This window comes from Gordonia jacobaea, assembly GCF_965344965.1.
Taxonomy (GTDB): Bacteria; Actinomycetota; Actinomycetes; order Mycobacteriales; family Mycobacteriaceae; genus Gordonia; species Gordonia jacobaea.
This window is the reverse complement of the sequence record NZ_CBDRLS010000003.1, coordinates 1-56,675: the sequence shown is the minus strand read 5'-3', so window position 1 is coordinate 56,675 and position 56,675 is coordinate 1. Positions and strand designations below refer to the sequence as shown.

Below are 56,675 nucleotides of genomic sequence, written 5' to 3'. Positions count from 1 at the left end.
TACCGCGCAGGCGTGGCGCTCACCGGAGCCGCGACAGCGTGCCTACCGCTCATGAGCGCGTGCTTCTGGCGGGTCGGAGCATCGAGACGTGCGGAATGCCGTCCTCGAGGTACTCCTCGCTGTCGACGACGAAACCGAACTTCGCGTACATGTCGATGAGATAGCTCTGCGCCTCGATGCGGCACGGATGCTCGCCGACCTCGGCGAGCGCTGTCTCGATGAGACGCGCGGTCATTCCCTCGCCTCTGCGGGACCGGTCGGTGCACACTCGCCCGATCCGATACATCTCGCCGTCACCAGGTGCCCCGGAATCCTCGAGGAGCCGCAACGTCGCGACCACACGGCCCTCGTCGTCGGACACCCAGAGCTGGCGGGTAGCCGGCTCGAGATCCCGACCGTCGAGTTCCGGGTACGGGCAGGACTGCTCGACGACGAACACATCCACCCGCAATCGCAGGATGTTGTACAGCGTCTCGACGTCGAGGTCGGCTGTGAAGCTGCGATGAAGCTGCCCAGAGGTCATGGTGTCGTGACTATCACACCGACAGCACGCACGTCACAACTCAGCCTGCCGGCGCGGGCTCGACGTCGGCGTCGGCTGGAGCGTCGACGGTGTTGCGACGCAGTTCGAGACTGTTGCTGGTCCAATCCCAGACCTGGTGGAACAGGTCGGCGTTGTCGGAGAGCTTCTTACCGAACGACGGAATCATCTCGGTCAGCTTCGGCGTCCAGCGCTCGAAGTCGGCCGGGAAGCACTGTTCGAGAACCGAGAGCATCGCCGGAACCGCCGTCGACGCACCGGGCGACGCTCCGAGGAGGCCTGCGAGTGTGCCGTCTCCGGCGGCGACGACCGCCGTGCCGAACTCGAGCTTTCCGCCGACACCGTCCTTGTTCTTACGGATGACCTGCACGCGCTGACCCGCGGTGATCAGCTCCCAGTCCTCGCCCAAGGCGCGGGGAACGAACTCACGCAGGGTGTCGACGCGGTCGGCGGGACTCGCGGCGAGTTCGCCGATGAGGTACTTGAGCAGACCGAACTCCTGCGGTGCGATGGAGAGCATGGGCAGCACGTTTCCGGGCTTGACCGTGCTCAGCAGGTCCGTCATCTTGCCGCTCTTGAGGAACTTCGGCGACCATCCGGCGTACGGACCGAACAGCAGGCCCTGGCGATGATTGATCACACGGGTGTCGAGGTGGGGCACCGACATCGGCGGCGCGCCGACGGCCGCTTGGCCGTACACCTTGGCGTGGTGCTCCTCGATGAGCTCGGGGTTGTTGCAGCGGAAGAACTCGCCCGAGACCGGGAATCCGCCGAAGCCCTTGGCTTCCTTGATGCCGGACTTCTGCAGCAGGTGCAGCGCACCGCCGCCCGCGCCGACGAACACGAACTTGGCGTGGACGGTCCACTTCTCGCCGGTACGGACGTTGCGCACCTTGACGATCCAGCTTCCGTCGGACTGCTTGTCCAGGTTGGTCACGGAGTGACCGAAGTAGATGTCGCCACCCTTGCCCACGAAATTGAGGAGCTTCTGGGTGAGCGAACCGAAGTCGACGTCGGTGCCCTCGGTGAACCAGTTCAACGCGACCGGGTCGGAGAAGTCACGTCCCTGCGACATCAGCGGGAGACGCGCACTGAATTCGCTCGGATCGGTGATGTACTCCATGCCCTCGAAGAGAACTTCTTTCGAGAGCGCGTCGTAGCGCTTGCGGAGGTAGTCGACGCCCGCGTCACCGTGGGTGAAGCTGACGTGCGGAATCGGATTGATGAACTCCGAGGGGCGGGAGATGATGTCGTTGTCGACCGCGTAGGCCCAGAACTGTCGAGAGACCTGGAACTGCTCATTGATGGCGATCGCCTTGGTGGTGTCGACGCCACCATCCGCGGTCTTCGGTGTGTAGTTGAGCTCGCACAACGCCGAATGGCCGGTGCCCGCGTTGTTCCACGGGTCACTGCTCTCCGCGGCCGCGGCATCGAGCCGTTCGAAGAGGCTGATGGTCCAATCAGGCTGCACCTGCCGCAGTAGCGCACCGAGGGTGGCACTCATGATGCCTGCACCCACAAGCGCAACGTCCGTCTTGATCACCGATTCAGACAACTCGGACCCCACTTCAGACTCCACTCGACAACACTGTCTTGTGTTGCGGAGGACGAATCTTCGTCCACGTCGACCATTGTTCCCCATGAGTGTGTAGCCGCCCGAATCGCCTCCGAGAAGTGTGGGCCGGATGACACTTGCGTGCCTACCTCGGATGCGCCTTTACAGTGGAAATCGTGACTGTGTCCCCAGAGTCGACTAGTCAGCAGTCGACCTCCTCGGTGCAAGATGATCCCACTGACCGCGATTCCGGTTGGCAACCCGACGGCTTCCTCGACCACTACGAGGTGCGGACCTTCGACCTCGGCCCCGACCCGGACGGCGAGGACCCGATCACCGCAACCCTGGTTCGCAAACCCACCGCACCGGCGGCCGCAACCAATGGCGCGGTGCTCTACGTCCACGGATTCACCGACTACTTCTTTCACGAGCCCCTCGCCGATCACTTCCACGACCGCGGGTACGCGTTCTACGCGCTGGATCTACGCAAATGTGGACGTTCGCTGCTCGACGGGCAGACGCCCCACTTCGTCCGCGACCTCGCTGCCTACGATCTCGAGCTCGGGCTCGCACTCGATGCCATCGCCGACGACTTCACCGCCGACACACCGGTACTGATCGCCGCCCACTCGACGGGTGGATTGATCACCCCGCTGTGGCTCGACCGTCTACGCACCGCATCGCCGGAGCGCCACGCGCGCGTGTCGGGGCTGCTGCTCAACAGCCCGTGGCTCGACCTGCAGGGCAAGCCCGTGCTGCGCTCGTATCCGGTGACGATGGTCGTCAAAGGCCTTGCGGCCGTGCGCCCCTTCGAGACGCTCACCCGCGAACTCTCCGCGGCCTACGGCGAGAGCCTGCACGTCGAGTCCCACGGAGAGTGGGCTTACGACCTCACGAAGAAGCCACTCGGCGGTTTTCCGGTCACGTTCGGATTCCTCAACGCGGTCCGCTCGGGCCAGCGCCACCTCCATCACGGCATCGATGTGGGCGTACCGACACTCGTGTTGCGCTCGGACGCAACGAAGTTCGCCAAGAGTTACTCGCCTGCGGTCGACGCAGCCGATGTCGTACTCGACGTCACGCAGATCGCGCGGTGGAGCGGCAGTCTTGGCGGTCACGTCACGATCGCGCCCATCGCCGGTGCACGCCACGACGTATTCCTGTCCGTCGAGTCGGCGCGTACACAGGCATACTCCGAGGTCGATCGGTGGCTCGACACCGTCGTCGACCCGTCGCCAGCAAGGAGCGCATCATGACCGCAACTTCCGACACTCGATCCGCTACGCAGACAGTCGATCTCGCGATCATCGGAAGCGGCAGCGGCAACTCGATTCCCGACGACCGCTTCGCCGACAAGCAGATCGCCATCTTCGAAGAGGGCATCTACGGCGGGACCTGCCTGAATGTCGGCTGCATCCCGACGAAGATGTTCGTCTATCCGGCCGAGGTCGCCGACATCGCCTCCGACGGTGACCGTTTCGGCGTTCATTCCCGGGTCGACGGCGTCGACTGGCCCGCGATTCGCGACAGGGTGTTCGGCCGGATCGATCCCATCTCGACCGGCGGCCTGCAGTACCGCGAACTCGAATGCGACAACATCACCGTCTACGCCTCCCACGTCGAATTCGACGGACGCGACGACGACGGGCTCTACCGGCTCGTCACCGCCGACGCTCTGGTGCTCGCCCGCGAGGTGGTGATCGCAGCGGGTTCGCGCCCGGTGATACCGGCAGGCATCACCGAATCGGGCGTGACCTATCACACCAACAACGACGTGATGCGACTCCCCGACCTTCCGCGCCGCATGATCATCCTCGGAAGTGGTTACATCGCAGCCGAATTCGCACACGTCTTCGGCTCGCTCGGCACACAGGTCACGATTCTGGCGCGCGGCCCGCGGCTGCTCCGCAAGCTCGACACCGAATTGTCCACGCGGTTCACCGACATCGCGAGCGGCAAGTGGGACGTGCGGCTCGAGCGCGACCTGGTCTCCGCCGAGAATCTTGCAGACGGCGGGATCCGACTCACCCTCGGCGACGACGAGATCGTCGAAGCCGACGTCCTTCTCGTGGCGACCGGGCGCGTATCCAACGGAGACCGCCTCGGCATCGACACGATCGGCCTCGACCTGACCGACGACGGCCGCGTCGAGGTGGATTCCCACGGCCGCACCGGTGCGCGTGGAGTGTGGGCACTCGGCGACGTGAGTTCGCCGTTCCAGCTCAAGCACGTAGCCAATCACGAGGAGCGCGTGGTGGCCGCCAATCTGCTCAAGGGTTGGGACGCACCAGATCTCGACACCTTCCAGCACGACGTCGTGCCCGCTGCGGTGTTCACCCACCCGCAGGTCGCTGCGGTGGGCTTGACCGAGTTCGAGGCGCGCGACGGCGGCCACAACATCGCGGTCAAGGTGCAGGAGTTCGGCGACGTCGCTTACGGCTGGGCGATGGAGGACACGACCGGCGCATGCAAGGTCATCGCCGACCGGGAGACCCACCGACTACTCGGGGTCCACATCATCGGCCCGCAGGCACCGACGCTGATTCAGCCTGCAATCCAGGCGATGAGCTTCGGCCTCGGCGTCGAAGAGATGGCGCGCGGGCAGTACTGGATTCACCCGGCCATGCCGGAGGTTTTGGAGAACGCTCTGCTCGGGTTGGAATTCTGACGCGAGAAGTCCCGCTCAGAACACCACCGAGCGCAGCGAGGTTTGTCAGAACACCGCCGAGCGCAGCGAGATCTCGCTGGCCAACTCCTTCGCTGCCTTCTGCGGAATCCAGTGGTCGATGCCGGACAGTTCACAGAACCGGTAGTCGCCGTAGACGTAGCGGCCACTCCCCTCGGCCTGCGCCCGGCCGAGCGCGGTGTCGCCGTCGCTCCACACCAGGGTGGTGGGGATTTCGATCGGTGGGCAGGAGAGGGTCGCGGCGACGTCGCCGGTGAAGTTGGCGCGGTACCAGTTGAGTCCTGCCGTCAGCGCCCCCGGTTCGCGCAGCGGAGCCAATTCCTCGGCCGTCACACCTGCGCGACGCAGCAGCACCCCGTCGCGCGCCAGGAGCATCTCCTCGGCACCCTCGGCGATGAAATCCTTGATGTACGCCGACTTCTCGCGCTGATCGTCGACGGCGTCCGGATCTTTGATCGCATCACGCATCGCCGAAGGATGGCCCGTGCTCGCGACGACCAGGCCGGTGAACCGGTCGGGGTGCTTACCTGCGAGGTGCCAGGCGACGATTCCGCCCCAGTCGTGACCGACGAGAATCGCGTACGGAACGTCGAGCGCATCGAGTACGCCGAGTGCGTCGTCGACGAGTGCCTCGAGCCGGTAGGCCTCGACCCCCTCGGGACGCGCCCCCGGGCTGTAGCCGCGCTGGTCGACCTGGATGGTGCGCAGACCGGACTCGTGCAGGCGGTCGGCGACGTCGTCGTAGCAGGAGCTGTTCACCGGGAACCCGTGCAACAGCAGCACCCAGGGGCCGCGGTCAGGACCGCCGACGCGAACGTCGAAGGTCAGGTCGCCGACTGTGATCTCGCGCCGCTCAGTTTCCACTCCACCAACCCTAGCGGCGGGATCGCCGCTGAATCAGCGGGTTGAGCCGGGTCACAGGTTGCAAATCTCACTACTCACCGATGCGTCGGCAACCACTTACCGGTTCTCGCCCAGGTAGTGGGCTATTGTCGGCGCCCGTCGCGGTGCGCCGCTGCCGATGATGTCGCAGATCGCGGCCATGTCGAGCTGTGCTGTCACCAGGTCTGCCATCAGATCGAGTTGCCTGCCCCGGATCGCGGCGACGTCGGTGTCACCTGCCGGTTCAAAGTGTTTACCCGCGACGGCAGCGACCTCACGCAGGTAGTGGCGCCTGAACTCGTTCGACGCCAGCAGCCCGTGCCAGTGCGTGCCCCATATCGCGTCCCGGCGGGCACCCTCCGGACCCTGCTCGTCGTCATCGATCCACGACGCTTCCGACGAGTCGACGACCCTGCCGTGGTGGATCTCGTACCCGGTGACCTCGACGCCGTCGACGACGCCGGTCGACGTGCGCAGCACCTTCTCCGGCTCGAATCGCACGTCGACGTCGAGCAGACCGAGACCGTCGACAACGGCCCCACCCGAGGATTCGACCGAGTCGACGATCCGTCTGCCCAACATCTGGAAGCCACCGCAGATACCGAGGATCGCGCCGTGCCGCGCCGCGCGTTCGGTCAACGCGACGTCGAGGCCGCGTTCACGAAGCCACGCGAGATCGGCCACGGTTGCACGCGTTCCCGGCACGACGACCAGGTCTGCGGTGCGTACCGACGTCGGATCGACGACCCAGGTGACATCGACACCCGGCTCGCACGCGAGTGCCTCGACGTCGGTCGAGTTCGAGATACGTGGCAACCGGATGGCTGCCACCGACAGCCGCTCGGACGCGCCCGGCCCTGTTCTGAACGCACCGGCGGCTTCCGGCGGGCCGACCCTGCGCCCCACCGGCGCGGCCAACGAGTCCTCGGCGTCGATCCACAGGTCGGCGACAAACGGGAGCACGCCGAGGGTCGGGCGACCGGTCAGCGCGCCGAGGGTGTGCAGGCCGGGGTCGAGGATCGTCTGGTCGCCACGGAACTTGTTGATGACGTACCCGGCGACCAACGCCTGGTCGGCAGGTTCGAGGATCGCGGTGGTGCCAAACAGGTGCGCGAGCGATCCGCCGCGGTCGATATCGGAGACGAGAATCACCGGAAGGCCTGCCGATCGCGCGAGGCCCATGTTGGCGATGTCGGAGGCGCGGAGGTTGATCTCGGCGACCGATCCTGCGCCTTCGCAGATGACGACGTCGAATTCTGCACGCAGAGAGGCGAGTTCGTCGGCGACCACCTCGCGCAGCTCCGCCCGTCTCGTGAGGTAGTCCCGCGCACCCACATCGCCTGCAGGTCGGCCGCGGACCACGACGTGCGAACGTCGGTCGCTGCCGGGCTTCAGCAGCACCGGGTTGAATCGTGTCGACGGTGCGAGTCCGCATGCTGTGGCCTGTAACGCCTGCGCACGACCGATCTCACCGCCATCGAGCGTGACGACCGAATTGTTGGACATGTTCTGCGCCTTGAACGGCGCGACCCGCACACCCTCGCGCACGAGCGCCCGACACAATCCGGCGACGACGAGGCTCTTACCCGCGTCAGAACTCGTACCCCCGACGAGGAGCGCTCCGCGTAACTCCGTCACCGGCTCACCCTATCGGGGTGCTCCGTCGGCCCGTGTCGGAGTGAGATCACCGTCGTCGAAGCGTCGATGCGCGTCCTCGACGTCGGGTACGTGATCCTCCGCCCACGCCCGCACCGCGGCCAGCGGCACCAACAATGACCGACCGAGATCGGTGAGTTGGTACTCCACGTGTGGCGGCTGGCCACCGAGGTCGAGGCGGTCGACGAGTCCGTCGTAGTGCAGGGCCCGCAGCGTCTCCGTCAACACCTTCGGGGTGATGCCCTCGATATGCGCCTTGAGCGCACTGAAGCGCATCGGGCCATCGGAGAGCGCGGTGATGACGAACACCGTCCACCGCGCCCCGATCCGGTGCAGCACAACCCGACTCGGACACGTCGCCGCCATCACGTCGTACGCCTTGGCCATCTCTTTCCCCTTCCCGCAGTTGTATCTCCGCGCAGTCATCTCTTCCGGCACCGCTAGACGCCTCGATCTGCGCTGGTCGTCGACGATTTCGTTGAAGATACCGGTATCAAATCCATACCGTGGTCGGTGTTCAGCTTACCGATCTGAAGGGACCACGCCATGAGCGCACACCTGTCCGGAACCACCGTCCTCGTCGTCGGCGGTGCCAAGAATCTCGGACTGGCGATCGCACGCCGAGCCGACGCCGCCGGAGCGTCGGTGATCATCGGCGCGCGCGACATCGATTCCGCGGAGAAGGCGGCCGCCGAACTCCGTGACGGGCGCGGGATCGCGATAGACGTCACCAACGAGCAGTCGATCGCCGCGGCCGCCGCCGAACTCGGGGCCGTCGACCACATCGTGAGTACCGCTGCGGCACATCACAATGTGCCCGTGGCCGAACTCGACCACGATGCGACAGTCAAGGCATTCGACGCCAAAGTGATCGGGCCGATGCTGCTGGCCAAGCACTTCGCACCGAAGCTGCCACCGAGCGGATCGATCACCCTGTTTTCGGGCGTCGCCGCATGGAAGCCGGCGCCGGGCTACTCGGTCATGGGCATCACGAACGGGGCGGTCTCGTTCGCGGTCAGCCATCTGGCCAACGAACTGAAACCCATTCGCGTGAACGCGATCTCGCCCGGAATCATCGACTCCGGAACCTGGGACGCCATGCCCGAGGCCGACCGAAGCGCGTTCTTCGACGGTGTCGCCGGCGGCAACCTCGCCGGGCGTGTCGGCGCCGTCGACGACATCGTCGACGCTGCCGAATGGCTGCTCACCGCGGGATTCGTGTCCGGGGAGACCATCCACGTCGAAGGCGGGGCACGCAGCGCGTGATCGCTACGCGTCGGGGATCGTCAGAACCTCGGCGCCGTCGTCGGTGACGACGAGTGTGTGCTCGAACTGCGCGGTCCACTTCTTGTCTGCGGTGACAACGGTCCAGCCGTCGTCCCACATCTCCCAGGGCAGCCCGCCGAGGTTGATCATCGGTTCGATCGTGAACACCATGCCGGGTTCGATCACGGTCTCGACGTTGGGTTGGTCGTAGTGCAGCACGACGAGCCCGTTGTGGAAGGTCTCGCCGATCCCATGCCCGGTGAAATCGCGAACGACGGTGTAGCCGAACCTGTTCGCGTACGCCTCGATCACCCGTCCGATGACGTTGAGCTCGCGACCTGGCTTGACCGCCTTGATCGCTCTTTCGGTGGCGATTCTGGTGCGCTCCACCAGATCCCGCACCTCCTGCGAGACATCGCCCGCCAGGAACGTCGCATTGGTGTCGCCGTGCGCGCCGTCGATGTATGCGGTCACGTCGATGTTCACGATGTCGCCGTCTTCGACGACCGTCGAATCGGGGATTCCGTGACAGATGACCTCGTTGAGCGACGTGCAGCATGACTTGGGAAAGTCTTTGTAGCCCAACGTCGATGGGTATGCACCGTGGTCGATCATGTACTCGTGTGCAATACGGTCGAGCTCGTCGGTGGTCACACCGGGAGCCACGGCCTTACCGGCCTCGGCGAGCGCGTTGGCGGCGATCTTCGACGCCACGCGCACCTTCTCGATGACCTCGGGGCTCTGCACCCACGGCTCGTGGCCCTCGTTGACGGTCGGCTTCCACACATATTCGGGGCGCTCGATGGAGTCGGGCACCTGACGGATGGGTGTCGGCTTTCCTGGTCGAAGAGCAGTGCGCACGGTCATACCTCCAGACTAGGCTCCGTGATCTCGATCAGTTCGTGGGGCGCCCACGACGGCCACTGCGCCGTGCCCGCGTGGTCGCCGTCGACAAAGCGTGCGACGATCCGCGTGACGTCGGGAGCCGAGTTGTCGTACACGGTCGCGTGATCGACCATGCCGATCGCGGCGGACACCAGAGCCCACAGACGCGCATACCTGCCGCGGATCTTGTCCTCCGGCACGAAATGCCCGCCTTCGACGACCCGTTCGGCGACACGCGCCACCGAGAGTTCGACTGGTACGAGCACGACGTGGAGGACCACGACGTAGCCCGATCGTCGCGCGCGGGTGATCAGGTGCAGCTTCGACGGGTGGGAGAACACGGTCTCGGCGACGAAGGACTCGCCCTGCTCGATCAGCGTCTCGCGGATCGTCGAGGCGATGCGGGCTGCCTCGTAGGAGTGCGCCTCGGGAGCCTCGGGCCAGCGATCGCGGGCGATCACGTCGGCGTTGACGAACACGCTGCCGGGCAGCAGCGGCGCGAGGCGCTGCTCGACGAACGTCGTCTTACCAGAACCGTTGGGCCCGACGACGAGGTCGAGCCGCCTCACAGAACGATCTGCGTACCGTCAGGCAGATGCTTCACGACGCGTCCCTGGTCGTCTAGCGCGACCGTCGCGAGACCACGAGCCGCACGATCGGCGACGTGATTGCCGGTGGCGAGCGACTCTTCGAGGGATGCGGCGATCTCTGCGTTGAACACCGCCCCTTCCTCGATCGACAGCTCACCGAGCGGGAGCCGTCCGGCGAGCGCGGCTTCGACACGACGTCGGGCGACCTGCCGCTGGTCGGACACCTCACGACCGACCCGCACCCAGTGCTCGAGTTGCTGTCGCGCAGAGCGCTGTTCTCGTCGGCCCTCCGACGCCGCGGCGTCGACAAGCTCCGACGAGAAACGAGTTACCTTGTCGGCAACGTTCGTCATGACTCCTCCTGACCACGAACCTCAACCCAGTGTAGCAATCTGCTACGGCCAGAGCCGGACGAGAGCCAGATCCCTCGGACGTCGCAGCCGATGCGGCGACTAAGGTGAGACTAAGCCGACGCATTGCCCCAGGTGGCACAGATGGCATGTCGGGGAAAGCGGGAGGTCGCGGGCGATTGAGGTCTTCACGGGTGCTCGCGGTGTTACTGGGAGCGCTGGTCGCGCTCGTCGCGGGCTGTAGCACCGCACCCATCCAACAGTCGACGAGCAGTTCGGTTGCCGCGACCGCACACCTGCGCAACGGACCGTCGACGGCGACACTCCCCGACTCCGACGTCGTGCCGGTCACCGCGACACCGACCATCACATTGCCCGCGACGGTCGACTCCGTCGGACACGGCAAGGTGACGGTCACCGATACCAGTCGCGTCATCGCGATCGATCGCAACGGAACGCTGTCCAACACCGTGTTCTCACTTGGTCTGGGTTCTCGGGTGGTCGGCCGCGATAGGTCGACGACCTTCCCGTCAGCGTCGAAGCTCCCCCTCGTCACGACCAACGGACACACGCTCAGCGCCGAGGCGGTGCTCGCGCTGAACCCCACGGTGGTGCTCGTCGACGAGGACACGACGCCGCCCGGCGCCGTCGATCAGATTCGAAACTCCGGTATCCCGGTGGTGGCGTTCACCTCCACTCGAACGATTGCCACCACTCCGGCCCTCATCCGCGACGTTGCCGCAGCCCTCGGTGTTCGGCAGGCCGGCGAGCAACTCGTGACACGGACCGAGAAGGAGATCGCCGACGCCCGAGCAGCGGTGCCCAATCCGTCGGGCAATCCGCGCATGGCGTTTCTCTACATCCGCGGCCCACGACTGGTGCTCATGTCCGGACCGCAATCGGGGGCCGATGATCTGATCGCAGCACTCGGCGGCACCGACGCCGGAACCGCGTCGGGACTCAAACCCGGGTTCACTCAGGTCACCACCGAAGCACTGCTCAGCGCGAACCCGGATGTGATCCTCGTGATGACCCAGGGCGCCGACTCGGTCGGCGGGCTCGACGGCGTCCTCGCGCTCCCCGGTGTCTCGCAGACCAGTGCGGGCAAAGCGCGTCGTGTGGTCCAGATGGACGAAACCGAGATGCTCTCGTTCGGACCCGACACCGGGAAGGTGCTCGGCGCACTCGCCCGGGCCATCTACGTATGACCCTGCAGACCTCACCGTCGCGATCGCGACACCTCACCACCCACGGCGGCCGCGTATCCGGCGTCGTCGTGATCGTGGCACTCCTGGTGTTGACCGTTCTGGTGGTGATCACCTCGGCGGCCGTCGGGCAGGTCAGCGTGTCACCCGTCGAAGTCCTCGGCAGCCTCGCACACCACCTCCACCTGTCGATCGGACCGCTTCCGGCCGACATCGGCGAGTACACACTGTGGAACGTTCGCTTCCCCCGAATTGTCATGGGCCTCATCGTCGGCGCCGCGCTCGGTGCCGGCGGGTGCCTCATGCAGGGTGTCCTGGCCAATCCCCTCGCCGAACCCGGCGTCGTCGGAGTGTCGTCAGGTGCCGCCGTCGGCGCGGCTCTGATGATCGTCGTCGGCGGCGTCGGAGTGAACGGGTGGGCACTGGCTGCTGTCGCGTTCGTCTTCGCGCTCGCCACCTCCGCAGCGGTGTACGTGCTCTCGCTGCGCGACGGCTCGTCGTCGCCGATCATGTTGGTGCTCACCGGGATCGCCGTCAACGCCTTCGCTCTCGGCATCATCGCCTACCTCACGTTCATCGCGTCGACGACGGCCCGCGAGCAGATCGTGTTCTGGCAACTCGGTTCACTCGAAGGCATCGGCTGGGGACCGGTGTGGGTGGCGCTGCCGCTCGTCGTGGCGGCCGTCGCGGCGTCGTTTCTGTTGGTGCACAAGCTCGATCTGCTCGCTCTCGGCGAGGTGCAGGCTGCGTCGCTGGGCGTGAACGTCGAGGTGGTGCGTCGGCAGGTCATCGTCCTGGTGGCCATCCTCACCGCGGCAGCCGTCGCGTTCACGGGCATCGTGATGTTCGTCGGACTGATCGTGCCGCACCTCATGCGGCTCATCGTCGGACCCCGACATTCGATCCTGTTGCCGACCAGCGTCATCGGCGGCGCACTGGTGCTCGCCGCCGCCGATCTCGCAGCGCGGACCGTCATGCCTCCCGCGAGCCTGCCGCTCGGCCTGTTCACCTCGATCGTCGGCGGACCGGTCTTCTTCCTGCTCCTACGCCGGAGTCGGAATGCGGGAGCCGGCTGGTGAGCGCTGACACCCCGACAACGGCCGGGCTGCTCGGAGAGCACATCGACGTCGAACTCGGCGGGCGAGCCGTGGTCCGCGACGTCACGCTGGAGGTCGCACCCGGCGAACTCGTCGTGCTGGTCGGCCCCAACGGATGCGGAAAGTCGACGCTGCTCTCGGTGATGGCGGGTCTCCGAACTCCGCAGGCGGGCCGTGTGACGGTCGGCGGCGTCGACATTTCCGGAATGCACGCACGGGATCTGGCGCGCGCACGCTCGCTGGTGACCCAGCAGAATCGTCCGGATACTCCGTTCACGGTCGCCGAGGTCGTCGAGATGGGTCGGTATCCGTGGCTGCGCACTCCGCAGGCCGCCGAGTCACCGCAGATCATCGCCGAGTCGATGCGTCTGTGCCACCTCGACGAGATCGCCGAGCGCCCCTTCGGACAGCTCTCCGGAGGCCAGCAGGCACGCGTCTCGCTGGGTCGTGCACTCGCACAGTCGACCCCGATCATGCTTCTCGACGAACCGACCGCCGCCCTCGACATCCACCACCAAGAGGGCGTCCTCGACATCTTGCGCAACCACCGCGACAACGGCGCAGCCATTCTGCTTGTGGTCCACGACCTTTCGCTCGCCGCCGCCTACGCCGACCGCGTCGCCCTGATGAAAGAGGGCCACCTGCTGGCCGTCGGCTCGGTGCGCGAGGTGATGACCGCGGACCGACTGTCGGAGACCTACGACCACCCCGTCGAGATCTGGGACCACCCCGAGACCGGCCAGCCGGTGATCATCCCGCGGCGACGCTGAGGACGATCTACCCACTCGACGCTCAGAAGCGCACAGTCGACGTTCAGAAGCGCCCACTCGACGGGCCGCGCAGCGTCGACTGTGCGCTCGAGCGTGCCGAGTGGGCGTTCGAGCGTGCCGACTGGGCGCTCGAGCGTGTCGACTGGGCGCCCCAGCGTGCCGAGTGGGTAGCGCGGCTAGGGGCGGGTCGCTGTCGCGTAGCCCGGCGGCAGGAAGTTGAAGAAGTCACGAGTCACCGCGACGGCGTTGTTCGAGTCGGCGCCGCGGACGACGAGCGTCGCGAAGGCGAGGTCGCCGCGGTAGCCCGCGAACCAGGCGTGCGATCCGCCGTCGAATTCGGCTTCACCGGTCTTGCCGTAGATCTCGCCCTGTTCGGCGATCGTCGTGCCCGTTCCCTCGGTGACGACCGCACGCATCATGGGGCGGAGCTTGTCCACGACGCCGGGTTCCAGCGCAGGCGTCGGTCCGGTCACGGTGGTGGGCTTGCCGAGGATGAGTTGCGGGACAGGACGTTTGCCGTCGTTGGCGACGGTCGCCGCCACCAGGCTCAACCCGAGAGGGCTGACCAGCACCTTGCCCTGACCGAAGCCGTCCTCGCTGCGGGCCACGAGTTCGTTGGCGATCGGAACAGACCCCGACACCGCGTCGAGGCCAGGGATCTCGTACTGCTCCCCCACGCCCATCGCCGCTGCAGTGTTGGCAAGATCCGACGGCCCCATCATGCTGGCGAGATGGGCGAACGTCGTGTTACACGACGACGCAAAGGCTTTCAGCATCGACACGGTGCCGAGCGAGAATCTGTCGTAATTCGGGATGGTTCGCGGCCCGATCTCGATTTCACCGGGACACGGAACGAGCGAATCCGGTTGCGCCAGATCACGTCTGATCGCCGTCGCCGCGGTGACCATCTTGAACGTCGAACCGGGCGGATACAGGCCGGTGGTGGCGATCGGTCCGCTCGCATCCGCCGACTGGTTCTGCGCCACTCCCAGGATGCGTCCGGTCGACGGTTGAACCACGACCATCGCAATCTGAAAACGGTTGGTGGCGTTGACTGCTCGCTGTGCAGCCTCTTGGACGGCTCGCGACAGACTCAACGAGATCGACGGCGCAGGCGTTGCCGCATGGTCGGTGAGGACGTCCGCGTCGAGTCCGTTGGGGTTGACTGTCACGACTCGCCACCCAACGTGTCCGTCGACCTCACTGTCGACGACCTTCTTGACCTGAGACAGCAGCGCGGGTGCGAAATCCGAATCCTTGGCGACAAGCTCGGCCTGCTCGTTGGTGACGACGCCGGGAATCGCCAATTGATCACGCAGACGGTCGAACTGGGCTTGGCTGAGACGCGTGATCGGATACTCGCCGTCCGTGGCGGTGGAATCCTCGGCAATCTTCTGCGCGTCGAGCGACATTCCCGTCGCGTTTAGTGCCGCAGTCAGCCGGGTCACCGAATCGGCGACCGACCCCTCCTCCGCAGCCTTCTTCGCGTCGAAGTTGACCCCGACGACCGTTCCGTTGACCATTACCTGCGAGCCGTCGGCCTCGTTGACCGTCGCCCGCGGCGCCTCGACGATTCGCATCGACAAGCGTTGATTCGCACCGAGATCCGGGTGCACATCGGTCGACGTCCAGCGGACCGACCAGCCGGAATCGCTCCGCCCCATCTTGACCGTCGCCGGATAGCTCCATTCGCGGCCGCGGGGCAACTTCCAGCGATAGGTGACGTCGATATCGGCCGTGTCGCCGTTGATGTCGGCACGACCGGCCTCCGCGGTCATCGACGTGGCACCCAACCCCGACCACGCGCCCTCGAGTCCCTGCGAAGCCTGACTGGGATTGTCGGTCAGCGCCGCCGCGGCGTCGACATCTCGTTTGCCGAACTCCGCGAGAAAGTGCTGTGCGGCCTGACGCGGACCGTCGTCAGCCGAGGTGCACGCAGTGGCCCCGAGGATGAGAGCAGCACTGATCGCCACGGGAATCAGGGAAGTGACGTGACGTCTCAGAAGCACCATCGGTAGCCGATGATAAGCCCGCGAAGACCACCCGCCGGGGAGGCTCGCCCTAGTCGACGAGGACGGTCGCGAAGGTACCCACCTCGGTGAATCCGATCCGCTGATAGACCGACCGTGCGGGAAGGTTGAAGCTGTTCACATACAGACTCGGGATCCGACCCTGTGCCTGCACTGCCGCGGCGACCGCGGCAGTGCCACCCGCACCGAATCCCTGTCCGCGCCGCGTCGGATCGACCCAGACTCCCTGGATCTGGCCGACTCGGCGTGAGAGAGAACCGATCTCGGCTTTGAACACCACCGCTGCGCCGTCGAATCGTGCGAATACTCGCTGCGCCGAGATCAACGCGGCCAGACGTCGACGATACGACCGGCCACCATCGCCCGCACAGGGGTCGACCCCGACCTCGCCGATGAACATCTCGACGGCAGCGGGCAGGTAGACGTCGAGATCGTCGAGAGTCACCAGTCGCACGCCCGGATCGGGTGCGACAAGGGGCGGTCCCGACAGCGCGAGCAGCGGCTGCGCCGGGCGGACCTCACGAGCAGGACCCCATGCGGGGCACAGCCGATCCCACATGGCGAGGACGTGATCAGAGTCGCCGACGATCGACGAACAGACTCGCGAACTCGACAGTGCGCGCTCGGCAAAGTAATTCATGTCGCCGCTCGTACCGATCAGCGGGATGAGATTGGCGCCGGAGAAGCACAGTGACGTGGCGGGATCGTCGGCGGTCCACAGTTCGCCGCCCAGCAGCCGCGGGTCGATACCGTGCGTCTCGAAACGGGCCGCAACCATGCAACAGGCGACCGGGTCGGCATTGAGGACGCGCGCCACCACGGGGGCGTCGCGTGCGCCGAGCGGTTTGTCGCCCAACAGCCTCAGCACGTCATTCCTCCATCGACCCTGGTACCTCTTCCGACGACTTACCGACACCACGTGTCAACGAAACCGGGGTGCGGACTGTCGTCAGGAAACAGTCACGGTGGGTGATCCCACCGCTCCATCACCAGTTTCTCCCGATTCCTCCGCAATCCGCAGCGCTTCTTCGATCAGCGTCTCCACGATTTCGGCTTCGGGCACCGTTTTTATGACCTCGCCCTTGACGAAGATCTGGCCCTTGCCGTTGCCCGAGGCGACGCCGAGGTCGGCTTCGCGAGCCTCTCCGGGACCGTTCACGACGCAGCCCATCACGGCAACACGCAGCGGAACCTCCATACCCTCGAGCCCGGCGGTCACGGCGTCGGCCAACTTGTAGACGTCGACCTGCGCGCGCCCGCACGAGGGGCACGACACGATTTCGAGCTTGCGTGGGCGCAAATTGAGCGACTGCAGGATCGCGTCGCCCACCTTGATCTCCTCGGCGGGCGGTGCCGACAACGACACCCGGATGGTGTCGCCGATGCCCTGACTGAGCAGCGAACCGAACGCCACCGACGACTTGATCGTCCCCTGGAATGCCGGACCCGCCTCGGTCACACCGAGGTGCAGCGGATAGTCACACTGCGCGGCCAGCTGCCGGTATGCCTCGACCATGATGACCGGGTCGTTGTGCTTGACCGAGATCTTGATGTCGCCGAAGCCGTGCTCCTCGAACAGCCCCGCCTCCCACAGCGCCGACTCGACCAACGCCTCGGGCGTCGCCTTGCCGTACTTCTGCATGATCCGCTTGTCCAACGACCCCGCGTTCACGCCGATCCGGATCGGGATGCCGGCGTCGCCCGCTGCCTTGGCGACTTCCTTGACGCGGCCGTCGAACTCCTTGATGTTGCCGGGGTTCACCCGGACCGCCGCGCAACCGGCGTCGATCGCGGCGAAGATGTACTTCGGCTGGAAGTGGATGTCGGCGATCACCGGGATCTTGGACTTCTTCGCGATGATCGGCAGCGCCTCGGCATCCTCCTGCCGGGGACACGCCACCCGGACGATGTCGCATCCCGACGCCGTCAGTTCGGCGATCTGCTGCAACGTCGCGTTGATGTCGTGCGTCTTCGTGGTTGTCATCGACTGCACCGACACCGGGTAGTCGCTGCCGACGCCCACCGAGCCGACGTGGATCTGACGGGTTTTGCGACGCGGCGCCAGTACCGGCGGAGGACCCGCGGGCATACCGAGGCCGATGGCGGTGGCCCCACTCGTGGCAGGTGCGTTCATCTCGTACTCCTCGAAGCGGATTCGGTTGTCTGCGCGGCCGTCGAATCCGGGCCGCTCGCGGCCGTCGTATCTGGGCTGACGGGGCCGCGCATCAGAAGATCTTGATCGGGTTGACGATGTCGGCGGTCAAGGTCAGGACCATGAACCCCGCCATCACGATGACCACCGCGTAGGTGATCGGCATCAGTTTGTAGTAGTCGACGACGCCCCCTGGCGCCTTGCCGAACCACCGGCGCACGGTGTCGCGGCCCTTCTCGTAGCCGACGATCGCCATGTGCCCACCATCCAAGGGTAGTAGCGGGACCAAATTGAACAGCCCGAGGAAGAGGTTGACGCTGATGAGCAGCAGCAGGAAGACGCTCCACTGCCCGCGCTCGACCGTCTGCCCGCCCATCACCGACGCGCCGTAAACGCTCACCGGCGAATCGGTTGCGCGTTCGCCACCGGTCACCGCGGCCCACAGCCCGCTGACCTTCGACGGCAGCGAGACCAACGCCTTGAACGTCTCGACGAGTAGCTGCCCGGTGAACGAGAACGTTCCCGGTACCGCCGTCGCGACGTTGTAGTGGTTGATCGGCTCCGGAGGCGTATTGAGCTGCACACCGATGGCCCCGACCGTGATCGGCTTGAGCGACCCGTCGTCGGCCCTCTGCATCCGCTGCACCTGGGTGACGGGCACGTCGAGCGTCAGGGTCTTGCCATCGCGCAAGACCTCGAGCTGGGCGGTGCCGGAGGTCTTCCACGTGGTCATGATCAGGTCGGCGTTGTTGTCGACACGATGCCCGTTGATCGCGACGACCTGATCGCCCGAGCGCAGCCCTGCCTCCGCGGCGGGACTCGGTCCCGAACAGGCCACCGGCTCGCCCTTGGCGTCGGTACTCGGGGCCACGCACGTCGCTTTGTCGACGTAGACAGGTGCGTTGTTGGCATCGGGGCCGATCTTGGGCAGGCCGAACGCGATGGCCACGATGAACACGAGCACCAGGCCGAGCAGGATGTTCTGCGCCGGACCTGCGAGCAGCACCACGAACCGCTTCCACGGTTTCTGGCGGTACATGGCACGGTCACGCTCGTCGTCGGCGAGTTCGTCGTAGGGGGTCATGCCCGCGATGTCGCAGAAACCGCCAGCGGGAATCAACTTGATGCCGTATTCGGTTTCGCCACGCTTGGTCGACCACAGCGTCGGGCCGAATCCGACGAAGTAGCGTCGGACCTTCATGCCGGTGGCCTGCGCGGCCCACATGTGACCGCATTCGTGCCAGGCGACCGACAACACCAGCGCAACCGCAAACAGCACGACGCCGATCGCGAAACTCACGTACTCAACTCCAATTCGACGTCCCCGCAGCAAGCTCTACGGGCTGGTCTCCCTATCACGCGCAAGCGTGTGCGACGAACTGCGCAGCGCGCTCTCGTGCCCATGCGTCGGCGGCAAGGATCTCCTCCACAGTACCTGGCTGCACACGCCATTCATCTGCGACGGCGAGCACATCGGCGATGATCTCGACGATGCGCGGGAAGCCGATGCGTCCAGCGAAGAACCCGGCGGCAGCCGCCTCGTTTGCGGCGTTGTACACCGCGGTGAGGCTTCCGCCCGCGCGACCGGCCTCCCGGGCGAGCTCGATCGCGGGGAACACGGTGTTGTCGACCGGTTCGAACGTCCACGACGACGCCGTCGAGAAGTCACAGGGAATCGACGAGCCGGGAACGCGGTCGGGCCAGCCGAGAGCCAGCGCGATCGGCAGTTTCATCGACGGCGGGGATGCCTTGGCGATCGTCGCGCCGTCGACGAAGGTCACCATCGAGTGCACGATCGACTGCGGGTGCACCGTCACGTCGATCCGGTCGTAGTCGACGTCGAACAGCAGGTGGGCCTCGATCACCTCGAGGGCCTTGTTGACCAGCGTCGCGGAGTTCAGCGTGATCAGGGGTCCCATCGACCAGGTCGGATGTTTACCCGCCTGCTCGGGCGTGACGTCGACGAGTTGCTCGCGTGTCCACCCCCGGAAGGGTCCACCGGAGGCGGTCAGGACCAGCCTCGACACCTCCTCGGCCGTACCCGCCCGCAGGCACTGCGCGATGGCCGAGTGCTCCGAGTCGACGGGGACGATCTGCCCCGGCGACGCGGCGTCGAGGACCAGTGACCCGCCCGCGACCAGCGACTCCTTGTTCGCGAGCGCCAGCCGAGCGCCGGATTCCAACGTGGCGAGGCTCGGCCGCAGCCCGATCGATCCAACGATCGCGTTGAGCACCACATCGGCGTCGACGCTCTCGACGAGCCTGCACATCGCCTCCGCCCCGCCGAGGACTCCGTCGCCCAGTTCGGCCGCGAGTTTTTCCGCCGCGCCCGAGTCGGCGACGGCGACGCGATCCGCTGTCAGGCCGGTCGACCGCGCCTGCTGCGCCAGCAGGTCGAGGTTGCCGCCGCCTGCGCCGAGTCCGACCACCTCGAATCGCTCGGGATGCTCGGCGATCACCTCGAGGGCCTGAACCCCGATCGAGCCGGTCGATCCGAGAATCAGTACACGTGTGCTCACTCGACCATTGTCGCTCACAGGGCAACTCAGGCAGGCGGGTGGACCTTCTGCCAGTGCTCGGCGATCTCGATGCGTCGAGGTATCCAGACGCCGTCGTGAGACTGCACGTGGTCGAGGAATCGCTCGAGCGCCGCCAACCGTGACGGACGTCCGACGACCCGACAGTGCAGGCCGACCGACAGCATCTTCGGTGAACCCTCGAGTCCCTCGCGATAGAGCACGTCGAATGCGTCACGCAGCTGTGCGTAGAACTGTTCCCCCGAGGGAAAGCCGCCGGGCGACGCGAACCGCATGTCGTTGGTATCCATCGTGTAGGGCACGACGAGATGGTCGACGTCCGCGATCGCCCCGTCGGTGCGCCTCGGCACCTTGACCCAGTACGGCAGATCGTCGGCGTAACTGTCGGAGTCGTAGGCGAATCCCCCGTACTCGACGACCAGATCGCGAGTCTTCGGCGAGTCTCTGCCGGTGTACCAACCGAGCGGTCGCGACCCGGTGATCTCGGTCAGCAGCTCGATCGCCGCACGCATGTGCTCGCGCTCGACGTGCTCGTCGACCATCTGATAGTTCAGCCAGCGATACCCGTGACACGCGATTTCGTCGCCGCGCTCGACGAATGCCGCCGCGACCTCGGGATTGCGCGCCATCGCCTGCGCGACGGCGAAGATCGTCAACGGCAATTCGCGCCGAGAGAACGTACGCAGGATGCGCCACACCCCCGCACGGGAGCCGTACTCGTAGAGCGACTCCATGCTCATGTGCCGATTCGGAAATGACTGCGCGCCAACCATCTCGGACAGAAAGGTCTCGCTGCCGCGGTCGTTTTCGAGGACGTTGTTCTCGCTGCCCTCTTCGTAGTTGAGGACGAACTGCACCGCGATTTTCGCGTCACCCGGCCACTGCGGATCGGGGGTGGTGCGTCCGTATCCGATCATGTCGCGGGGGTATGCCTCTGTGCGGTAATCGTTCAGCGAACGTGTCGTCGGGAGCATGGCGGCATTCTCTCCTACATCGCGCGTGGCCGTGCGACGGGGCGACGACGCGGCCGCTATGCTCATCGTGAACTACTACTGATCGTCGTCGGACATCGTAGTTGGGCAGAAGTGTCAGTCGTTTCGCAGTGAGGAGCCACCGTGGCAAGCACCGAGGTCGAGCACGAGCAGCACAAGCAGATCGACACCGGCTGGAGGCACGAGCCCGAGGATGCGCCTTCGGCACGATTCGGCTGGCACGGCACCGCGACGAAGTCGATGTATGCCGCCGGCTGGTTCTGCGTCGCAGCGTTGCTGTTCATGCTGATCGGCAACCAGGTCGGCCACGTCGAGGACATCTACCTGATCGTCATCGCCGTCGCGCTCGCGTGCATCCTGCTCTACAAGATGTTCAAGAAGAAGAAGTGGAGCTGAGCGGCTAACCGCTCGTCTCCTCGGCAGCGAGCTGGCCGCATGCCGCGGCGATCTCCTGCCCGCGCGTGTCGCGGACGGTGCACGACACCCCCTGCGCGCGCACGCGACGAACGAACTCGCGCTCGACGTCCTTCGGGCTCGCATCCCACTGCGAGCCGGGCGTCGGGTTGAGCGGAATCAGGTTCACGTGCACCAAGGACCCGAGTGCCTTGTGCAGCTTGCTGCCCAACATGTCGGCTCGCCACGGCTGATCGTTCACGTCACGGATCAAGGCGTACTCGATCGAGACCCGACGCCCCGTGGTGTCGGCGTAATACCTGGCGGCGTCGAGAACTTCCTGCACCGACCAGCGGTTGTTGACGGGCACCAGCGTGTCACGCAGTTCGTCATCGGGAGTGTGCAAAGACACAGCCAGTGTCACCGACAGACCCTCGTCGGCGAGGCGTCTGATCGCAGGCGCCAGACCGACGGTCGACACGGTCACCGAGCGAGCCGAGATTCCCAGCCCCTCCGGACTCGGCGACGTGATCTGTTTGACCGCGGACACGACACGCTTGTAGTTGGCCAGCGGCTCCCCCATGCCCATGAAGACCACGTTCGAGAGCCTGCCGGCATCGCCGAACTCGCCGTCGCGCAACGCTCGCGCTGCGACACGCACCTGATCGACGATCTCACCGGTCGACAGGTTGCGGTCGAGTCCGCCCTGCCCGGTCGCACAGAACGGGCAGGCCATTCCGCATCCCGCCTGACTGGAGATGCACAGCGTGTTGCGATCGCTGTAGCGCATCAAAACGCTCTCGAGCAGGGTGCCGTCGTGCAGGCGCCAGAGGGTTTTGCGTGTGCTGCCGTCGTCGCAGGCGATATGGCGGACGGGTGTCAGCAGCTGCGGGAACAGTGCCTCCGCGACCGCGGGACGTGCCGACGCCGGGAGGTCTGTCATCTCCTCGACGTCGCCGTTGAGACGTGAGTAGTACTGCCGCGCCAACTGGTCTGCGCGGAATTTCGGCAGGCCGAGATCGGTGATGACCGCGCGCCGACCGTCGACATCGAGATCAGCGAAGTGCGTCGGCGGCAGTCCCTTCTTGGGCGCGGTGAACACGAGCGGCAATGACGTCATGAATCCATTGTCGCATGTCATCATGGGTGTATGAACCACGGCGACAAGCGCAGGGCCAACCACGACGTGACCGAACCCGACGTGACGCCCACCGTCGACCCCACCGAACATCAGGCACTGCTCGCCGAACGACAGGAGTTGCGCACCAAGATCGAGAAGGTCGAGCACACGCGCGCTCGCGCAGCGTTCACGGGCCTGGTCGTCGGGGCGATCATCACGATCCTGCTGCTGGTATTCATCCTCCAGAACCTCGACTCGCAGCGGATCGACGTTCTGTTCTGGGAGGTCAACCTGCCCGTCGGGGTCAGCTTGCTGATCGCCGCGATCGCAGGAGCGTTGATTGTCGCGATGGCGGGAGGCGCACGCGTGTTCCAGCTCAATCGGGCACTGAAGAAGGCCAAGAGTGCGACGGAGCCGCCACCGGAGTAGTGCCCCTCACGCACCCACCGATCGCGGTGCGACGCCGCCGTCGAGGTGCCCGACGATCCGATGAATCGACGCGTCGCGTGTGAGCTTCTCGTCGAGCAGCGGATTGATGAGTCCTCGAAGCGCCGAGTACACCGACCATTGCCGGGGCGCGATCACCTGTCCCCTCCTGGACGCGATTGCGTCGACCAGGACTCTGGCGGCGTCGTCTGCGGTGATCCGACGATTCAGCGGCCACGGCAGTTGCCCGCCGATCTCGCGCCCGATCGGGTCGTCATCGAGCGTCGCCCGCGTCATGTCCGTCTCCACGATGCCGAAGTACGCGATGCCCGCAGAGGCGCCGTACGCCGACAGTTCTATGCGCAGCGCTCGCCGGAGTTGTTCCACCCCCGATTTGGTGATCATGTACGCCGAACCTCCCATCCCGGGAGCGAACGCAGCGCACGAGGCAACCAACTGCATGTGCCCACGCGCGGCGATCACCGGCTCCATACACGCGCGCACGGTGTTGAACACGCCGCGCAGGTTGACGTCGATGACGCGGTCGAAGGCCACCGGATCAACGCCGCGCAGCGTTGCCGTCGGTGGCGTGATGCCCGCGTTGGCGACAACGTGATCGAGATGGCCGAACCTGCCGATCGCCTTGTCGACGGCGGCGGCCATCGAATCCAGTTCGCGCACATCTGCTTCCACCGTGAGGATGGCGTCGTCGGCGAAATCGGCACTGGCGGATTCGAGTGTGGCAGCGTCGACGTCGGTCAGCACCACGTGTGCACCCGAGTCGACGAGGAGGCGCGCGGTGCGCAGCCCGATCCCCTGTGCCGCCCCGGTGACGAGAACCACCGACCCGCGAATGTCCGTCCTGCTCATCCGACTACTACCTCCTGCGTCGTCGTCGACGCCGCGGGTCGAGTCGGAATGCCCGTTCGGACGTCGAAGTCATCCCAGTTCACGTGTTTCATCGCGCGCCTGAAAGTGAAGACGTACCCCGGCCAGAAGGTGAAGTTTCGTCCAGACGGACTGAGGTAATAGCTCGAGCAGCCACCGGTGTTCCACACCGACTCCTCAAGGCCTTTATCGACCTCGTCCACAAACCGATCCTGCGCCGCCTGCGTGACATCAAAACTGCGGATTCGCCTCCGGCGCATGGCCTTCAGCGCATCGACCAGGTAGTCGACCTGCGCCTCGATGGTGACCACCTGCGAGGTGTAGACCACCGAGTTGGGTCCGAGGATCATGAAGAAGTTCGGAAACCCCGCCACGCTCGTTCCCATGTAGGCCTTCATCTCGCCATTGCCCCACACTTGCGACAGGCTGCGGCCGTCAGCACCGTGAATGCGCGAGAATCCCTGTCCCGCCGCGAGTTTGAAGCCGGTACCGAGGAGGATGGTGTCGACCTCATGAACGCGACCGTCGGCCGTCTCGATGCCCTCGGGCCGTACACCGACTATCGCATCGGAGACGACCGAAGCGTTCGGTGCGGCCAGCGCCGGGTAATACCTGTTGGAGAAGGTCGGTCGCTTGCACCCGAAGGAATATGTCGGCGTCAGGGCTGCCCGGAGCTTGTCGTCTGCCACCTGCCGGCGAAGATGCCACCGGCCCAGTGCCGCAGCAGGTTTCAGCAGCACAGGATGGCTCACCAATCCGGGCACCATCATCTCCTGCACCATTGAACAGACTCCGCGCAGCGCACGCTGGGTGACGGGCACCCGAGCAAACATCGACCGCACGCGCTGCGGGATCGGCCGGTCAGGGTGCGGCAGAATCCAGGTGGGCGTGCGCTGGAAGAGGGTCAGATGAGCCACCCGCGGCTGCAGCTGGGGAACGAATTGCACTGCGGACGCGCCTGTTCCGATGACGGCAACCCGCTTACCCTCGGGCGACCACGCGTGATCCCACCGCGCCGAGTGGAAGACATCGCCGTCGAAGTCGTCGAGTCCGGGAATGTCGGGTCGGGACGGCTCGCTGAACGGCCCCGTCGCGCCGACGAGAACATCGGCGGTGAATGCCGATCCGTTGACCGTCAAACGCCAGACCTGAGCGAGGTCATCCCACGACGCATCGCTGACGTCATGGCCGCACCGGACGTGGGAGGTAACCCCGAAATCGTCAGCGCACCGGGCGATGTACGCCTGGATCTCACGCTGCAGTGGGTACAGGCGTGTCCAGTCCGGATTCGGGGCGAACGAGAACGAGTACAGCGCCGATGGGATGTCGCACTGCGCTCCGGGGTACGTGTTGACCTCCCACGTTCCCCCGACATCTGCGGCGCGCTCGAACACGACCAGATCGTCGAATCCGTTCTGCAAGCATCGAATCGCGGCGCCGATGCCACCGAACCCCGCGCCGATGATCGCCACGTGAAAGTGTCGTCGGGCGGGGTCGTGGAGGGTTGGGTCGTGCTGTTGGGCTGGGCCTTGTGGGACTGAAGAGTGCACTACGGTTCCTCCTAGAGATCGACGACAACGTGGTCGCCTGCTGCGCGCGAGACGCAGATCATCATCGAATCGTCACGTTCGTCACCGATCAGCACGCGGTCGTGGTGCTCGACGGCTCCGGCGAGCACGCGCACCCGACACGCCCCGCAGAAGCCCTGCTGGCAGGAGTAGCGCACGTCGGGTCGCACACGGCGGATCGCCGCGAGGGCGGTCTCGTCTGAGGCGACCTCGACAGAACCGCCCGAGGCGAAGTCGATACGGAACGGCTCGCCGTCGACGACCGGTGGTGGACTGAATCTTTCGCTGTGTAATTCGCGGCGGGGAGCTCGCTGCACCACGAGGCGTCGTGCCGCGGCGAGCATGCTCGACGGTCCGCACAGGTAGATCGGCCCGGCCTCTCTGTCGCTGCCGATACCGATACCGAGGACGTCGGCGATGTCGGGAGGGCCGTCGACGTCGTCGGTATGAACGCGTACCCGGTCGCCGTCGAGTGCGAGCAACTCGTCGAGAAACGGCATCGTCGCCCGTGATCGGCCGGTGTAGACGAGTCGCCAGTCGAGACCGCGCGCATGTGCCTCGCGCACCATCGGCAGGATCGGGGTGATGCCGATCCCACCGGCAACGAAGAGACACCGTGTTGTGGCAGCGAAGTTGAAGGCGTTGCGCGGTCCCCGAATCCGCAGCTGATCACCGCTTCGCAATACGTGCATCTCCGCGGAGCCGAGCCCGCCGGGTATGCGCCGCACCGCGATTCGATAGGTGGTGGTGTCGGCGGGATCGCCGGTGAGCGAGTAATGGCGTTGACGGTCGGTCGAGGTGAACACGTCGATGTGAGCGCCGGGACTCCAGGCGGGCAACGCCGAGCGGTCAGGTCGGGCGAGGGTGATCAGGCGCACCCCGTCGACGGCCTCGACACTCTCGACCACGTCGAGTCGCATGTCGAATCCGACGCGACGGACAGGGTTCGGCCGCGAAAGGCGTTCGGCGAACCGCGCCTGCGCGAAGACGCGAGAATAGCCCCGCGCCAACCGGTGGATCTCACGCAGGACCGGCGTCGGATTGTCGACGTCGGTGGTGGGCGGCGGAAGGTAGTTCACTGCTCTGCCGCTCGCGCCGCGGGCGAGATCGCAAGGTAGCGAACGGCTTTGTCGATGTCGCCCATGGTCGACGGGTGGAACCCCGGGCGGAGGTACAGGTAGATCTGCTCGAACAGGAACGAGACTCCGGGAATCATGTGCCGACGTGCCGCTCGCGCGAACGCCACGGGCCACGGGCGGCGTCGAGCGATGGTTGCGTCATTGCGGTAGAGGTACGCGGCTGTCGAAAACCACAGTGCGGCAAGACCTGTCGACGCGATCAGTGCAGTCCGAGCACGACGGAAGTAGCCCCCGTCGACATACTGGAACGCATCGAATGCGACGTTTCGATGTTCGAGTTCTTCAGCACCGTGCCACCGGAGCAGGTCAAGCATCGTCGGGTCGACGCCGATATCGTCGAAAGCCGTGTTGTCGAGCAGCCACTCACCCACCACCGCTGTGAAATGCTCTGCAGCCGCGTAGATTCCGAGGCGCTCCGACAGCCACGCCCTGCTGGCACGGCCGTCGGTGATGCCGTGGTCGCCGAAGATCTTCTCGACGGCGAACTCGATGCGCGCCATCACCGGTCCGATCTCGACGCCGTTGGCGATCAGGTACTTTCGGAATCCCTCGTGCGACGACGCGTGCGTGGCCTCCTGACCGACGAATCCGACGACCTCCTCCCGCAATCGTGGGTCGTCGATGAATGCGAGCGCCTGCGCGAAGACGTCGGCCATGGCTCGTTCACCCTCGGGCAAGACGAGGTGCATGACATTCCAGAAGTGCGTCGCGTACGGCTCGCCGGGGATGTACTCCAGCGGCACGCCGCTCCAGTCGAATCGAACCGGACGAGCATTGATCGCCAACGCTTCCTGCTCGTACTCGCGTGTGCGCGCCCGGTGTGCCTGCTCCTGTGGATGTGCTTGCGTCACGGACCCTCCTCCTCGTGCCAACTCGGGGCGACGCCTGCGTGAGTCACGTCACCTTCCTGACGCGAACAGTGAAACATAGATTGACTCAGTGTTTCAATAGCTCGGTCGTTTAGGCTGACATCATGTCCGTGCCCGGTTTGTTCACCACGGGGGCGGGCGTCGACACCGCATCCGACCCGATTCTCGACGCCGCCCTCGACGTCTTCGCCGACATCGGAATTCGTCGTGCGACGGTCGACGACATCGCGAAGCGAGCGGGCGTCGGACGCGTCACCGTGTACCGCCGCATCGGCGGGCGGAACGAGGTCTTGACCGCGGTTCTCATCCGCGAGGCGTCGCGACTGTTCGCCGACGTACGCGCCGCGGCCGACGCCGCGGAGACCTATGCCGACAGGGTGGTGACCGCATTCGCCACGACGGTGACGACGGTGCGCGGCAACCCGGTGTGGAATCGGCTCATCGAACTCGAGCCCGCGTCGGTGCTGGAGCAGTTGACGCTCAACGGATCGTTCATCCTGGCCGCCGCCGTCGAGGCAACCGCCGACATCTTGCGCACCCCCGATGTCGCACTCGACGACGACGAATTGGCATCGCGCGCCGAAATTCTGGTGCGCATCACGCACTCCATCCTGCTGACGCCCGAGGTGCGCGTACCACTGACGAACTACGCCGACGTCGAGAAATTCGCACGCGACCACCTACTCGCGATCGCCGGCCCGGGCTGAAAGGCCCCCAGGGACCACTGAAACGACGTTGCGGCGGAGGCTGTCAGAGCAGTGCGGTGAGTACGCACCACACGATGAATGCCGACGGGAGCAGCGAGTCGAGACGATCCATGATCCCGCCGTGTCCCGGCAACAGCGTGCCCATGTCCTTGATGCCCAGGTCCCGTTTGATCTGGGACTCGACGAGGTCGCCGAGTGTCGCGCAGACGACAAGAACAGGCCCGAGGATCATTCCGATCCACCACTGGCTGTCGAGTAGCAAGACCACGCAGCCGATCGCGCCCGCCGTGCCGACCACGAGCGAGCCGGCGAGGCCCTCCCACGATTTCTTCGGGCTGATTGCCGGTGCCATCGGATGCTTGCCGAAGAGCACTCCGGCCGCGTAACCGCCGACGTCGGAACAGACGACGACAACCATCAGGGTGGCGACGCGGGCCGCGCCGTGGTCCTGGACGACCATCATCGCGCCGAACGAGGCCAGTAGCGGCAACCAGGCGAGCACGAGCACGCTCGCAGACAGATTCTTCAGATAGTTCACCGGCGCGTGAGTGATGCCCTGCGCCAACAACATCCACACCATCATCACCAGGAGCGTGCCCACAAACGCGACCAGGACGCCGGTCGTCCCCCATGGCCAGCTCGACCAGATGATCGCCTGCCCGCCGACGAGTAGCGGCGGCAACGCAACGTCGTACCCGCCGTCGCGTAGGCGTTTGCTCACCTCCCACGTCGCGATCGCGAATGCCACCGCCACGACGACGTACCAGAGTTTCGGCGCGAACAGCAGGATCAGGATGATCCCGATACCCAACGAGAAACCGACCCCCAGGGCTGCCGGGAGATCACGCCCCGCACGCGACTTCTTCGGCTCCGCCTCTGCAGAACTCGTCGGCTCCGCTGCGCTGGTACTGCCGTCGTCGCGATTCGTCGCTGAATCGTCGGACATGGGATGCGTCGGCTCCTCGGTCACACCTCGAGCAATTCGGATTCCTTGTGCTTGACCAGCTCGTCAACCTGGTGCACATAGCCTGCGGTCGTCTTGTCGAGCTCCTTCTCGGCGCGCGACACCTCGTCCTCGCCCGCCTCGCCGTCCTTCTGGATGCGCTTGAGCTCGTCGACGGTCTTGCGGCGGATGTTGCGGATCGCGACCTTGGCGTCCTCACCCTTGCCCTTCGCCTGTTTGACGAGTTCCTTGCGGCGATCCTCGGTCAGCTGCGGGATGGCGACGCGAATCAGGTTTCCGTCGTTGGTCGGGTTCACGCCGAGGTCGGAATTGCGGATCGCGGTCTCGATGTCGCGCAGACTCGACGGCTCGTAGGGCTTGATGACGACCAGTCGGGCTTCGGGAGTCGTGATCGATGCGACCTGGGTGACGGGGGTCAGAGCGCCGTAGTACTCGATGTGGATCTTGTTGAACATCGAGGGATTCGCGCGACCGGTCCGGATGGACCCCATGTCCTCGCGCGCCACGCCGACCGCCTTCTCCATCTTCTCCTCGGCGTCGAACAATGCGTCGTCAATCATGTCGGTTCCTGGTCCTCGTCGTTGTTGCCGGTTCTCGTCAGTGCCTGGCTGGCCGCGTCGGGGGGTTTCCCGTGGGTCGGCTTACGTGCTGACCAGTGTGCCAATACGCTCGCCGGCAACCGCCCGCGCGATGTTGCCCTTCTCCAAGAGATTGAACACGAGCATCGGCATCTTGTTGTCCATACAGAGACTGAAAGCAGTCGCGTCGGCGACCTTGAGCTCCTTGTCGAGCACCTCGCGGTGGGTGACCTCGCGATACAGCGTCGCATCCGGGTTGGTGCGCGGGTCGTCGCTGTAGACGCCGTCGACGGCCTTCGCCATGAGGACGACCTCCGCCTTGATCTCCAGCGCCCGCTGAGCCGCGGTCGTGTCCGTCGAGAAGTACGGCATGCCCATGCCTGCCCCGAAGATCACGACCCGACCCTTCTCGAGGTGTCGTTGCGCACGCAGCGGGAGGTAGGGCTCGGCGACCTGGCCCATCGTGATGGCCGTCTGCACGCGGGTGCTGATCCCCCGCTTTTCCAGGAAGTCCTGCAGGGCCAGGCAGTTCATCACCGTGCCCAACATGCCCATGTAGTCGGATCGGGCGCGGTCGAGGCCGCGCTGCTGGAGTTCGGCACCTCGGAAGAAATTGCCGCCACCAATGACCACTGCGACCTGAACGCCCGAATTGACCACCTCGGCGATCTGATCTGCGACTGTGCTCAGAACGTCAGGATCGAGACCGACCTGACCACCCCCGAACATCTCGCCGCCGAGCTTCAGCAATACGCGGTGGTAGCCGGGGCGTGCAGATTCCGGGGACTCAGGGGTTTCGCTCATCAACATCCTCAACTCGTCGGTTCGCCTCGTTCATCTTATGGGGACGTCGCCGTCCTCGTGATCGCGGTCGCGGATCGAGACCCGTTCGTGCGCGGCTCGAGCCCGCCGGACGCGGGCAGAGCCGGGTATCAGGCAGTGACGTGAAGGTGAACGAGCAGCTCAGCGACGATGAACAGCGGCGAACAGGCTCCGCAGCGCAGGTCTGTCGTCGAGAACCGGATACGAACGACGCGGACTGTGTACGCCGTCGCCCTCCATCACGAACGCGACGAGCGGACTCCCGGAATCTCCGATTCCCACTCGCGACAGGAAAGTGGCGACGATCTGGCGCGACATCGGCCCCAGTTCGTGGAGAGGACGATTGCGATGTATCCGCAGCCCGAGGTTGACCTGACCGATGGCATCGATGCCGTGACGGGCGAGGGTGTCGAGCACGATTCCGATCTCGACGCCGTAACCGGGAGCGAACGGAATGGACGTCAGCAGCTCTCGAGTTGCTGCGTACTCGCCCGCGAGGGGCTGTATCAACCCGCACAGCGGCGGACACAGTGCCGCGATCAGCGGTCGCACGGTGAGTTCGGTCACCCGTCCTCCGCCCGACGGATCGACCCCGTCGACACCCATGAGCGGTCGCCGGTAGTAGCCCTTCACCAGGTGAAGGTCGGGCGTGGTGAGGAGCGGGCCGACCAGCCTGGGCACGTACGTCGGATCCGGGTCGACCAGGTCGCTGTCGACGAACACGACGATGTCGCCGGTCGTCGTCGCCAGCGATCGCCACAGCACCTCGCCCTTGCCGTCGACGACCGGGATGCCCTCGAGTGCGGACTCCCGCGTTTCCACCCTGGCTCCCGCCGCCCGCGCGACCTCGATCGTCGCGTCGGTGGACCCGGAGTCGACCACGACGAGCTCATCGACCAGCGTGCCTACCAGCGGCAGGATGGCATCGACGACGCTGCCGACCGTCCGCTCTTCGTTGAGCGCGGGCAGCACGACGGAGATCGTCCTCCCTGCTTTCGCATCGATGAGTTCGTCGACCGAGAAATCCGGGCGCTCCCACGTGTTGGACTCCAGCCAGGTGGCCGCACCTTCCGACGTCGAGATCGTCATCGACGGCTGGGAGTCGGAACCCGACGCCCCGTTGATCGACCGCTGCCCGCTCATCGCTTCAGCGCCGCCCTGAACTGCGGCCATGCCCGGTGCAGTTCGTCCTGCCAGTACGGCCAGGCGTGCGTGCCGCCCTCATAGAAGTGGAATGTCGCGGGCACCCCGACCTCGCGCATCCGACGCGCCAGGTTGCGCGAGCACTGATCGGTTGCCGTCTCGATGACCGCGCCGACCGCGAGTTGCTCGGCGAGCTTCTGCCCGTTGCCATCGATACCGGGACCGTTGATCGTGTCGTAGCGACCGGGAACTCCGGAGCCGTTGGAGACGTAGACCGACTTGCCTCGGAACTGCTCGACGTGCAGGTAGGGATCGTTGTCGCGCCACGCCGGTGCCGATGGCGGCCCCCACATGTTCACGGTGTTGCCGCCACCGCGGCCTTCGACGACCAACCGCACCGCCGCCTGGCCCGCCGGATCGCTGGTCTGTGCGCAGCCGCTGAACGACCCGAGTGCGCGGTACAACGTCGGCGCGTGCAAGGACAACTGGAACACCGACGTTCCCGCCATGGAGATTCCGGCGATGGCGTTACGACCGTTGCCGTCGAATCTTTTGTCGACGACCGAGGGAAGCTCCGCGGTGAGGAAGGTGGCCCACTTCTGCACACCGAGCTTGGGGTCGGTGCGCTGCCAATCGGTGAAGTAGCTCGCTGCTCCACCCATCGGCACGACCACATTCACGTCCTCGTTCGCAAAAAATGTTCGGATGTCGGTCTGGTCGAACCAACTGCTGCCGTCGTCGCCGCCCGCGGCGCCGTTGAGGAGATAGAGCGTGGGAGCCGACGAACCGCTGCGAGCGGGAATCACTTTCACCGGCACCGACCGACGCATCGCCGGCGAAGCCACCTCTATGTCGATCTCGGTGGGCGCGACGACATTCTCCGACACGATGCGCGCACCGCCCGGTTCGGCGATCGCCACCGGAGCTCCGACGACGCCACCACCGAGCGCACATGCCGCGGCTGCGATCACGACGACGCACGTGCGCCACGATCGCGCGCCGAGTGCCCTGTCACGACATGCTCCCGCGTCGGACTTCGAACCTGCTGACTTCACTCGCTTCTCCCCACATCCACCGTCTGGCCAGATTCGATGTCCGTCGCTGGCCGACGCCACGCTCCACGTCTGACTTTCCACGTCGCCTGGCGCGTGACAACCCCGCCTTCGCCGTCCGGACATCTGCGATCACGAAAAAGCAGCGAAGGAGCCCCGATTCGGCAGTGTGCCGTACGCGATATCCGGTTGTCCACCTGTTGAAGAAAGACACAAGAAGCTGGTCTATCGACCCAATACCCACGGTCGCGAAACAGCCGCATTGGTCGTTTGACCCAGTTCAGTTCTCTTGGCGACCAACGGTTTTCACACTTCAATCGCGAGTCCCAACAATTGCGGCAATTCACTTGTTACGGTACCGTCGGTTCGATATTGCGTGACGTGACAATTTCCGTCGTGAGATGAAGGGAAGTCGGGGCCCCTACTCATCCATCACCAAAGTGAATTGAGGTTTTATCGATGGTCAAGTTCGGCCTGATCGACGAATGGCAGCCACGCGCAGGCGCGGTGACGAGTTGGACACTCTCCCCCGAGGCGGTCGCCGCGGGATCCAAGGCGCCGGTACATCCGGTACCCGCGTCACACCAGCAAGAGGAATACCTCAACGCCGCACTGCGCAACGAGTCGGCCGGATTCCGATTTTCCCGACTTTGCTTGGAAGCCTTCGATTTTCAGACACCGCTCGATCGCGGCGCACTCGAGCGCGCGGTCACCACGTTCCTGCGCAGGCACGACACCTACCTCTCCTGGTTCTCGGCGGAGGAAGACGGATCGATCGCCCGGCACGTCGTCGAGCCCGAGATCGTCGAACTGTCGGCCACCGATCACGGCACCGTCGGGACGGCAGAAGAGATCCGGACCCTCATTTCGGACATCACACCCGGACCATTTCACTGGAACTGTTTCACATTTGGAACAATCGAATGGGATGGCGGTTTCACCCTGTATGCAGCCGTCGACCATCTCAATACCGACGGTATTTCGCAGGCGCTCACGTGCGTCGAGCTGATCACGCTGTATTCCAACGAGGCATTCGGACTCAAGAACCCACTTCCTGAAATAGGAAGCTACCTGCGTTATTGCGAGCATGAGCGCAGCGTGTCCCGGGACCTGACCACCGACTCACCCGAGGTGCGCCGGTGGGTTGAGTTGATCCAAAACAATGGTGGCGAGCTACCGCATTTCCCGCTGCCTCTCGGTACCGAGTCCGAAGGCTACACACGCAGCGGTCATGTGACGGAGAACGTGTTCGACGAGTCCGCCGCACAGCGATTCGAGAAGATCTGCAAGGAGAACGGCGCCAACATGACCGCGGGACTCCTCGCGGTGGCCGCCATCGCCTACTGCGAATTCACCGGTGCCGCAGAGTATCTCGCGATGACACCGAAGAGCACTCGCGCAGTCGGCGCCGAGCTGAACTCCGTCGGTTGGTTCACCAGCCTCATTCCCGTGCCAATCGCGGTTACGCCGGGTGCGAATTTCACCGACGTCGCCGCCCTGGCAGGACAGAGCTACACGGCGGGTAAGAATCTGACCGACGTGTCGCTGCATCGCGTGGCACAGTTGGTCTCCGACGACGACGCCGTCGACATCCCCGTGGGATGGACGGTGCCGATGTTCTCCTACATCGACGTCCGCAAACTACCCGGAGTCGACCTCTTCGATGCCATCAACGGCTGCCTCTACGGCAATCGCGGCAGTAGCGAAGAGGTGTTCATGTGGGTCAACAGGTTCAACGACCAGACGTCGATGACCTTCTTGTTCCCCGACACCGCCGAGGGCCGTGACTCGCTCGCGCTCTACACCGAGAAGGTCAAGAAGATCATGCGGGCAGTGGCCGACCAGGGCGACTACCAGCCCGAGCTACCCGCCGCGAACTGACCGGTCGTAGCCGGATGGCTGCCAACACCACCCCGGTGGTGTCGTCGAGTACGGCACCCGACACCCCGACACGTGCCGCATGGCTGGCGCTGGCGGGGTGTCTGCTCGGCGTGTTCATGCAGATGTTGGACACGACGATCGTCAACATCGCGCTTCCCGACCTCACAGTCGACCTCGGCGCGTCGACGTCGGAGCAGTTGTTCGTCCTGAGCGTCTACACGCTGGCGTTCGCCTGCACACTGCTGACTGCCGCGACACTTGGTGGCCGGCTCGGGCGACGTCGGATGTTCATCTTCGCGATGGTCGCGTTCACGGTCACCTCGGTGCTGTGCGGGTTGGCTCGTAGCCCACTCGAGCTGATCATCTGTCGCGGTGCCCAGGGTATGAGTGCTGCGCTGATGTCGGCGCAGACCCTGGCGTTGATCGCGGCGTTGTTTCCCAAATCGCGCCACGGTGCCGTGTTCGGCATCTACGGCGCGGTCGCGGGGCTGGCCGCCATGTTGGGTCCGGTGCTCGGCGGACTCCTGGTGACCGGCGACCTGTTCGGCTGGGGCTGGCGAGCGATCTTCTTCGTCAACGTCCCGATCGGACTCGTCGCATGCATCCTCGCGGGCCGTCGACTTCCACAGATGCGCGACGACAACCCGCCGCGGCTCGATCTCGTGGGTGTGGCGCTGTCGACCGCGGGCCTCTTCCTGCTGCTCTACCCGTTGGCGGTGGGCCGCGAACAGAACTGGCCACCGCGCCTGTGGGCGATGATGGGGGCGGCCGTCGTCCTGCTGGGGTTGTTCGTCGTCGTCGAACGACGCCTGCTGCGCAGTGGCGGCGCTCCCCTGCTTCGTCTCGACCTCTTCGCGTCTCGACGTTTCTCGGTGGGGCTGCTTCTGTCGCTGCTCTTCTTCAGCGTCTTCGCGGGATTCTTCTTCACGGTGTCGGTCGCGACTCAGTTCGGGCTCGGCTACTCGGCGCTGCGCACGGGCCTGCTTGCGCTGCCGTTCGCCATTGGGGCGGCCGCGGGTTCTATCGCTTCGCCGCTCCTGGTTCGTCGACTCGGTCCAGCACGCACACTGTGTATCGGTGTCCTGATCCTGTCGGCCGGACTTGCCTGGCTCGCAGCAGAATTGGAACCACAGTCCGCGTCGTTGTCGGTGGCGGCCGTCAGCGCACCGCTCGTCGTCGGCGGTATCGGCACGGGATTCTTCATCGCACCACTGCAAACGGCGATTCTCTCCGACACGAACGAACAGAACATCGGTTCCGCGTCGGGCTGCGTACCGACGGTGCAACAGATCGGCGCGTCGATCGGACTTGCCGTGGTCACCATCTTCTTCTTCGGTCAGGTGTCGGCCCAGTCGGTCGAGGCGGTTCCCGCCGCGCGCGCCGAACTGTCGTCGGCACTCGAGAGCACCGACGTCGACCCGATGTTCCGCAGCGCGGTGGCCGACCGTTTCGCCGACTGCGCGTCGGCTCAACTGAGTTCGGCGCATCCCGAACGTCCCGCACCGGGTTGCTCGACGTCGGGGTCTGCCCAGCAGGGCGTAGCGGCCACTGTCGCACGGCAGGCGGCACCCGAACTCAAGATCGCGGGCAGGCACGTCGCGGCACAGAGTTTCATGGGCGCATTCCGAGCAACTCTCTGGGTCCTCGCGATCCTCGGCTGTGTCATCGCCGTGCTGTCGCTCGCGCTCGGGCGTCGCAGGGCCGGCTGACCACCCAGGGTCGACCAACAGACCGGACCAGGTCCCCGAATCACCAACGCCCGCATCCGAATTCGGATGCGGGCGTTGGTGGTCGTGCCTGCGCCGGTAGTTGGCGCTAGTGCTTTAGGACTGGCCGACCTCGAAGCGCGTGAACGCCTTGACGGTGGCGCCCGACTCGTCGAGAACGTTCTTGACGGTCTTCTTGGAGTCCTTCACGAAGGGCTGGTCGATGAGGACCGAGTCCTTGAAGAATCCGGTCAGCCGGCCTTCGACGATCTTCGGGAGAGCCTTCTCCGGCTTGCCTTCTGCCTTGGCGGTCTCCTCGGCGATACGACGCTCGTTCTCGACGACGTCCGCGGGGACCTCGTCGCGAGTGGCGTAACGCGCCTTCAGAGCAGCAACCTGCTGAGCGGCATTGCGCGCAGCCTCGGCGGCGGCTTCGCCGTCACCGTCGTAGGACACGAGAACGCCGACAGCGGGAGGCAGATCGGACGCACGCTTGTGCAGGTACACGGCGACGGGTCCGTCGTAGTAGACGACGCGGCGCAGTTCGAGCTTCTCGCCGATCTTGGCCGAGAGAGCCTGCACGGCATCGGCAACGGTGCCGTCACCGAGCTTGGCTGCCTTGAGCTCCTCGATGTCGCTGGTCTTTGCGACCAGTGCGGAATCGAGAACCTGGTCGGCGAGCGCCTGGAACTCGGCGTTCTTCGCGACGAAGTCGGTCTCGGAGTTGAGCTCGATCATCGCGCCGCCCTTGGCGGCGACGAGGCCTTCGGCGGTGGAGCGCTCGGCGCGCTTGCCCACGTCCTTGGCACCCTTGATACGGAGCTCCTCGACAGCCTTGTCGAAGTCGCCGTCGTTGTTCTCGAGAGCCTTCTTGCAGTCCAACATGCCTGAACCGGTGAGCTCACGGAGACGCTTCACATCGGCTGCGGTGTAGTTCGCCATCGTTGGCGAGCCTCCTTCAAGTGGGTTAAACGGTGCAGGTGCCCGCAGAATCCGGAGGGATCCTGCGAGCACCCGCCGGTGACTATCGGCTACGCGCGTCAGGCGGTAGCGGGCGGCTCCGTCGCGGCGGGAGCCTCGGCAGCAACCTCGGCTGCCGGTGCGGCAGCCTGGGTCAGCAGCTCCTGCTCCCACTCGGCGAGGGGCTCGCCTGCGGCGGCGTCGGGCTTGGCGTCCGAAGAAGCCTGGCCCGCACGAGCCTGAACACCCTCGGCGACGGCCGAAGCCACGACGCGGGTGAGCAGAGCAGCACTGCGGATCGCGTCGTCGTTACCCGGGATCGGGTAGTCGACGAGGTCGGGATCGCAGTTGGTGTCGAGGATCGCGATGACCGGGATGTTGAGCTTGCGTGCCTCACCGACAGCAATGTGCTCCTTGTTGGTGTCCACCACCCAAATGGCAGAAGGCACCTTGGCCATATCCCGGATACCGCCGAGTGTCCGCTCGAGCTTGTTCTTCTCGCGGGTCAGCATCAGGATTTCTTTCTTGGTGCGACCCTCGAAACCGCCGGTCTGCTCCATGGTCTCGAGTTCCTTGAGACGCTGCAGACGCTTGTGAACGGTCTGGAAGTTGGTGAGCATGCCGCCGAGCCAGCGCTGGTTCACGTAGGGCATGCCGACGCGGGTGGCCTCAGCAGCGATCGACTCCTGAGCCTGCTTCTTGGTGCCGACGAACAGGATGGTGCCGCCGTGGGCGACGGTCTCCTTGACGAATTCGTAGGCCTTGTCGATGTAGGTCAGCGTCTGCTGCAAATCGATGATGTAGATGCCGTTGCGGTCGGTGAAGATGAAACGCTTCATCTTCGGGTTCCAACGGCGGGTCTGATGCCCGAAGTGTGCGCCGCTGTCAAGCAGCTGCTTCATGGTTACGACAGCCATGAGTCTTCTATCCTTTGTGTGCAGTTGACATCGCCATCGGGTGATGACGATCCTGGCGCCTGCGTCGCGCGGACCCGGGTGTCCGGGACCGCCCACGCGAGTTTGTCGGCTCTCACACGCGACCGTGGTCGCCGTGGTGCATTGCCTGATGCAGGCGCGCGAAGTCACCTCATCCGCAGATGAGATGCCCCCTCAGCTTACGCCGCCGCAGTTCAGAACCCAAAACGCCCCCTGTACAGCCCACCGCGGAAGAAATTCTCGCGCCGATGGACCTTTCCTCCTCGCGCGTGCGTCAGAGTCAGCATGGACACCCGCAGAGTCGACATGACCACCGACGTCACGCCGACCCACTACCACTCAGACGACCCACCGGGGCGTCTCCCGATTGTCCGACGACTGCTCGTCGTCCTCACCGACATCGCCCTGACCAGCGCACTCCTGATCGGCGTTCCGTCGTTGGCCTCCGCCCGTCCGCCCACCTACACCGCCCCGCTCGTTCCCAAGCCAACTGTGGTCACCGGATTCGACGAGCCGGATCAGCGGTGGCATGCAGGCCACCGCGGCGTCGACCTCGCCGTCGTCGACGGCGCGCAGGTTCTGGCGGCAGGCGACGGCGTGGTCCGGTTCGCGGGTGAGGTCGGCGGCAAGTCGACGGTGTCGATCCAGCATCCCGACGGCCTGATCACCACGTACGAGCCGGTCCGTCCCACGGTTCGGCGCGGAGATCGCGTGAGTCGAGGGACAGCTATCGGCACGGCTCTGGCCGGTCATCCCGGATGTCGGGCGATCGCCTGCGTGCACTGGGGCGCACGACGCGGCGCGGGGCGGAGCGCCGACTACGTCGACCCGCTCGGACTGCTCGGTGCCGTGAGGGTGCGCCTCAAACCGCTCGACGGCTGATGGGCCACGGCTTTGCGGGACCCTCGCCGATCACGCCCGAGGGTGCGCCTGACGGTGGGCCGCACGCAGACGTTCGACGCTGACGTGCGTATAGAGCTGCGTGGTCGCCAACGACGCGTGGCCGAGGAGTTCTTGGACCACACGAAGATCGGCGCCGCCTTCGAGGAGGTGGGTCGCGGCGGAATGTCGGAGACCGTGTGGGCCCATCGACGGTCCGCCCGCGGCGTCGACTGCCCGGTGCACGACGCTGCGAGCCATGCGCTGATCGAGGCGTCCACCGCGCGCGCCGAGGAGCAGTGCTTCTCCTGATCGTGGCCCCACCAACGCCGGTCGACCGTCGCGAAGCCAGCGGGCAACGGCTTTCGCCGCGGGCGCGCCGTAGGGCACCGTTCGCTCTTTGTTGCCCTTCCCGATCACGCGCACCACCCGACGGTGGGCGTCGATGTCCGCGATGTTCAGCCCGCACAACTCGCCGACGCGAATCCCCGTGGCGTACAACAACTCCAGAATCGCGACGTCTCTGAGCGCGATGGGGTCGTCGCTGTCACGGAGGTCGCGTCGAGCGTCGGCGTCACCCCCGCCGACATCGCCCCCGTCAGCATCGCCATCCGCCACAGGGCTCGGGCGCCCTGCAGCGGCGATCGCGGCCACCGCCTCGTCGGGCGCGAGAATCGGCGGCAGCGTGCGATGAGCCTTGGGCGCCTGCAGCCGGGTGGACGGGTCCTCGCCGAGGATCTGTTCCCTGAAGGCCCACGCGCAGAACGTCTTTGCCGACGACACCTGACGCGCGACGGTGGTGCGGGCCGCGCCCCGTCGAGTGTGTTCGGCAAGCCAGGACCGCAGCAATGCCAGGTCGATGTCGCCGACCCGAACTCCCCTCGCACCCGCGAACGCGATCAGGCCCCGCACATCCGACACGTACGCGCGGATGGTGTGCTCACTGCGGCCGCGCTCGTGTCGCAGATGGTCGGCGAACTCGTCGAGCACGGACATGGTCATCGATCGATGACAACGAACGACGCGCGTGTACGCAACCGCACACGCGCGTCGTTGTCAGATCGTCACTGGGTCAGATCGTCACTGGGTCAGATCGTCACTGGGTCAGATCGTCACCGGGTCGGGTTCTTCGATCCCGGCGTCAGTTGCCGGCACGCAGTCGAGAGAGCCGTCCGGCCACCCGACCGGCCGTCGATCTTCAACCGGCGACGCCCGCGCCCTCCTCCTCGGCACGCAGATCGGACTTCCATTGCCGGAAGCCCTCTTCCGTGCGACCACGTCGCCAGTAGCCGGAGATCGATGCCCGTGCTGCGCTCACGCCGCGCTCCTTGCGCACATAGCCGCGCAGGTTGTGCATGACGGCCTGCGCCTCGCCGTGGATGAAGACGTGCGGTTCACCGTCGAGCCACTCGGTCTCGCGCACCGCCGCAATCAGCGGGGCGTTGTCGCCTGCGCGGTCATCGGACACCTCGCCCGCGGGTCCGCCACGATGGACCCAGGTGATCTCCACGCCGGACGGCACGTCGAGCGCGACCTCGTCCTCGGGTCCGGCAACCTCGATGAACGCTTTCGCGATCGCACCTTCGGGCAACGATTCGATGGCTGCGGCCAGCGCGGGCAGGCCGGCTTCGTCCGCGGCCAGCAGATGCCACGCGGCGTCGTTGTCCGGCCGGTACCCGCTGCCCGGACCGAGGAAGTGCACGTCGGAACCGGGAGCAACCGTCGCGGCCCAGGGTCCGGCGATGCCCTCGTCACCGTGCACCACGAAGTCGATCGCGATCTCGCGCGCGTCCTCATCGACGGTGCGGACGGTGTAGGTGCGCAACACAGGCTGCTGTTCGGGCGGTAGCGACCGGGACGCCCTCGGATCGAAGTCGGCCGGGAAGTCGACACCGTCGGGCATGAAAATCAACTTCACGTACATGTCGGTGTCGCGTTCGTTCCGCGGCGGCAGTGCCGCGGCGAAATCACCGAAGCCGTCACCACCCAGATAGAGCCTCACCATGTGGGGTGTGATCTGCTCTCGCCGGAGCACCGTCATCGAATTCACGCGCTTTGCCATGAAACCTCCTAATGCGTTCCAGCCTACGCCACTCGAATTAGGGTTACCTAAATCGCGAGTCTCCATCCGGCGCCGTCGCCGGCGATCAGACCCGCGATCTCCAGCCCCGCGAGCGCAGCTCGCACGATACCGACGTCGAGGCCCGCGGCGAACGAGATCTCGGTGATAGTGGCACTCCCCTGGCCTGGAATCGCGTCGTGGACCCGCTTTTCGTCGTCGGTCAGTGTGTCGGTGGGGCGTTCGCGACCACGACCGGGGTCGCCGCCTCCGTCGGGTACTGCCAGTGTGATGACCGACGCCGCGTCGGTCACGAGCACGCCGAGCCCATCGGCGATCAGGCGATGGCAGCCCACTGACGTCGCCGACGTGACGGGCCCCGGAACCGCGCCGACCGGGCGGTCTATCGCGCGTGCCCATGCCGCCGTATTCGCAGCCCCGGATCTTTTGCCTGCCTCGACGACGACTGTTGCCGACGACAGCGCCGCGACCAATCGATTCCTTGTCAAGAACCGGTGGCGTGCAGCCGTGGTGCCCGGCGCGTACTCCGAGACGACAGCTCCGCTGCTCGCGACCTCGGCAAGCAGCCGAGCGTGTCCCGCCGGATAGTCACGGTCGATCCCGCACGCGAGCACCGCCACGGTGGTGCCCGCCGACGCGAGTGCCGCACGATGCGCGGCGCCGTCGACGCCATATGCACCTCCCGAGACCACGGCCCACCCCTGCGCGCACAACTCGCTCGAGAGCTTCCCCGTGACGTGCTCCCCATACGACGACGCTGCGCGCGATCCGACCAATGAGATCGAGGCGGCCGCGACGTCGTCGAGGTGCGCTGGGCCGCGCACCCACAGTGCGATCGGCTCGTCACCGTGCGCATTCGGATCGAGTCGCGTCAACGGGAGCAACGGCCAGGCGGGCCATTCGGCGTCGTCGGATGTGATCAGGCGAGCATCGACCGCGCGTGCGGTGTCGAGATCCTCGGCGGGAGTGCAACTCTCGGCTCGAGCGCTTGTCGGACCCAGAACAGCCTCGTGACCGCTCGGCACCCGTCGACTACGGATAGCGTCGGCCGCGGCCTCTGCTCCGAGGTCGTCGACGAGGCGTCGAATCGAAGAACACGGCGGTTCGGCCACAGCACTCAGATAGGCCCACGCACGCAGTACTTCGTCGTTGTGGTGTGTATCGGCGTACGCAGTCATCGGAATCCCCCTCGGTCTCGGTACAGCAGTGCTTGCGCCACATCGGTCTCGGTCGGGACATCGCCACCTCGCAGGTCGTTGAGTGTCCACGCGACTCGCAAGGCTCGATCGACGCCCCGCGTGGTCACGCGCCCCTCCCGAACGCAGACGTCGACAGGCCGAAGAGCTTTGGGTGATAGCCGAAACTGTTGTCGCAGTGCCGAACCGGGCACCTCGGAGTTGGTTCGCCAGCCGTGCTCACTCCATCGTTCGATCGCGGCGGAACGCGCAGCGGTCACCCTCGCCCGAATGTCGGCGCTCGACTCCTCCGCCGCCATCATCAGTGCGGCGTTTCCCGGCGGCTCCATCTGTACCCGCAGGTCGACACGGTCCATCAGCGGTCCCGACAGTTTTCCCAGGTAGCGCCGGCGGACGACCGCACTGCAGACACAGTCGACGTCGTGCACCGGCGCGCACGCGCACGGATTGGCGGCGAGGAGCAGTTGGAAGCGCGCCGGGTAGGTGGCCACCCCGTCGCGACGACTGATCCGCACCTCCCCTTCTTCGAGTGGTTGTCGCAGGGAGTCAAGCACTTTGGGTCCCATCTCAGCGCACTCGTCGAGGAACAGAATTCCCCGATGTGCCAGCGACACCGCGCCGGGCCGCGCGATACCGGTGCCGCCACCGATCAGCGCTGTCGTCGAGGTGCTGTGGTGCGGCGCGACGAACGGTGGTGAGGTGATCAACGGCTGGCCCGGACGCAATCGGCCCGCGATCGAGTGAAGTGCGGTGACCTCGAGCGATTCTTCCTCCTCGAGAGGCGGGAGTATGCCGGGCAGCCGTCTCGCCAGCATCGTCTTCCCGATACCCGGCGGGCCGGTCATCATGACGTGATGCGCACCGGCAGCGGCGATTTCGAGTACGTGGCGCGCCTCGCTCTGACCGATCACATCGGCCATGTCGGCGACCGGATCTGCGGGAATTGCCCTGATCTCACACACCGTGTCCAGCACGCACTCGCCGCGCAGCCACGAGGACACCTCCGACAGCGAATGCGCACCGCCGACCTCGATATCGCGCACGAGCGTCGCCTCACCAACCGACTCGATCGGCACCACCGCACGAGCGAAACCCGCGTTGCGCGCCTCGATCACGGCCGGAAGCACGCCGCGCACCGGTCGGAGACGTCCATCGAGTGCGAGCTCGCCCAGGAAGATCGTCCCACCCAACTTCGCTGTGGGAACAGCGTCCGTCGCGGCGAGTATCGAAACAGCAAGCGCGAGATCGTGTCCCGACCCGCTCTTGGGCATCTGAGCAGGCGCCAGGTTGACCGTCACTTTCTTCTCGGGGAACTTCACCCCCGAATTCGAGATGGCGGCCCGCACCCGGTCGCGCGCCTCACGCAACGAGGAATCGACGTTGCCCGACAACGAAAACCCCGGCAACCCCTGGCTCAGAGATGCCTGCACCTCGATCACGCCTGCCTCAAAAGCGTTCAGGCCAACCGAATGACAACGCCCCAACGACATCGCGCGTCCCTACTCGAACACGCCGGTGTGGTGGCGCACCGCAGCGAACTCGGTGCGATCGGGATAGTGCGTATCGAGTTGCACCGAGATGACGTCGAATCGGATATTCGGCCAGAACATCTCCTGCTCGGTGAGCCAGATCCGTGTCAATCGGCGCAGACGCGACAACTTGTCGGCGGTCACCGCCTGCGCGGGATCACCGAACACCCGACTGGCCCTGGTCTTCACCTCGACGACGACCAACGTCGGGTCAAGGACAACGTTGTCGTTGGCGATCAGATCGATCTCGCCGTACCGACAACGCCAATTCCGTTCCAGGACAGACCAACCCAGACCGACGACATAACTGGCTGCCAGATCTTCACCCAGCTGCCCGATGAATGCCCGCCGATTCGGACGCCCTTCCGACGACTCGCTTCTCATGCCACAACAGTGGCCGACAGCGACGACGAAACAGCGAGAGAACTCAGATCAGTGCGCGAGTTGTGGAAAGACCGCCGCCTGTGGACAGACGACGGTCATGACACTCACGGCTCGTCGGGTAGCCGTAGTTCGGGCTTCTCGAGCTCTTCGATGTTGACGTCCTTGAACGTGATGACCCGGACCTGCTTGACGAATCGGGCAGGACGGTACATGTCCCAGACCCACGCGTCGCTCATGCGGAGCTCGAAGTACACCTCGCCATCGGTGTTGCGAGGGACCATCTCCACGGCATTGGCGAGATAGAAGCGCCGCTCGGTCTCCACCACGTAGGTGAACTGGCCGACGATGTCCTTGTACTCCCGATACAGGGACAACTCCATCTCGGTTTCGTACTTCTCGAGATCCTCAGCGCTCATCGGTCAAGCCTATCGCGATCGGGTTCTGACGGGAGGTCTGGTCGGGGTCGGCGACGTCGGGCGGCGACGTTGCGATACGACATCCGGTGCTGGTGGGAAGGGCCATGCGCGTCGAGGCACGCCATGTGGTGCGCGGTGCTGTAGCCTTTGTGGATGGCGAAGTCGTAGCCGGGAACCTCGTCGTCCATGGCGACCATGATGCGGTCGCGTGTGACCTTCGCGAGGATGCTGGCGGCAGCGATACACGCCGCAGCGCCGTCGCCGCCGATCACCGGGAGCGACGGGGCGGTCAGCCCCGGCACCGCGAAGCCGTCGGACAGGACATATCCCGGCGTCACGTCGAGCTGGGCGACCGCGCGTCGCATTCCCTCGATATTGGCGACATGGATACCGATCCGGTCGATCTCGTCGGCCTCGATGACAACGACCGACCAGCTCGCGGCATACCGCGTAACCGCACGGTAGAGGGTTTCTCGCGTGGCCTCGGAGAGGCGTTTGGAGTCGTCGAGATCAGCCAGAGACGCCAGCTGAGTTGGTTTGAGGACGCATGCCGCAACCACCAGCGGGCCGGCACACGCACCCCGACCTGCTTCGTCGACGCCTGCGACCGGACCAAGACCACCGCGGTGCAGCGCGAACTCGAACGTACGCAGGCCCGAGGCCCGGCGAACCGGCGACCTCGGCGGCCACGAACCCACGATGCTGCGACTGGTCACTGCTGCGGGTTGATCGAGCCGACACCACCGATCCGTGACACGGGGTAGATGATGAAGCGCACCTTGCCGCGGACGTCGGACACCGGAACGGTGCCCTGCAGCTCGTCGGTGACGTGATAACGCGAATCCGCCGAGTACTCGCGGTTGTCGCCCATGACCCAGAGGTTGCCGTCGGGCACCTTGATGGGGCCGAAGTCGGGACCGTAGCAACTGGTCACCTGGTTGTCGGGCTCACCGGACTGACCCGACGCCACGTCGCGCGACTGAAGGCTCTTGTCGATGTAGGGCTCGTTCAACGGCTTGCCGTTGACCTTCACGCCCACCCCTTCAAAGTTACGACATTCGACGGTCTGGCCGCCGGTGGCGATCACGCGCTTGACCAGATCGTTCTCGTCGGGCGGCGCGAAACCGAACCACGACAGTCCGTTCTGCAGCCCGTGAATGACCGCATTGCTCGACCGCGGCGACTCCCAGTCACCGTCCCACGACGAGGTCGGGGCACGAAAAACGACCACATCGCCGGGCTGGGGATCGCCGAAGCGATACGCCAGCTTGTCGATGACGATGCGGTCGTTGGTGCAGCCCTGACATCCGATGAGCGTCGACTCCATCGACTCCGACGGGATCACGTACTGACGACCGATGAAGGTCTGCAGAATCCACGTCACCAGGAGAACGCACGCGACGATGATGATCGTCTCACGTAGCCATGAACCACGTTTTGATCGCGGTTCGGCGTCGTCATCCTTGGTGCGCCAGGGGCGCTCCTCGGAATCCTCGGACCGGCCGTCGGCAGTGTCTGCCGGACGTGAATGGGCGTCGTCTGCGTCGGAGTGATTTGCCGCGCTGTGTTCGGATGCCACGTCGTCAGGGTAGACGCGTCAGCGCTTTTCCTTGATCTTGGCTGCCTTGCCGCGCAGATCGCGCAGGTAGTACAGCTTCGCGCGACGCACGTCGCCGCGAGTCAGAACGTCGATCTTCGCGATGTTGGGGCTGTGCACCGGGAAGGTACGCTCCACGCCGACACCGAACGAGACCTTGCGAACGGTGAAGGTCTCGCGGACACCGCCACCCTGGCGACGGATGACGACACCCTTGAAGACCTGGACGCGCTCCTTGGAACCTTCGATGACCTTGACGTGAACGTCGAGGGTGTCACCGGGGCCGAACGCGGGGATGTCGTCGCGCAGCGACTGCTTGTCGAGGAAGTCGAGGGTGTTCATGATGTCGTTGTTCCTTAATGTGGCTACTGGTGAACAGAGGAACCTGGCGGCCCACGCCATTGGCGTCGGTGTTCCGACGGTGTGGCGTCAGGGATCGAACCGGTTCGTGCTCCGAGTCATGCCCGAGGGCCGATCGACGGCCTCAGGCAACCCGTCCATTGTGCCAGAGCACCAGGCAGGAAGTGAAATCGCGCATCCGAGGCTCGAGTCGGCGCTCGTATCCGCGTCTCACGTTCGCGACGATGGCGGCGACGCCACCTCGACACCCTCTGCCACCAGCACCGATGCGATTCCCTGCGGCATCGTCATAGCCGACGCCACGATCACCGGTGTCAGCCCTGCGCGTGCCATCTCGGCGACGATCGCGTATTCAGGAGGGCCTCCGTCGCCGGCGAGCAACTCACTGTGGGCGATCGCGAAGCCCGGACGCTGATACGGCTGCGGGTCGCTGGTTGCGACGACCCTGACCTTGCCACCGTCGGCGTCGGTTCCGACACCGATCGCGACGCGCATCCATTCGGAGAAGGGCGATGGCAGCGATGTCTGCAATAGCGCTGCGCGCTCGATTAGCCATGCCGGGTCGATGTCGGGTCCACTGGACAAGCCTCCGACAGCACCCACGCCCTGCAGCGCACCACCCGCCGCCACCCCCATCGCGCCGAGGCCGGCGAAGCCACCCGCTGTCATCATGCCGCTGGTCGCAGCGGGCGGAGTCGAGTCGGTTCGCTGTTCTGCCTCGTCCCTGAGCACTGCATTGTCCGAGTGCACTGCATTGTCCGAGTGCACTGCATTGTCCCAGGGCACCGCGGAGTGGCCGGCATCCCCGGCGCGCTCGGTGTACTCGTCCCCGGCGGCGGAGAGCGCGTAGCGACCGGCACTCGCCGCCGACACCCGAGCGGAGTCGTCGCCGAGTGCCTCGGCAACCGAACCCGCCAGGCGGTCGCGGTCGGCGATGGACGCGAGCACCGTCATCTCCGATCGCGCGTCGACTGTCGCCAGCGCGAAAGTGTCGAGCGATTCGGCGAACACGGCGAATCGATCGGCGACACTGCGCATGCCGTCGACATCCGACGTCACCTGCGTGAGCGCGTGGATCAGCCCGTCGTGAAAGCGTCCCGACCCGTCGTGATCTCGCCGGAGCGCGTCCACGATGTCGGCGAGATCGCGCAGTTCGTCGCCGATTCCGCGGAGTCGACGGCCGCATTCGACGAGCGCGGTGTCGTCGGCGGTCGGCCAGCACCCCGGCGCGAGCGACTCGGCAAGCCGTCGAAGCTCCTCTGTCGCAGCGACTGTCGGGTGCGCGACGTTGTTCACGGCGTGCGCCCGTCTACTCCGGCGCTCTGGCCGGAGGTGCGGAATTGGGCGTCGAGTTCGCGGTCGGCGTCGACTACCTGCCTCGCCCCGGCCGCGGCGTTGGCCGCGATGACAGCCAGCGCCTTGGACACCGATTCGACCCCGCGCAGGCACCCCCGTTCCGCACGCGATGCTCCGGGACGAAAAGCCTCGGCAGGTGCACCCTGCCCCGTGGACGCATCGACGACGAGCCCGACGGCGATCAACTCGTCGCGCATCGTGTCGACACGTCGGGCGATCTCGGACAGCCGACGACTCAGCTCGGCGTTGGCCAGTCCGTCGACACGCATGGCCGACGTGTCGTCGGAACGTGAGCGCGACGGCTCGCTCATCGGGGCACCCGGCCTCGGCCCGCTGGCACCTCGTCACCGTTACGGCGTACGTCGGAGTAGTCGGGCCTGAGTTCGGACACGGTGTGCAACAGGCGCTCTCGCTGATCGCGAAGCTCTGAGTCTGCGCGCGCGGCGAGCTCGACAATGGTCGCGGATAGTTGATCAGCGCGGTAATGGCGCAATGCGGCAGGTCGAATGTCGACGTCGCGCACGAGTCCGCGCGACCCGACGGTGACGCTCACCAACCGATCGGGAGTCGACGCCTGCGCGGTCAGCCGATCGAGTTCGCCTGCGACTCTTGCCAATTCGACGCGCTGATGGTCGACGTCGTCGAGCATGCGTGTCCATCGATCCCGCACAGTACTCCCCTCCCCACCCGGCCAACCGCTTCGCTGTCGCTGCCCGGGTTGCGGAGATCATAACCGGCCATTCGCCGGCGCACGCCGCCTCGACGCACACCTGTGGATATCTCGGCCGCCGAGGAACTCCGGAGGGTCAGTCGTCGAGGAGGTCGGGTCTGCGCTCGCGGGTTCGTTCCAGCGACTGTTCGTGACGCCATGCGGCGACTTTGGCGTGGTCGCCACTGAGCAAGACGGGGGGAACGTCGAGTCCGCGCCACTGCACGGGTCGCGTGTAGCTCGGACCTTCGAGCAGCCCGTCGGAGAACGAATCCTCCTCGTGTGAGCGCGGATTGCCGAGGACACCGTCGATGAGCCGCACGGTCGCCTCGATCATTGCCATCGCGGCGACTTCGCCACCGATCAGCACGAAGTCGCCGAGGGAAACCTCTTCGACGCGCACGCGCCGCGCGGCGTCGTCGAAGACGCGCTGGTCGATTCCCTCGTACCTACCGCATGCGAACACGAGATGCTTTTCGCGGCTGTACCGCTGGGCGGTTTCTTGCCGGAACGGAACTCCCGCGGGCGTAGGGACCACGAGGAGGGCGCCATCGGGACATACCTCGTCGAGACACGGTCCCCAGACGTCGGGTTTCATCACCATGCCCGGTCCGCCACCGTATGGCGAATCGTCGACGGCGCGGTGCACGTCGTGGGTCCAGTCGCGCAGATCGTGAACCCCGACCTCGATCGCACCCTTGTCGATTGCCTTGCCCAGCAACGCCATTCGCAGGGGATCGAGATACTCGGGAAAAATCGAGACGACATCGATGCGCATGGGATCGGCATGAACCGAATCCGTACGCGGTGAGTCGCTCATGACTCGCCGACGTCGAGCAGCCCGTCCGGCGGGTCGATCACGATGCCGTCGAGTCCGACGGTCGGCACGATCTCGCGCACGAACGGCACCAGAACCTCGCGCCCATCAACCGTCTTCACGGCCAGGAGATCGTTGGCGGGCAGATGCAGTACCGAGCCGACGACGCCGACTCGTTCACCGTCGACGGTCGTGACCTCTACGCCCTCGAGTTCGTGGTCGTAGAACTCGTCCGGATCGTCGCCCGAGTCGACGTCGGCGCTGTCGATGAGGAAGAGGGTGCCGCGCAAGGCGTCGGCCGCGGTGCGGTCGGACACCTCGGCCAACGACAGCAACAACCGCCCGGCATGCTGCCGGGCGGCTGTCACTGTGTAGTTCTTCTCGTCTCCCCCACGACCGGGGCGGCCGCGGACGACCGAGCCGACCACGAAGCGTTCCTCCGGAACGTCGGTACGCACGTCGACGACGACTTCACCACGGATACCGTGTGATTTCGCGACACGTCCGACGACGAGATCCATCGTGGAGCGTCTATTCAGCGGTCGGTGTCGACGATGTCGACGCGCACACCACGGCCACCGATTCCGGAGACCAGGGTGCGCAGCGCGGTTGCCGTACGACCGTTGCGACCGATGACTTTGCCGAGATCCTCGGGGTTGACGTGCACCTCGACGAGGCGGCCACGGCGACCGGTGATCAGCTCGACGCGCACGTCGTCGGGGTTGGCCACGATTCCGCGGACGAGATGTTCGACCGCGTCGGCGACGACAGCGCTCACGCCTCGTCCTTGGCGTCACCAGCAGCAGCCTCGGCCGGAGCCTCGTCTGCGGCAGGCGCATCGTCGGCCTTCTTGGCGGCCTTCTTCTTCGGGGTGGTGGCCTCGGCGACAGGCTCGCTGTCGGCGGCTGCGAGTGCCGCGTTGAACAGGTCGAGCTTGGAGGTCTTGGGCTCGGCGACCTTCAGCGTGCCCTCGGCACCGGGAAGACCCTTGTACTTCTGCCAGTCACCGGTGATCTTGAGGATCGCGGCGACAGGCTCGGTCGGCTGTGCGCCGACAGTCAGCCAGTACTGCGCGCGCTCGGAATCGACCTCGATGAGGCTCGGCTCTTCCTTCGGGTGGTACTTGCCGATGGTCTCGATCACCCGGCCGTTGCGGCGGGTCCGAGAATCGGCGACGACGATGCGGTACTGCGGGTTGCGGATCTTGCCGAGCCGCGTGAGCTTGATCTTGACAGCCATGTGTTGCTTCTCCAGTGGTCACTGCGCAATTCAGCAGCCCGCCGGAACTGGCGGACCCGGTTTTGCGATCTATTCGGGTGTGACCGTCGGGCGGTGCGTAACCGGTCCGACGAACCGAGGATCCATTGTGCCAGACGCCACCGAGGAGGCGAAATCGCCGCAAGTGCGGGGCCGACCACGCGTATGGAGCATGCGGATGCCCACCCCGCGACAAGGCACACGCATGCTCCATACGACACCTGACGGACCCACGGACCACACGACCACGCCCGGCCCCCCAACACGAGCGTTGCGCTGGGCCATAACCGAGATCAGGACCGCCGACGCGCCTTAATGCAACGTGGGTGCCACGCTACTAGGCGGTAACAACGGAGACCATGGCCTAAAAGGTGGTGTACCTCACACCGGATGCGTCTCAGACGACGTGCTCGCCCGCGCACACCACAGCGCGTGGGCGTCGAAGCGTCGAGAGCCCCACCCGTGGATCGTCGTCGAGGACGAGGAAATCGGCGCGATCGCCGTGCTCGAGCGTTCCCGCGCCGAGCCAGCGTCGCGGTTCGGTGGTCGCCGATGCCAGAGCGCCAGCGGCGCCGAGTCCGATACCTGCGAGCCGCTCGATCTCGTCGACGATTCGCCCGTGCTCGATGAATCCACCGGCGTCGGTGCCCGCGTAGATCGCGACGCCCGCCTCCCGCGCCGCGGCGAAGGTGTCGGGCGCATCCGCGTGCAGTTTGCGCATATGTGCGGCGTAGGTCGGGTACTTGTCGGCGCCCGAGGCGATCTCGGGAAAGTTGTCGACCTGAATCATGGTGGGCACCAGGGCAATCGACTTCTCGACGAGCGCATCGATCTGATCGGCGTGCAAGCCGGTACCGTGCTCGATGCAGTCGACGCCTGCCGCGATGAGGTCGTCGAGCCCGTCACTGCCGAACACGTGCGCGGTGATACGAGCACCCGCGTCATGCGCCGCCGCGACCGCACCGTCGAGTTGGGCTCGGGTCCACAGCGGGGCGAGGTCGCCCACCTCACGGTCGATCCAGTCACCGACGAGCTTGACCCAGCCGTCGCCCGCGGCGGCCTGTCGCGCTACCTCCGCGGCCAGGTCGTCGGGGTCGTCGAGCTCGATGCCGTACCCGCGCAGGTACCGCTTCGTGCGCGCGATGTGTTTGCCGGACCGGACGAACAGTGGTCCGGCGTCGGCGTCGAGGGGGTGGGTGTCGAGCGGTGACCCGACCTCGCGGATGAGCAGCGCCCCGGCTTCGGCGTCCGCGCGGGCGAACGCGCGAGCCTGCTCGATGGTCACACCGAGTCCCGGCGCGATCCCCACATGATTGTGCGCATCGACGAGTCCCGGAACGATCCAGCCGTCGGTGGCGACGGTCGTGGCGTCGGACACCGGCTCGCGCGAGATGGTGTCACCAACCACCCACAACTCGACGAGCTCATCGGTCAACGGATCGTGACCGCGATAGTGACGTGCCGTCGACGACCCGCGACCGCTCACGGCTGCTACTTCTTCTTGGGCTGCTGGAACTGCGAGATATCGATGCCTTCGAGGCCCGGGGGCAGTTCGTCGAGTCCAGCGGGCATGCTCGAGAGATCGGGGAAACCGCCGGGCATGCCGGGGAAACCGCCGCGCACCTTCGGTGGTGTCGGGCCGCGTCCCTTGGCCTTGCCCTTCTTGCCCTTGCCCTTTTTCCGGTTGGTCTTGCGAGAACCGCCGCCCAAGCCCATGCGACCGGACATCTGGGCCATCATCTTGCGCGCCTCGAAGAACCGGTCGACGAGCTGATTGACCTCGCTGACCGTCACGCCCGAGCCGTTCGCGATGCGAAGTCGGCGTGAGGCGTTGATGATCTTCGGGTTGTCACGCTCGGCGGGCGTCATGCCCCGGATGATGGCTTGCACGCGGTCGAGCTGCTTGTCGTCGACCTGCGAGAGAGCGTCTTTCATCTGGTTGGCACCCGGCAGCATGCCGAGGATGTTGCCGATCGGCCCCATGCGACGCAGCATCTGCATCTGCTCGAGGAAGTCCTCGAGTGTCAGCTCGCCCTGGCTGATCTTCTGTGCGGCGGCCTCCGCCTGCTGGGCATCCCAGTGCTGTTCTGCCTGTTCGATGAGGCTCAGCACGTCGCCCATGCCGAGGATGCGGCTCGCCATGCGGTCGGGGTGGAAGACGTCGAAGTCCTCGAGCTTCTCACCGGACGACGCGAACATGATCGGCTGGCCGGTCACCTCACGGACCGACAGTGCTGCACCGCCGCGAGCGTCGCCGTCGAGTTTGGTGAGCACGACACCCGTGAACCCGACGCCGCTCTGGAAGGCTTCCGCGGTGGCCACCGCGTCCTGACCGATCATCGCGTCGACGACGAAGAGCACTTCGTCGGGCTGGGTTGCCTCGCGGATGTCGGAGGCCTGGCCCATCAACTCCTCGTCGATGCCCAGGCGACCAGCGGTGTCGATGACCACGACGTCGTAGTGATGGTCGCGGGCCTCGGCGACACCGGCGCGCGCGACGGCGACGGGATCGCCGTGGCTGACCGTGCCGAGGTCGCCCGTCTGGCCGATGCTCGTCCCCGGGTCGGGAGCGAACACCGGAACGCCCGCGCGCTCGCCGACGATCTGAAGCTGCGAGACCGCACCGGGCCGCTGAAGGTCGCAGGCGACGAGCAGCGGAGTGTGGCCCTGCTGCTTGAGCCAGTGGCCGAGCTTGCCCGCGAGAGTGGTCTTACCCGCACCCTGCAGGCCCGCGAGCATGATGACGGTCGGTGGGTTCTTGGCGAACTGCACGCGCCGCGTCTCGCCGCCGAGGATGCCGACGAGCTCCTCGTTGACGATCTTGACGACCTGCTGGGCGGGGTTGAGTGCCTGCGAGACCTCGGCACCCTTGGCGCGCTCCTTGATCCGGGCGATGAACGCGCGCACCACGGGAAGAGAGACGTCGGCCTCGAGGAGGGCCAGACGAATCTCACGTGCGGTGCGGTCGATGTCGGCGTCGGACAGGCGTCCCTTGCCGCGCAGATCCTTCAGCGCACCAGTCAAGCGATCGGAGAGGGAGTCGAACATTGTTCCAGTGTCCCATGAGCCCGCGTGTGCTCGCCGCAGCGGTGCGTCTCGCCGTCACCCCGACCGCAGGCGAGGCGAACCGGTCGTCAGCTGATCGGCACGCCCGAACGTCCAGAGCCTGTCGCACCCGCCGCGCCGTCGCCCTTGTCGTCGTCGGATCGCGGCTGCGGCGGTGGACATGCCGCGATCACGGCATCTGCCAACGCGGTACGCGCCTGTGGTGTGTCGTCGGCCAGACGCAGACAGAAGTTGTCGACGACGGTCGGCCCGAGTGTCGTCACCTTCGCCCACCGGACGTCGGCTCCCTGTTGCTCGATGACCTTGCTGACGCGACTGAGCAGACCCAGGCGGTCGTCGGTGCGCAACTCCATCAGCACCTCGTCGTCCGACGGCGCCGGAGCCCAGAGGACCCGTGGCGGCGCGATGGCAAAGAGTGCCGGTACCGCGTTCTTGGGATGCCCGGCACCATCGACGGCCGGATCGGTGCTCCCCGCTGCTGCACCGGCGCCGATCCCCGGTGTGGCGTTGACCGAGCCGATCGTCGGGATCGGCGAACTGCTCTCGCGTGCATCGAGTCGCTCGATGACGTTGATCTTGCCCTCGACGGCTGCAATCAACTGCTGGCGAAGCAGGCCGGCCTCCGGCGGCGAGCCGAATGTCGGGACCACGACGAACGTGTTGACCGCGCGGCGTTGTCCGTCCGACGTCTCGATTCCCTGAACCGTCGCGGAGTGCGACCGCAGCCCGTTCAAGGCGACGACTCCCGCCATTTTCGACAGCAGGCCCGGGGTGTCGGGTGCAACCATCACCACGGTGAACGTGTGCGGTCCCTCGCCCGGGGTGAGGCTGACCGCGTACTCACCGGATTCTGCGAGCGCACGCGTCTGCGGGCTGAGCGGTTCGGGCTCTTCGGGGGTCTCGCCGTCGATCAACCGCATGGTGCGTCGGACGAGGTCGTTGATCAGAGACGCCTTCCACTCACCCCACACACCGGGACCCGTTGCACGTGAATCCGCCTCGGCAAGTGCCGCAAGGAGTTCGAGCAGCACCCTGTCGTATCCGAGGGTCTCTGCGACCTCGGTCGCGGTCGCGGGGTCGTCGAGGTCGCGTCTCGTCGCGATCGTCGGAAGCAGGAGGTGGTGGCGCACCAGGTCGGAAAGCACGTCGACATCCTGCGGCCAGAGTCCGAACCTGTTGCCCACCTGTACGGCGAGTTCGGCCCCGACGACGCTGTGGTCGGCACCGCGCCCTTTGCCGAGGTCGTGGATCAACGCCCCGAGCACCAGCAGGTCCGGTCGCGAGACGCGGGTGGTCATCGAACTCGCGTAGGCGGCGGTCTCGACGAGGTGCCGGTCGACGGTCCAGGTGTGCACCGCGTCTCGGGGCGGTAGGTCACGCACCGCACCCCACTCCGGCAGGAGCCTGCCCCACAGCCCGGTGCGGTCGAGTGCCTCGATGGGATCGATCATGTGATGTCCGGAGCCGAGCAACACCAGCAGGTCGCTCAGCGCCTCCGCAGGCCACGGTTCGCGCAGTTCCGGTGCGTAATCGGCGAGCCGGGAGAGCGTCGACGCACTGATCGGCAGCCCGGTACGCGCCGACGCCGACGCGACCCGAAGGATGAGCCCTGGATCTTTGCTCGGAATCGCGTTGCGCGCCAACACGATCTCACCGTTGTGCTCGACGACGCCCTCGTCGAGCGGACGTCGGATGGGCGATCGCCGCAGCTTGGAAAGACCGCGGCGCGGTAGTGCATTACCTGCGGTTCGCAAGCCGACGTCGATGGAGTAGCTGATCGTGCGAGCGGAGTCACTGATGACGCGCGCGAGGTCGAAGCGGTCGCCGATCCGCAGTGACGCACCCATCTCGTCGGCGTCCTGTGCGCGGACCTGCTCCCGCGGGCGCCCGGCGATGCGGTGCAGTTCGGTACGGATGTCCAACAACCGGTGATAGGCCATCTGCGGCCCGGCATTCGGCGAATCGGGGCGCAGGCCTCCCATGCCGTCGGTGAGTTGCGCGATGGCGAGCGCGCCGAGGAGCTGCACATCGCGCAGGCCGCCTCGACCGTTCTTCAAGTCGGGTTCAGCACGGTGCGCGATGTCGCCGGCGCGACGCCAGCGATCCTGTGCGTGCTCGACCACTTCGGGGAAGCGGTGTCTGATCTCGGTGCGCCACTGCTGGCGCACTCCCCCGATCAGCAGCGACGACAGATCCTCGTCGCCGACGATGTGGCGCGCCTCGAGCAGCCCGAGCGCGGCCGTGGTGTCCTCGGCGGCGACCTGCAGCGCCTGAGGGACGGTGCGCACACTGTGATCGAGCGGAATGTTGGCGTCCCACAACGGATACCAGAGCCCGTCCGCAACCTCCGAGAGCCGTTCGACGGCGAGGTCGTCGTGCAGCAGGATCAGGTCGAGATCGGAATGCGGGAGCATCTCCCCGCGTCCGAGTCCGCCGACGGCCACGATCGCGAGTCCGCTGTGCGGCTTGATCCCGAGCTCGGCGGCCTTACTCGTCAGCCAGAATTCGTGCAGGTCGACCAACACCTGCCGCAGCCCGGCGGCGTCGAGTCTCCCGGCACCTGTCGCTTCGGTGAGTTGCCTACGGGTACGTGCCAGGTCGGTCGCTGCGAGGGGGCCACCGCCCGGTCCCATGCCGGGCCGGGGGGGGGGAACCACCCAAAACACAGGCAAAAAACACCCACC

General features: G+C 65.9%; 58 protein-coding genes (1 of these 58 running past the window's edge). 12 read left to right on the top strand and 46 right to left on the bottom strand.

Features of this window, described 5'->3' with window-relative positions:
* The 3 genes in view from ACRVY7_RS11075 to mqo are tightly spaced (at most 40 nt apart) and all read right to left on the bottom strand, a layout consistent with a single transcriptional unit that may run on beyond the window.
* Positions 1-53: the beginning of a VWA domain-containing protein gene (locus tag ACRVY7_RS11075; RefSeq protein ID WP_431817109.1), read on the bottom strand. It extends 1,975 nt beyond the left edge of the window; only the first 53 of its 2,028 coding nucleotides appear in the window; the start codon lies at positions 51-53; its stop codon lies off the left edge, out of view.
* Positions 50-523, bottom strand: a complete 474-nt coding sequence (locus tag ACRVY7_RS11070; protein WP_431817108.1) for a GNAT family N-acetyltransferase — start codon at positions 521-523, stop codon at positions 50-52. Before ACRVY7_RS11070 ends, ACRVY7_RS11075 begins: the two co-directional genes overlap by 4 nt.
* A 40-nt stretch (positions 524-563) precedes the next feature.
* Positions 564-2,096 carry a malate dehydrogenase (quinone) gene (mqo, locus tag ACRVY7_RS11065; RefSeq protein ID WP_049697463.1) on the bottom strand — a complete coding sequence of 511 codons (1,533 nt, stop codon included), beginning with the start codon at positions 2,094-2,096 and terminating at the stop codon, positions 564-566.
* A 221-nt stretch (positions 2,097-2,317) separates the two neighbouring features.
* On the opposite strand from mqo, the gene ACRVY7_RS11060 reads away from it, so the two are divergent.
* Entirely contained in the window at positions 2,318-3,352 is a 1,035-nt protein-coding gene (locus tag ACRVY7_RS11060; RefSeq protein ID WP_431817499.1) for an alpha/beta hydrolase, read from the top strand.
* The gene (locus tag ACRVY7_RS11055) at positions 3,349-4,764 is read left to right on the top strand and encodes a mycothione reductase (RefSeq protein WP_431817107.1); all 1,416 of its coding nucleotides are present in this window, start codon (positions 3,349-3,351) and stop codon (positions 4,762-4,764) included. The genes ACRVY7_RS11060 and ACRVY7_RS11055 overlap by 4 nt, the downstream gene beginning before the upstream one ends.
* Before the next feature lie 45 nt (positions 4,765-4,809).
* Here the strand turns inward: ACRVY7_RS11055 and ACRVY7_RS11050 are convergent, their stop codons facing one another.
* The 3 genes from ACRVY7_RS11050 to ACRVY7_RS11040 all read right to left on the bottom strand — a co-directional run bounded on the left by ACRVY7_RS11050 (position 4,810) and on the right by ACRVY7_RS11040 (position 7,707).
* Positions 4,810-5,646: an alpha/beta fold hydrolase gene (locus tag ACRVY7_RS11050; RefSeq protein WP_083444262.1), complete on the bottom strand. Its 837-nt coding sequence runs from the start codon at positions 5,644-5,646 to the stop codon at positions 4,810-4,812.
* Between the two features lie 96 nt (positions 5,647-5,742).
* A complete protein-coding gene (locus ACRVY7_RS11045) occupies positions 5,743-7,302 on the bottom strand; it encodes a cobyric acid synthase (RefSeq protein WP_431817106.1) in 1,560 nt (519 codons plus the stop codon).
* A 9-nt stretch (positions 7,303-7,311) separates the two neighbouring features.
* Positions 7,312-7,707, bottom strand: coding sequence for a winged helix-turn-helix transcriptional regulator (locus ACRVY7_RS11040; protein WP_431817498.1), 396 nt, complete (start codon positions 7,705-7,707; stop codon positions 7,312-7,314).
* A gap of 159 nt (positions 7,708-7,866) precedes the next feature.
* Between ACRVY7_RS11040 and ACRVY7_RS11035 the strand changes: the two genes are divergently transcribed.
* Positions 7,867-8,586, top strand: a complete 720-nt coding sequence (locus ACRVY7_RS11035; RefSeq protein WP_431817105.1) for an SDR family oxidoreductase — start codon at positions 7,867-7,869, stop codon at positions 8,584-8,586.
* A gap of 3 nt (positions 8,587-8,589) precedes the next feature.
* Here ACRVY7_RS11035 and map read toward each other — a convergent pair whose 3' ends face one another.
* Genes map through ACRVY7_RS11020 form a run of 3 tightly spaced genes read right to left on the bottom strand, consistent with a single transcriptional unit; the run spans position 8,590 to position 10,414 of the window.
* Positions 8,590-9,453: a type I methionyl aminopeptidase gene (gene map, locus ACRVY7_RS11030; protein ID WP_431817104.1), complete on the bottom strand. Its 864-nt coding sequence runs from the start codon at positions 9,451-9,453 to the stop codon at positions 8,590-8,592.
* Positions 9,450-10,040 carry an ATPase gene (locus ACRVY7_RS11025; RefSeq protein WP_431817103.1) on the bottom strand — a complete coding sequence of 197 codons (591 nt, stop codon included), beginning with the start codon at positions 10,038-10,040 and terminating at the stop codon, positions 9,450-9,452. The genes map and ACRVY7_RS11025 overlap by 4 nt, the downstream gene beginning before the upstream one ends.
* Complete coding sequence (locus ACRVY7_RS11020; protein WP_331436588.1) at positions 10,037-10,414, bottom strand: TA system antitoxin ParD family protein; 378 nt, start codon at positions 10,412-10,414, stop codon at positions 10,037-10,039. Before ACRVY7_RS11020 ends, ACRVY7_RS11025 begins: the two co-directional genes overlap by 4 nt.
* Before the next feature lie 191 nt (positions 10,415-10,605).
* On the opposite strand from ACRVY7_RS11020, the gene ACRVY7_RS11015 reads away from it, so the two are divergent.
* The 3 genes from ACRVY7_RS11015 to ACRVY7_RS11005 are packed head-to-tail and all read left to right on the top strand — an operon-like array spanning position 10,606 to position 13,483.
* A complete protein-coding gene (locus tag ACRVY7_RS11015) occupies positions 10,606-11,619 on the top strand; it encodes a heme/hemin ABC transporter substrate-binding protein (RefSeq protein WP_431817102.1) in 1,014 nt (337 codons plus the stop codon).
* Positions 11,616-12,695 (top strand): FecCD family ABC transporter permease, encoded by a 1,080-nt coding sequence (locus ACRVY7_RS11010; RefSeq protein ID WP_049697100.1) that lies wholly within the window; start codon positions 11,616-11,618, stop codon positions 12,693-12,695. Before ACRVY7_RS11015 ends, ACRVY7_RS11010 begins: the two co-directional genes overlap by 4 nt.
* Positions 12,689-13,483 (top strand): heme ABC transporter ATP-binding protein, encoded by a 795-nt coding sequence (locus ACRVY7_RS11005; RefSeq protein ID WP_431817497.1) that lies wholly within the window; start codon positions 12,689-12,691, stop codon positions 13,481-13,483. The genes ACRVY7_RS11010 and ACRVY7_RS11005 overlap by 7 nt, the downstream gene beginning before the upstream one ends.
* A gap of 176 nt (positions 13,484-13,659) precedes the next feature.
* Here ACRVY7_RS11005 and ACRVY7_RS11000 read toward each other — a convergent pair whose 3' ends face one another.
* The 6 genes from ACRVY7_RS11000 to puuE all read right to left on the bottom strand — a co-directional run bounded on the left by ACRVY7_RS11000 (position 13,660) and on the right by puuE (position 21,176).
* The gene (locus ACRVY7_RS11000; RefSeq protein WP_431817101.1) at positions 13,660-15,495 is read right to left on the bottom strand and encodes a penicillin-binding transpeptidase domain-containing protein; all 1,836 of its coding nucleotides are present in this window, start codon (positions 15,493-15,495) and stop codon (positions 13,660-13,662) included.
* A 49-nt stretch (positions 15,496-15,544) separates the two neighbouring features.
* Positions 15,545-16,381, bottom strand: coding sequence for a GNAT family N-acetyltransferase (locus tag ACRVY7_RS10995; RefSeq protein WP_431817100.1), 837 nt, complete (start codon positions 16,379-16,381; stop codon positions 15,545-15,547).
* A gap of 81 nt (positions 16,382-16,462) precedes the next feature.
* Positions 16,463-17,647 (bottom strand): flavodoxin-dependent (E)-4-hydroxy-3-methylbut-2-enyl-diphosphate synthase, encoded by a 1,185-nt coding sequence (gene ispG / locus ACRVY7_RS10990; RefSeq protein WP_049697097.1) that lies wholly within the window; start codon positions 17,645-17,647, stop codon positions 16,463-16,465.
* A 91-nt stretch (positions 17,648-17,738) separates the two neighbouring features.
* Entirely contained in the window at positions 17,739-18,965 is a 1,227-nt protein-coding gene (locus ACRVY7_RS10985) for a M50 family metallopeptidase (protein ID WP_431817099.1), read from the bottom strand.
* Between the two features lie 55 nt (positions 18,966-19,020).
* Complete coding sequence (gene dxr, locus ACRVY7_RS10980; protein WP_431817098.1) at positions 19,021-20,184, bottom strand: 1-deoxy-D-xylulose-5-phosphate reductoisomerase; 1,164 nt, start codon at positions 20,182-20,184, stop codon at positions 19,021-19,023.
* Positions 20,185-20,210: 26 nt separating this feature from the next.
* A complete protein-coding gene (puuE, locus tag ACRVY7_RS10975) occupies positions 20,211-21,176 on the bottom strand; it encodes an allantoinase PuuE (protein ID WP_431817097.1) in 966 nt (321 codons plus the stop codon).
* A gap of 141 nt (positions 21,177-21,317) precedes the next feature.
* Here puuE and ACRVY7_RS10970 point away from each other — a divergent pair, with 141 nt between their 5' ends.
* Positions 21,318-21,590, top strand: a complete 273-nt coding sequence (locus tag ACRVY7_RS10970) for a DUF2631 domain-containing protein (RefSeq protein ID WP_049697093.1) — start codon at positions 21,318-21,320, stop codon at positions 21,588-21,590.
* 4 nt (positions 21,591-21,594) lie between these two features.
* Here ACRVY7_RS10970 and rlmN read toward each other — a convergent pair whose 3' ends face one another.
* Positions 21,595-22,707, bottom strand: coding sequence for a dual-specificity RNA methyltransferase RlmN (gene rlmN / locus ACRVY7_RS10965; protein ID WP_049697460.1), 1,113 nt, complete (start codon positions 22,705-22,707; stop codon positions 21,595-21,597).
* 30 nt (positions 22,708-22,737) lie between these two features.
* Between rlmN and ACRVY7_RS10960 the strand changes: the two genes are divergently transcribed.
* Positions 22,738-23,136: a LapA family protein gene (locus ACRVY7_RS10960; RefSeq protein ID WP_049697092.1), complete on the top strand. Its 399-nt coding sequence runs from the start codon at positions 22,738-22,740 to the stop codon at positions 23,134-23,136.
* A 6-nt stretch (positions 23,137-23,142) separates the two neighbouring features.
* On the opposite strand, the gene ACRVY7_RS10955 is transcribed toward ACRVY7_RS10960, so the two are convergent.
* The 4 genes from ACRVY7_RS10955 to ACRVY7_RS10940 all read right to left on the bottom strand — a co-directional run bounded on the left by ACRVY7_RS10955 (position 23,143) and on the right by ACRVY7_RS10940 (position 27,579).
* On the bottom strand, positions 23,143-24,003 hold the full coding sequence (locus ACRVY7_RS10955; RefSeq protein WP_431817096.1) for an SDR family oxidoreductase: 861 nt from the start codon (positions 24,001-24,003) through the stop codon (positions 23,143-23,145).
* Positions 24,000-25,493 (bottom strand): flavin-containing monooxygenase, encoded by a 1,494-nt coding sequence (locus ACRVY7_RS10950; RefSeq protein WP_431817095.1) that lies wholly within the window; start codon positions 25,491-25,493, stop codon positions 24,000-24,002. The genes ACRVY7_RS10955 and ACRVY7_RS10950 overlap by 4 nt, the downstream gene beginning before the upstream one ends.
* A gap of 89 nt (positions 25,494-25,582) precedes the next feature.
* Positions 25,583-26,668 (bottom strand): PDR/VanB family oxidoreductase, encoded by a 1,086-nt coding sequence (locus ACRVY7_RS10945; RefSeq protein ID WP_431817094.1) that lies wholly within the window; start codon positions 26,666-26,668, stop codon positions 25,583-25,585.
* Positions 26,665-27,579: a metal-dependent hydrolase gene (locus ACRVY7_RS10940; protein WP_431817093.1), complete on the bottom strand. Its 915-nt coding sequence runs from the start codon at positions 27,577-27,579 to the stop codon at positions 26,665-26,667. Before ACRVY7_RS10940 ends, ACRVY7_RS10945 begins: the two co-directional genes overlap by 4 nt.
* A 122-nt stretch (positions 27,580-27,701) precedes the next feature.
* On the opposite strand from ACRVY7_RS10940, the gene ACRVY7_RS10935 reads away from it, so the two are divergent.
* The gene (locus tag ACRVY7_RS10935) at positions 27,702-28,304 is read left to right on the top strand and encodes a TetR/AcrR family transcriptional regulator (RefSeq protein ID WP_049697087.1); all 603 of its coding nucleotides are present in this window, start codon (positions 27,702-27,704) and stop codon (positions 28,302-28,304) included.
* Positions 28,305-28,347: 43 nt separating this feature from the next.
* Here ACRVY7_RS10935 and ACRVY7_RS10930 read toward each other — a convergent pair whose 3' ends face one another.
* From ACRVY7_RS10930 to ACRVY7_RS10910, 5 genes are all read right to left on the bottom strand, one after another.
* Complete coding sequence (locus ACRVY7_RS10930) at positions 28,348-29,250, bottom strand: phosphatidate cytidylyltransferase (protein ID WP_049697459.1); 903 nt, start codon at positions 29,248-29,250, stop codon at positions 28,348-28,350.
* A gap of 20 nt (positions 29,251-29,270) precedes the next feature.
* Positions 29,271-29,828, bottom strand: a complete 558-nt coding sequence (gene frr / locus ACRVY7_RS10925; protein ID WP_005204967.1) for a ribosome recycling factor — start codon at positions 29,826-29,828, stop codon at positions 29,271-29,273.
* A gap of 81 nt (positions 29,829-29,909) precedes the next feature.
* Positions 29,910-30,650: a UMP kinase gene (gene pyrH / locus ACRVY7_RS10920; protein WP_049697458.1), complete on the bottom strand. Its 741-nt coding sequence runs from the start codon at positions 30,648-30,650 to the stop codon at positions 29,910-29,912.
* Between the two features lie 159 nt (positions 30,651-30,809).
* A complete protein-coding gene (locus ACRVY7_RS10915) occupies positions 30,810-31,757 on the bottom strand; it encodes a glucosyl-3-phosphoglycerate synthase (protein WP_431817496.1) in 948 nt (315 codons plus the stop codon).
* Between the two features lie 50 nt (positions 31,758-31,807).
* Positions 31,808-32,866: an alpha/beta hydrolase gene (locus ACRVY7_RS10910; RefSeq protein ID WP_049697086.1), complete on the bottom strand. Its 1,059-nt coding sequence runs from the start codon at positions 32,864-32,866 to the stop codon at positions 31,808-31,810.
* Between the two features lie 456 nt (positions 32,867-33,322).
* Here ACRVY7_RS10910 and ACRVY7_RS10905 point away from each other — a divergent pair, with 456 nt between their 5' ends.
* Together ACRVY7_RS10905 and ACRVY7_RS10900 are read left to right on the top strand one after the other, a co-directional pair.
* Positions 33,323-34,744, top strand: coding sequence for a condensation domain-containing protein (locus ACRVY7_RS10905; protein ID WP_431817092.1), 1,422 nt, complete (start codon positions 33,323-33,325; stop codon positions 34,742-34,744).
* A gap of 14 nt (positions 34,745-34,758) precedes the next feature.
* Positions 34,759-36,453 carry an MFS transporter gene (locus tag ACRVY7_RS10900; RefSeq protein WP_431817091.1) on the top strand — a complete coding sequence of 565 codons (1,695 nt, stop codon included), beginning with the start codon at positions 34,759-34,761 and terminating at the stop codon, positions 36,451-36,453.
* Positions 36,454-36,567: 114 nt separating this feature from the next.
* Here the strand turns inward: ACRVY7_RS10900 and tsf are convergent, their stop codons facing one another.
* Together tsf and rpsB are read right to left on the bottom strand one after the other, a co-directional pair.
* Entirely contained in the window at positions 36,568-37,392 is an 825-nt protein-coding gene (gene tsf / locus ACRVY7_RS10895) for a translation elongation factor Ts (RefSeq protein ID WP_049697083.1), read from the bottom strand.
* 98 nt (positions 37,393-37,490) lie between these two features.
* Positions 37,491-38,327, bottom strand: a complete 837-nt coding sequence (gene rpsB / locus ACRVY7_RS10890; RefSeq protein WP_005204976.1) for a 30S ribosomal protein S2 — start codon at positions 38,325-38,327, stop codon at positions 37,491-37,493.
* 303 nt (positions 38,328-38,630) lie between these two features.
* Here rpsB and ACRVY7_RS10885 point away from each other — a divergent pair, with 303 nt between their 5' ends.
* Positions 38,631-39,227, top strand: a complete 597-nt coding sequence (locus ACRVY7_RS10885) for a M23 family metallopeptidase (RefSeq protein WP_431817090.1) — start codon at positions 38,631-38,633, stop codon at positions 39,225-39,227.
* 30 nt (positions 39,228-39,257) lie between these two features.
* Here ACRVY7_RS10885 and ACRVY7_RS10880 read toward each other — a convergent pair whose 3' ends face one another.
* The 19 genes from ACRVY7_RS10880 to ACRVY7_RS10790 form a co-directional block, all read right to left on the bottom strand.
* Positions 39,258-40,226 carry a tyrosine recombinase XerC gene (locus ACRVY7_RS10880; protein ID WP_431817089.1) on the bottom strand — a complete coding sequence of 323 codons (969 nt, stop codon included), beginning with the start codon at positions 40,224-40,226 and terminating at the stop codon, positions 39,258-39,260.
* A 196-nt stretch (positions 40,227-40,422) separates the two neighbouring features.
* Positions 40,423-41,286 carry a siderophore-interacting protein gene (locus tag ACRVY7_RS10875; RefSeq protein WP_431817088.1) on the bottom strand — a complete coding sequence of 288 codons (864 nt, stop codon included), beginning with the start codon at positions 41,284-41,286 and terminating at the stop codon, positions 40,423-40,425.
* Positions 41,287-41,333: 47 nt separating this feature from the next.
* Positions 41,334-42,482: a DNA-processing protein DprA gene (gene dprA, locus ACRVY7_RS10870; RefSeq protein ID WP_431817087.1), complete on the bottom strand. Its 1,149-nt coding sequence runs from the start codon at positions 42,480-42,482 to the stop codon at positions 41,334-41,336.
* Entirely contained in the window at positions 42,479-43,990 is a 1,512-nt protein-coding gene (locus tag ACRVY7_RS10865) for a YifB family Mg chelatase-like AAA ATPase (RefSeq protein WP_431817086.1), read from the bottom strand. Before ACRVY7_RS10865 ends, dprA begins: the two co-directional genes overlap by 4 nt.
* A gap of 9 nt (positions 43,991-43,999) precedes the next feature.
* Entirely contained in the window at positions 44,000-44,413 is a 414-nt protein-coding gene (locus ACRVY7_RS10860; RefSeq protein WP_064869849.1) for a YraN family protein, read from the bottom strand.
* A gap of 104 nt (positions 44,414-44,517) precedes the next feature.
* The gene (locus ACRVY7_RS10855; protein WP_005176689.1) at positions 44,518-44,829 is read right to left on the bottom strand and encodes a DUF2469 domain-containing protein; all 312 of its coding nucleotides are present in this window, start codon (positions 44,827-44,829) and stop codon (positions 44,518-44,520) included.
* Complete coding sequence (locus tag ACRVY7_RS10850; RefSeq protein WP_049697454.1) at positions 44,826-45,527, bottom strand: ribonuclease HII; 702 nt, start codon at positions 45,525-45,527, stop codon at positions 44,826-44,828. Before ACRVY7_RS10850 ends, ACRVY7_RS10855 begins: the two co-directional genes overlap by 4 nt.
* Before the next feature lie 14 nt (positions 45,528-45,541).
* Positions 45,542-46,408, bottom strand: a complete 867-nt coding sequence (gene lepB, locus ACRVY7_RS10845; protein WP_431817085.1) for a signal peptidase I — start codon at positions 46,406-46,408, stop codon at positions 45,542-45,544.
* An 18-nt stretch (positions 46,409-46,426) separates the two neighbouring features.
* Positions 46,427-46,768, bottom strand: a complete 342-nt coding sequence (gene rplS, locus ACRVY7_RS10840) for a 50S ribosomal protein L19 (protein WP_005204995.1) — start codon at positions 46,766-46,768, stop codon at positions 46,427-46,429.
* Positions 46,769-46,996: 228 nt separating this feature from the next.
* A complete protein-coding gene (locus tag ACRVY7_RS10835; protein ID WP_431817084.1) occupies positions 46,997-48,082 on the bottom strand; it encodes a hypothetical protein in 1,086 nt (361 codons plus the stop codon).
* Positions 48,079-48,453: a hypothetical protein gene (locus tag ACRVY7_RS10830; protein WP_431817083.1), complete on the bottom strand. Its 375-nt coding sequence runs from the start codon at positions 48,451-48,453 to the stop codon at positions 48,079-48,081. The genes ACRVY7_RS10835 and ACRVY7_RS10830 overlap by 4 nt, the downstream gene beginning before the upstream one ends.
* Positions 48,450-48,791 (bottom strand): YbaB/EbfC family nucleoid-associated protein, encoded by a 342-nt coding sequence (locus tag ACRVY7_RS10825; protein WP_431817082.1) that lies wholly within the window; start codon positions 48,789-48,791, stop codon positions 48,450-48,452. Before ACRVY7_RS10825 ends, ACRVY7_RS10830 begins: the two co-directional genes overlap by 4 nt.
* 157 nt (positions 48,792-48,948) lie before the next feature.
* A complete protein-coding gene (gene trmD / locus ACRVY7_RS10820) occupies positions 48,949-49,629 on the bottom strand; it encodes a tRNA (guanosine(37)-N1)-methyltransferase TrmD (protein ID WP_064869913.1) in 681 nt (226 codons plus the stop codon).
* 38 nt (positions 49,630-49,667) lie between these two features.
* Positions 49,668-50,189, bottom strand: coding sequence for a ribosome maturation factor RimM (rimM, locus tag ACRVY7_RS10815; protein WP_064907288.1), 522 nt, complete (start codon positions 50,187-50,189; stop codon positions 49,668-49,670).
* A gap of 14 nt (positions 50,190-50,203) precedes the next feature.
* Positions 50,204-50,446, bottom strand: coding sequence for an RNA-binding protein (locus ACRVY7_RS10810; RefSeq protein WP_005176668.1), 243 nt, complete (start codon positions 50,444-50,446; stop codon positions 50,204-50,206).
* Complete coding sequence (rpsP, locus tag ACRVY7_RS10805) at positions 50,443-50,907, bottom strand: 30S ribosomal protein S16 (RefSeq protein WP_049697073.1); 465 nt, start codon at positions 50,905-50,907, stop codon at positions 50,443-50,445. The genes ACRVY7_RS10810 and rpsP overlap by 4 nt, the downstream gene beginning before the upstream one ends.
* A gap of 415 nt (positions 50,908-51,322) precedes the next feature.
* Positions 51,323-52,411: an amidohydrolase family protein gene (locus tag ACRVY7_RS10800; RefSeq protein ID WP_431817081.1), complete on the bottom strand. Its 1,089-nt coding sequence runs from the start codon at positions 52,409-52,411 to the stop codon at positions 51,323-51,325.
* A gap of 5 nt (positions 52,412-52,416) precedes the next feature.
* Positions 52,417-53,973, bottom strand: a complete 1,557-nt coding sequence (gene ffh / locus ACRVY7_RS10795) for a signal recognition particle protein (RefSeq protein ID WP_431817080.1) — start codon at positions 53,971-53,973, stop codon at positions 52,417-52,419.
* A gap of 86 nt (positions 53,974-54,059) precedes the next feature.
* Complete coding sequence (locus tag ACRVY7_RS10790) at positions 54,060-56,624, bottom strand: [protein-PII] uridylyltransferase (RefSeq protein WP_431817495.1); 2,565 nt, start codon at positions 56,622-56,624, stop codon at positions 54,060-54,062.
* Between the last annotated feature and the right edge of the window lie 51 nt (positions 56,625-56,675).

Coding starts and splice junctions, on each gene's coding strand:
- ACRVY7_RS11055 (WP_431817107.1), top strand. CDS start 3,349: ATGACCGCAACTTCCGACACTCGATCCGCTACGCAGACAGTCGATCTC.
- ACRVY7_RS11000 (WP_431817101.1), bottom strand. CDS start 15,495: ATGGTGCTTCTGAGACGTCACGTCACTTCCCTGATTCCCGTGGCGATC.
- tsf (WP_049697083.1), bottom strand. CDS start 37,392: ATGGCGAACTACACCGCAGCCGATGTGAAGCGTCTCCGTGAGCTCACC.
- ACRVY7_RS10915 (WP_431817496.1), bottom strand. CDS start 31,757: ATGACGATCTCGACGTCGGAAGGTGCGGCCACCTGGCTGGAGTCCAAC.
- ACRVY7_RS10860 (WP_064869849.1), bottom strand. CDS start 44,413: ATGAGAAGCGAGTCGTCGGAAGGGCGTCCGAATCGGCGGGCATTCATC.
- ACRVY7_RS10935 (WP_049697087.1), top strand. CDS start 27,702: ATGTCCGTGCCCGGTTTGTTCACCACGGGGGCGGGCGTCGACACCGCA.
- ACRVY7_RS10865 (WP_431817086.1), bottom strand. CDS start 43,990: ATGTCGTTGGGGCGTTGTCATTCGGTTGGCCTGAACGCTTTTGAGGCA.
- ACRVY7_RS10955 (WP_431817096.1), bottom strand. CDS start 24,003: ATGAGCAGGACGGACATTCGCGGGTCGGTGGTTCTCGTCACCGGGGCG.
- frr (WP_005204967.1), bottom strand. CDS start 29,828: ATGATTGACGACGCATTGTTCGACGCCGAGGAGAAGATGGAGAAGGCG.
- rpsP (WP_049697073.1), bottom strand. CDS start 50,907: ATGGCTGTCAAGATCAAGCTCACGCGGCTCGGCAAGATCCGCAACCCG.
- ffh (WP_431817080.1), bottom strand. CDS start 53,973: ATGTTCGACTCCCTCTCCGATCGCTTGACTGGTGCGCTGAAGGATCTG.
- ACRVY7_RS11020 (WP_331436588.1), bottom strand. CDS start 10,414: ATGACGAACGTTGCCGACAAGGTAACTCGTTTCTCGTCGGAGCTTGTC.
- ACRVY7_RS11070 (WP_431817108.1), bottom strand. CDS start 523: ATGACCTCTGGGCAGCTTCATCGCAGCTTCACAGCCGACCTCGACGTC.
- ACRVY7_RS11010 (WP_049697100.1), top strand. CDS start 11,616: ATGACCCTGCAGACCTCACCGTCGCGATCGCGACACCTCACCACCCAC.
- map (WP_431817104.1), bottom strand. CDS start 9,453: ATGACCGTGCGCACTGCTCTTCGACCAGGAAAGCCGACACCCATCCGT.
- trmD (WP_064869913.1), bottom strand. CDS start 49,629: ATGCGCATCGATGTCGTCTCGATTTTTCCCGAGTATCTCGATCCCCTG.
- ACRVY7_RS10855 (WP_005176689.1), bottom strand. CDS start 44,829: ATGAGCGCTGAGGATCTCGAGAAGTACGAAACCGAGATGGAGTTGTCC.
- ispG (WP_049697097.1), bottom strand. CDS start 17,647: ATGAACGCACCTGCCACGAGTGGGGCCACCGCCATCGGCCTCGGTATG.
- ACRVY7_RS10905 (WP_431817092.1), top strand. CDS start 33,323: ATGGTCAAGTTCGGCCTGATCGACGAATGGCAGCCACGCGCAGGCGCG.
- ACRVY7_RS10790 (WP_431817495.1), bottom strand. CDS start 56,624: ATGGGACCGGGCGGTGGCCCCCTCGCAGCGACCGACCTGGCACGTACC.
- ACRVY7_RS10930 (WP_049697459.1), bottom strand. CDS start 29,250: ATGTCCGACGATTCAGCGACGAATCGCGACGACGGCAGTACCAGCGCA.
- ACRVY7_RS11035 (WP_431817105.1), top strand. CDS start 7,867: ATGAGCGCACACCTGTCCGGAACCACCGTCCTCGTCGTCGGCGGTGCC.
- ACRVY7_RS10960 (WP_049697092.1), top strand. CDS start 22,738: ATGAACCACGGCGACAAGCGCAGGGCCAACCACGACGTGACCGAACCC.
- ACRVY7_RS11040 (WP_431817498.1), bottom strand. CDS start 7,707: ATGGCCAAGGCGTACGACGTGATGGCGGCGACGTGTCCGAGTCGGGTT.
- ACRVY7_RS10885 (WP_431817090.1), top strand. CDS start 38,631: ATGGACACCCGCAGAGTCGACATGACCACCGACGTCACGCCGACCCAC.
- ACRVY7_RS10880 (WP_431817089.1), bottom strand. CDS start 40,226: ATGACCATGTCCGTGCTCGACGAGTTCGCCGACCATCTGCGACACGAG.
- pyrH (WP_049697458.1), bottom strand. CDS start 30,650: ATGAGCGAAACCCCTGAGTCCCCGGAATCTGCACGCCCCGGCTACCAC.
- ACRVY7_RS10875 (WP_431817088.1), bottom strand. CDS start 41,286: ATGGCAAAGCGCGTGAATTCGATGACGGTGCTCCGGCGAGAGCAGATC.
- puuE (WP_431817097.1), bottom strand. CDS start 21,176: ATGCTCCCGACGACACGTTCGCTGAACGATTACCGCACAGAGGCATAC.
- rplS (WP_005204995.1), bottom strand. CDS start 46,768: ATGAACACCCTCGACTTCCTCGACAAGCAGTCGCTGCGCGACGACATC.
- rlmN (WP_049697460.1), bottom strand. CDS start 22,707: ATGACGTCATTGCCGCTCGTGTTCACCGCGCCCAAGAAGGGACTGCCG.
- rpsB (WP_005204976.1), bottom strand. CDS start 38,327: ATGGCTGTCGTAACCATGAAGCAGCTGCTTGACAGCGGCGCACACTTC.
- rimM (WP_064907288.1), bottom strand. CDS start 50,189: ATGGATCTCGTCGTCGGACGTGTCGCGAAATCACACGGTATCCGTGGT.
- dprA (WP_431817087.1), bottom strand. CDS start 42,482: ATGACTGCGTACGCCGATACACACCACAACGACGAAGTACTGCGTGCG.
- ACRVY7_RS10900 (WP_431817091.1), top strand. CDS start 34,759: ATGGCTGCCAACACCACCCCGGTGGTGTCGTCGAGTACGGCACCCGAC.
- ACRVY7_RS10825 (WP_431817082.1), bottom strand. CDS start 48,791: ATGCTCGACGACGTCGACCATCAGCGCGTCGAATTGGCAAGAGTCGCA.
- ACRVY7_RS10830 (WP_431817083.1), bottom strand. CDS start 48,453: ATGAGCGAGCCGTCGCGCTCACGTTCCGACGACACGTCGGCCATGCGT.